This window comes from Thermotoga sp. Mc24, from assembly GCF_000784835.1.
GTDB lineage: Bacteria > Thermotogota > Thermotogae > Thermotogales > Thermotogaceae > Thermotoga.
In genome coordinates, this window is sequence record NZ_JSFH01000011.1 from 56,112 (window position 1) to 113,782 (window position 57,671).

Consider the following 57,671-nt stretch of genomic DNA (forward strand, 5'->3'; position numbering starts at 1 on the left):
CTAATCTATCTGCAAGAATTCCTGAGCCTTGCTGTACTTCTCCTTAGATTTATCCAGTATTCGCAAAAAAGTTTTCGGTTTCATCTTCAATACATTCAAGGCGAAAGGTGAAAGTTCCGGATCTCCCCACGAAAGAGATGCTCCTTTCATCATGATATTCGCTATCACATCTCCAATGTGGACCATAGAAACTTGATTGACGAAGAGTTCGTTTGGGTTGCCCTCAACGTTGTGATGGTACTCCGCAGACAAAATCAAAAGATCTGGGAAATTCCACTTTCTGAGTAGCTTTGCTCCTACTTCAGGGTGTGGTGGGATCCCAAGCTCCTCTTCTATGTCTATGAGGTTCTTCTTAGTCTTTTGAGCGATTCTGACTTCCGCTTCGAGTATATCGGAGAACAGAAGATCATAAACCACCTTGCCCAGATCGTGAAGAAGTCCCGCTATGAAAATCTCCTCCTTGAGGGGATAGCCCATTGCTTCTGCAACGGTTTCTGAAGCGATAGCACTCACTACGAAATGCTCCCAGAGCTTTTCGCGGTCGATGCCAGAAGAGCCGTTTTTGAAAACCATATCGTAAGTGAAAACGCTGAGGGCGAGATTCCTCACCGTTTTAAAACCAAGGATCATCACTGCTTCGCTCAACGTGGTTATCTTTCTTGGAACACCATAATAAGCTGAGTTGGCTAGTTTCAACACTCTGGCACTCAAGCTTGCGTCCATCATGAGAGTGTTCGCTACTTCAGTCGAAGACGCATCCGGCTTCGAACAAACGGCGATTATCCTTTGAACAACAACATTCGGTGAGGGTAACTTGTCTATCTCTTCAATTATCTTGTCTATTATCTTCGCCGGCACGGTCTTTTGGGATCCACACAAAGAATCTGGATCCCTTCCCCACCTCACTTTCCACCCATATCCTGCCACTGTGAAGCTCCACGATCTCTTTTGTTATGGCAAGGCCGAGTCCCGTTCCAGGCACTTCGTAGGTCAACGAAGAATCCACCCTGTAAAACCGTTCAAATATCCTATTCTTTGCGTGATCCGGTATTCCTATACCGTTGTCCTCTACGATTATGAGAACACCGCCATCTTTCTCATTCAAGATCACCTTCACATACCTATCAGGTGCATCTTTCTTTGAGTACTTCACCCCGTTGTTGAGAAGATTCAAAAGCACCTGCTTGATCCTTGTCGGATCGACGTAAGCTTCCGCAGGACAAGGAACATTACTCTCAAAGGAAACCTTCACTTTGTGAGATGAAGCGAATTCTTTAATCGCGTTCACCGCACTTTCTACGAGACAACAGAGATCAACTTTTTCCCTGTTTATTTGAAGGGATTTTCTTTCAAGCCTGGAGAAGTCCAGTAACTCGTTCAGGAGATTTTCAAGGTGGTTGCTTTGATCCATTATCACTTCGAGGAATTCCTTGAGGGTGCTGAAATCCAGTTCCTCCAGACTGTTGTAAATTGTCTCTGCATAGGCTTTTATGGCCGTTAAAGGTGTTCTGAGCTCGTGCGAGATGTTCGCTATGAATTCTGTTTTCATCCTGTCTATACGCTTCAGTCTCTCGAGTTCTTTTGACTCTGTCACGTTCTCAACAATCGTCAGCGCCTGGACTTCGCTGCCGAGGGCAAGAGGTATCGAGGTGATGGAAAAGAACTCTTCCTCCAATATTACTTCACCATTTCTTTGTGTTCGCAAAGATATTGCCTCTTCTGACAGAGAAACGGCCTTCTTCAGAACTTCGTCTGGAAAATTCTCCTCTTTGAACTTTTCATTCTGAAATTTTATTTCTCCATTCGAATAAACAAAGATACCTTCTGGAAGACCGTTAAGAATAACGTTCACGTAGTTGTACGTTTCTTCTAACTCTCTGTACAGCTTTATGTTTTCCAGAACGATCGCCGAAAGAAACGAAAGAACTTTGAAAATCTCCGTTTCTTCCATCGATGGCTGATGATTCAGTAGTACAATTAAGCTTCCAAACATCCTGTTTTGCTTCACAACAGGAACTATTCCAATATAACTGAGATCATCCTCTATAAAGACGGGATTGGATTGTCTGATGGACCAGTCAATGAACTCTTCGAATCTTTTTATATCGACATCTCTTCCCCAGATTTTTCTCTTGTTTTCATCGACGAGGATCACTTCTTTAATATCAACCACTTTCTTTACAAGGTCCAAAAGACCCTGAAGAATATCATTTTCTGTTTTCGCATTGGAAAACTCCATTATCATTATCGAAAGGAGTAAAAACAGACGATCGCTCTGTTTTTTTATCTTTTCTTGTGTTTCCTCCAAGGAAAAATCACCTCACAATTTCCGTCGCCGCTTTTCTCAGACGATTCATCACAGCAAACAGAATTCCCCGTTCTTCAAATCCCTCAACAATTATATACTCTTTACCCCTTTTTTCTGCTTCTCGCAGAACAGAAAAGATGTTTTGGGCGATACTGTAGGGATTTTTCAAAGATCCCACAACGATTATATCGTCATACAGCTCCTTTCTCTCATCAACACAGATGACCACATGGTTTGGATACTTTTTCAATACTTCTTCCATCTTCGTCAAATCTTCTACGAGTATCAAAGGCTTTGAAGGAGCGTAGTGTCGGTATTTCATTCCCGGTGCAAGCGGTCTGCCTTTAAAATTCCCTTTTCGTACAAAATCAGGTACTACGAGTTCCGGAAAGAGCTCCTTCAATCGCTCAACCTCCACTGGCCCTGGCCTCAGAAGAACGGGCTTTTCTTTTGTGAGGTCCACAATGGTGGACTCCAGGCCAAAGGGGGTATTCCCCGCGTCGATTATCAGCTTAACTTTACCCATGAAGTCTTCTATGACGTGTTGCACGTTGGTAGCGCTGGGTCTCCCCGATAGATTTGCGCTTGGAGCGGCTACAGGATGGCCAAAGAGTTTTATCAACTTCAGGGCCACCGGATGTGCCGGCATCCTCACAGCCACTGTCGAAAGACCAGCGGTCACCACGGGAGGTATCTTTTCAGATTTTTTTCGAAGAATAACTGTCAGCGGTCCCGGCCAGAACTTTTTCAAAAAGTCCAGATGAGCTTCATAACCCTCTGCGATTTCTTCCAGCTGCTCGAAAGAATGTATATGAACAATGAGGGGATTGTCAGTGGGTCTTCCCTTCAACTCGAAGATCTTCCTGCAGGCTTCTTCGTTGTACGCGTCCGCTCCTATTCCGTAAACGGTTTCAGTGGGGAAAATGATAACTTCTCTGTTCCGGAGAAGCTCGACTGCTTCTTTCAAAACTTCTTCGTTGGGGAAGAGGGGGTCCACCTTTAACACTTTAGTCACAGGTTTCTCCCTCCTGATATGATACAAAATAAAGGGGCTCTCTGGAGCCCCCTGTGGTGCCGAGGGCGGGACTTGAACCCGCACGGGGTCATCCCCCAGCTGATTTTGAGTCAGCCGCGTCTGCCATTCCGCCACCTCGGCCCTCTATAATATATAGTACCAGTTCCCTCTTTTTGAAGTCAAGCTCAAGGAATTCTCTTTCTTCTTGAATTCTTTTAAAATGTGTGCTAAACTTATTATTAGCACTCAAAAGAAGGGAGTGCTAAATCATGAGAAGGTTCAACAGAAAAAACAGCGAATCTTCGAAAAAATTGAATGATCGCCAGAGAAAGGTGCTTTACTGCATCGTGAGAGAGTACATAGAAAACAAAAAACCCGTGAGCTCGCAGAGAGTTCTGGAAGTGAGCAACATAGAGTTCAGCAGTGCCACTATAAGAAATGATATGAAAAAACTGGAGTACCTTGGATACATATACCAGCCCCACACATCGGCTGGAAGGATTCCAACCGACAAGGGGCTGAGATTTTACTACGAAGAGATGCTGAAGATCTCAAAAGAGACATCAGAAGCGGATCTCGCCGTGGAGACTTTCAAATCGATACCTCTCGCCGATCCAGAAAAAGTTCTCTTCCTCGCAGGAAGTCTCTTAGCCCGATTGACGGAGGGTTACGTCCTCATAGAAAGACCAAACACCAGAGATTTGAAAATACTCAGGGTGATACTTATCCCTGTTTCGGAGGACTACCTCATCTTTTCTATACTGACGGAGTTCGGTGTCTCCAGAGTTACCCCCATCAAAACTCAGGAACGACTGAACTGGGAAGAAATCGAAAGACAGATCAACTTCCTCCTCAGGGGCAGAACAATAGGAGAAGTGTTGATGGGTAGGATAGAAAGTCTGAAAGGAAGTGGATTTCTCAGGTTGATAGAATCCTTTATAGGCGAGACCATAGAAAGATATCTGGATGCGGGGCTTGAAAATCTTCTAAGGGATGAGACACTTACTCTGGAGGACATCAGAAACCTTCTCGAAGAAATCAAAGATCAGAAATTTCTTGAGAGCTTAGCTGAAGAAGGCATAACTGTCAGGATAGGAAGGGAAATCGGCAGAAAAAAGCTGGAAAAATTCGCTGTTTTTTCAGGAAAATACTTCAAAGGAGAATCTCCTATCGGCAGTGTGTACCTCTTCACGTCGAAGGTTACGAAATACGATAGAAATCACAGGATATTTGAATACATACTGAACCGTCTTTCGGAGTATTTCACTTCGACCTCCAGGAGGTGAAAAAGATGAGTGAAAAGGACAAAAAGGAACTCACACAGGAATGTGAAGAACTGAAAGAAAAATATAAAGAACTTGAAGAGTACGCAAAAAGACTGAAGGCCGAATACGAAAACTATCGTGAGGAAGTCGCCCGTGAAAAAAGAGAACTGATAAAGAACGCAAACGAATACCTCATATTGAAACTCATTCCCGTTCTTGATGATTTCGAAAGAGCACTGAATCAGGGAGAAAAGGGGAACGCTTTCTACGAAGGCGTGAAAATGATATACAAAAAACTCCTGAACGTCTTGGAAAAAGAAGGGCTCACAAAGATCCACGTAGGAGAGAAATTCGATCCTTTTGAACACGAAGCAGTTGAAAGAGTAGAAACGGAAGACGTGGAAGAATACACCGTCCTCGAGGTAGTAGAGAACGGTTACAAATACCACGGGAAAGTCCTGAAACCCGCAAAAGTGAAGGTTGCAGTAAAACCACGAAAAAAGGAAGAAAGGATGGCTGAAGAACCTTCTAACAAGAAGGAGTGATGCATTATGAAACGTGAAAAAAAGGACTACTACGAAATTCTCGGTGTTCCCAGAGATGCCACACAGGAAGAAATAAAAAGGGCTTACAAAAGACTGGTGAAAGAGTGGCACCCGGATCGACATCCAGAAAACAGAAAAGAGGCTGAACAGCGTTTTAAGGAAATTCAGGAGGCCTACGAGGTTCTCAGCGATCCACAGAAGAGGGCCATGTATGATCGTTTCGGGTACGTGGGAGAACAGCCTGTGTATCAGGAAACAGAATCCGGTGGCTTCTTCGACGATATATTTAGAGAGTTTGAAAACATCTTCAACAGGGACATATTCGACGTTTTCTTTGGCGAAAGACCTCACCAGGAAGAAAGAAGAGAATACACTCGAAGAGGCGAAGATATAAGGTACGAAATAGAAGTAACTCTCTCCGATTTGATCAACGGAGCGGAGATGCCCGTGGAATACGAAAGGTACGAAACCTGTCCAAGGTGTGGCGGAACCGGCGTGGAACCCGATACTGGGTACGTAAACTGTCTAAGTTGCGGTGGAACGGGAAGGATCAGAGAAGAACGAAGATCGTTCTTTGGATACTTCGTTAGTGAGAGAACCTGTGAGAGATGCGGTGGCACAGGGAAGATTCCACGGGAGTACTGCCACGAGTGTGGTGGAAGTGGTAGAGTTCTCAGAAAGGTCAGGAGAACGGTGAAAATACCGCCAAATGTGGAAGATGGAACTCAGCTTAGAATCACTGGCGGTGGAAATGCGGGATACTACGGTGGACCTTACGGTGATTTGATAATCGTCGTTCGTGTGAGACCAGATTCCAGATTCAAAAAATCCGGTTCGGATCTCGTGTACGATGTTACAATAGACTACCTCCAGGCCATTTTGGGAACAACCGTTGAAGTTCCTCTTCCAGAAGGTGGTACGACAATGCTGAAGATTCCTCCGGGAACTCAGCCGGAAACCGTCTTCAGATTGAAGGGAAAAGGCCTTCCAAACAGGTATGGAAGACGCGGAGATCTCATCGTAAATGTACACGTTGAGATACCAAAGACTCTTTCCAGAGAGGAAAGAAAAGTCCTTGAAGACCTGGCGAAAAAACGCGGGGTCACGATCGGTTAACGCTTGGGATTGACGAGTGCTTCTCTTACAACAAGCTTAACGTTATCTGGAACCGTGACTTCGACGGTGAAAGGGCCTCTTCGGACACTCATCCATCCCAGTCCTGCCACCGCCAGTTCTTCTCCTTCTTTTAATGTGAAAATTTCTCTCTTCCACTTGAAGTTTTCAAATTCTGTTTTGGAACACGGAGGAATCAACAGATCTCCCAGTCTTTTTTTCATGAGTTCGTCCGCCCTCTCTCTTTTCGTTTCATGGAAAGTTACCTCTTTGGAGGAGAAAAGCAGAAAGATCGGTTTCTTTTCCGTTTCATAGTGGATATCGAATCGGCACAGCCCTCCCATAAAGACGGTTCTGCCATTATCCGGCTTGAAGGTTTTCCTGGAGAGTTCTTCTCTTGGTAAAACTCTTTTTTGACATTCAGAATCCAGAAGATCGAGAATTCTATCGTTTGTCATGATACCTGGTGTATCGTAGAGATACAGATTCGCTTCTCTTACCTTTCTTCTGAGAATACCCAGAGTTGTCCCCGGGAAGGGACTTATGGTGTTCTCATGGGTACAGATCTTGTTCATCAGAGAAGATTTTCCAACGTTCGTTACTCCCACCACCAACGCCTTGTCGGTCAACAGTGAAAGATACTTCACAAGCGAGCTCAGACCAAAATTTTTTTCAGCACTGACGATCCTTATGTCATCCGGATTGTGTACTCTTATCCTTTTCTTCACCCATTCTTTGATTTCCTTCACTGTAACCACCCTTGGCAGGAGATCGACCTTGTTTATGGCGTAGATAACCCTCTTCCCCTTCAAAATTTCTGCTATATCCTCTCTGTAAGTTCCCTCGAAATCGAAAATATCGATCACCCAGACCACAACATCGAATCCTCCAAGGTACGATTTCAACTGGTTTTTGAAATCCCAATTGAATTCGACTGGCTCCAGTTTGCCGTAATGTTTCATCCGAAAGCATCTTTGACAGAGTATTTCTCTTCCTTCTTCGAGTCTTCTTTCAAAGACCTGACGTGGGATGTACCCTGGTTTTTTTGGATCCTCAAACTGAATGGCTGCTCCGCATCCGGGACACTTCATCGAGTCTCACCTCATTTTATGTCGTCTTTCAATCCTATTTCCTGTAGTATGATGAAGTCCTTTTCTCTCCAATTTTCTTTTACCTTGACGTTCAGGTCGAGATACACTTTTCTTCCCACGAGAAACTCCAGTTCCTCACGGGCGAGCGTTCCAATCTTTTTTATCATGCTACCGTTCTTTCCTATGATAATCCCCTTCTGAGAATCACGTTCCACGTATATGTTCGCACGTATGTAGAGAACACCGTTTGGTCTATCCTTTATTTCCTCAATCACCACGGCCGTGGAGTGAGGTACCTCCTGCCTTGTGAGATGAAAGATCTTCTCCCTTATGATTTCAGCAGCCATGAAAGAGAGAGGACGATCCGTTACCATGTCCTCGGGGTAATACTGTGGTCCCTCGGGTAGCTCTTCCTTTATCTTTTCCAGAACCTCATAGACACCTTCGCCTCTCAAAGCGGATATGTAGTGAACAGCCACGGCGTTTTCCACCATGTTTTTTGCAAGTTCTCCCACCGCTTTTGCTCTTTCTTCACCCGCCACATCGATCTTGTTCACAGCGATGATAGTTTTGGTTCCAGACTCGCTCACAATCTTCGCAACATGTTCGTCTGTCTTCGTAAAGCCATCCGCCGCGTCCAGCATGAAGAGAATCAGATCCACTCCTTTAAGAGCCTGAACAGCAGCCTTCACCATGTATTCTCCAAGTCTGTGAAGAGGTTTGTGGATACCGGGAGTATCCACAAATATGATCTGACTATCTTTGTCCGTGTAGATACAATTTACCCTGTTCCTGGTAGTTTGTGGTTTGTCTGAGACGATCACTACTTTTCTTCCCATAACAGTATTTATGAAAGTCGATTTCCCCACATTCGGTTTTCCTGCCAGAGCGACAAAACCCGATTTAATGTTCACCACCTCCCAGCCTGAACCCTCTTGGTAGAAGATCTTTCAATTTCACAACTTCGAAGTTTCCATCTTTATCTGCCATTATCACATCCAGATCATCGGAAAATTCGTAGAGAACCTGTCTGCAAGCACCGCAGGGAGTAGTCTTATCTGGAGAATCCGATGCTATTGCTATTGCCACGAACTCCCTCTCTCCTTCAGAGACAGCCTTGAACACGGCTACTCTTTCAGCGCAAACTGTAAGACCGTAAGAAGAATTCTCCACATTCACCCCCGTGTATATTTTTCCACTCTTCGCGAGCAAAGCGGCACCTACTCTGAAACCCGAGTACTTAGCGTACGCCTTTTTCCTGGCTTCCAGAGCCATTTTCACCAGTTTCTCCGGATCCACCATTGATCTCTTCCCTCCCAAGTATCTTTATCATGACTTTCTCTATTCTGTTTTTCCCGACAGCGAGTATTTTGAAATACAGATTTCCGATCACCGCTTCTTCTCCAACGTTTGGGATTCTCTTGAAATGCTCGAGCAGATATCCTGCTATCGTTTCGTACTCCGTTTCTGGAAATTGAACACGCAACTCCATCTCGATGTCGTTTATCGGTGTGGTGCCATCTACCACAAAAGTCCTTTCATCGATTTTTCTTATACCGGAGATCTCATCGTAGTCGTACTCGTCCATTATGTTTCCAAAGAGTTCTTCTATGATGTCTTCGAGCGTTACGATACCGGCTGTTCCTCCATACTCATCCACAACGATCGCTATATGAATCTTCCTGGCTTTGAGGATCTTAAGGAGTTCATCTATGTTCATCGTCTCGGGAACGTACAGGGCTTCTCTCATGATATCTTTAACTTTCATACTTTTCACTTCTTCGCAATCTTTTGCCGCCAGAATCGAAAGTACATCCTTAGCGTAGCAGATACCCACGATGTTGTCTATGGTTTCTTTATAGACGGGTATTCTGGAGTATCCTTCGTCTTCAACCAGTTCGATGAGGTCTTTCACCGTTTGATTCTCCTCTATTGCCACTATGTCAACCCGCGGTGTCATGATTTCTTTCACGGCTATCTGTTTCATCTCGAAAGCGCGCTTGATGATCCTTTCTTCTTCCTCCTCTATGACACCCATTTCTCCTCCGACCTGAACAATAGAAACGATATCCTCCTCAGTTATGAACAGATCTTCAGAGACCTTTTTTCCATGCCTCAGAGAAATGATGCCATCTGCTATTTTCACGAGTAACCTTCCTATGGGATCCAGAACTCGTGTGAGAAATCTTATAGTTCCTATCGATCTGCGGAACACACGTTCTGGATCTGATCGGGCCAGGACCTTCGGTGTAATCTCACCGAAGATGAGAAGGATGGTGGTAATGAAGAGAGTAGATACGATTGCCACGAACTCTTCGCTCACGTTTCTGAGCAGATTCAAGAAGATGAGAGTGGAAATAGAAGATGCGAGGAGATTGACGAGATTGTTACTTATGAGAATCGTAGTGAGATACTTGTTGAACAGGTGTATGTAACTTGCTTTTTCAGAACTTTCCTCCTTTTCTTCCAGAAACTCTTTGATCTTGACCTTACTCATGAGGGTGAGTGCGGTCTCCGAAGAAGAGAAAAAGTTCGACAGATAGATCAGGATGACCAGCAACAGCGACTCCAGTCCAAGAGTCAAAGCATTACTGACAGGATCTTCCACTTCTGTTCCACCTCCATCAATAGTGATAGTTTTCACCATGGATTATTTTAAACGCTCTGAATATCTGCTCCAGTACTATCAAAACGGTCATTCCATGTGTAAAGGTCATCTTCGATAATGAAAAAACACGGTGGGCCTTCGCGAAAATCTCCTCACTCAACCCGTAAGGCCCACCTATCAGGATAGTTATATCCTTTCCTCTCATTTCCAAATCTTTGAGAAAATCAGAGAACTCTTCTGAAGAGACTTCTTCACCTTTCCTATCCATGACCACTACAGAACTTCCAGGAAGAATCCTGTTTGCCAGATCTTCCGTTTCTTTCCTGACGATTTCTTCGATGCTTCCTCTGTGGATTCGCTTTATTTCGAGAACTTCCAGCCTACAAAATCGTCTCAAGAACTTTTCGTAGTGCCCTATCCCTTCTCTGATAAAACCGTCCAGCTTTCCGTTCACCGCTATTCTTACTCTCATTTCTCACTCTCTCTAACGAGTATTTCCAGAAGACTGGATTCTATGACCTTTTTAGCGTTGAGGTCCGTTCTCAGGTAGTAAGAAACCGTCTTCAACAAAGATTCGAGCGGGAAAAGTCCTACTATCTCCGATCCCAGAACCGGTACTCCGTATCTTTCGGCTTCCATCTTTATGAGTTCGAAAACTCGATAGAGAGGTGTTTTTTTGTGATCTGTTATGTTAATAGAGACCTGGACAACTCCCTTTCCTTTCAAATCAACGCCTATCGCTTTGACGTATCTAAGTCCTCCGCTGGAGAACCTGATTGCCCTGGCTATTTTTTCGGCTATTTTCACATCTCGTGTTCCGAGGTTCACGTTAAAAGCTATGAGAAACTCTCGTGCACCAACTGCTGTTACGCCCGCTGTGGGATGTACGCGGTCGGGACCAAAATCTGGCTTCCATAGAGGATCTTTTATCTTCTCGAAAAAACCTTCAAACTCTCCCCTTCTGATATCTGCAAGATTTTGTCTTTCAGGTCGTGTGGCAGATTTCTCGTAGAGATACACGGGGATTCCCAGTTCTTCTCCTATCCTGCGCCCGAGTATTTTCGAATACCCCACACACTCTTCCATGGTCGTGTTGTAGAGGGGTACAAGAGGAATGACATCCGCTGCACCCATTCTGGGATGTTGACCCGTGTGATTTCTCAGATCGATGAGTTCGGCTGCCTTTTTCGTCATATCGAAGAGAGCGTTTATGAGGTTCTCCGGTTCTCCCACGAGTGTGACCACCGATCTGTTGTGGTCCGCATCCATTGACCAGTCGAGAACCCATACCCTGTCGTATTTTTTCGCCTCCGCGACAATCTTTTCAACTACTTCCTTTCTTCTCCCTTCGCTGAAGTTTGGCACCGATTCTATCAGTTTCAATTCTCATTCCCCCTCGGTTTCACCATTCTATCTTTCAGAGTTAAAATGATTTCCTCATAGGTTTTACCATCGTCCGGGTAACATACGTACGCGTAGCTGAAACGTTCGGAAAGTTTCTCTTTCATTCTCTTTGTAACGGCCTCTATTCCGTGTTTCCCCGTCAGGGTCAGTACAAACAGGTATTCGCTGGCAGAGATGGGAAATATGTAATCCGTTTCTCTGAAAAACTTCCCAATAGCCTCATAATCTCTCATGATATCTTCGAACTTAACGTACATGACGCAGAAGCGAGAACCCGTCCTGTTGGAACGTTTTATTTCTTTTCTCACAATATCTTCGAATTTAAAAGTGATCTCAAGATCCTCGATGTTTTTTCTGAGAGAAACAGTAAGTCTAGGTGCGGAAGAAATGATTTTTTTGACTCTTTCCAAGAGATAATCAAGCTTGAAGGGTTTGAGAATGTAGTCAACCGCACCCGCTCTCACCGAATTAATAATGAGATCTTTGTCAACGTATGCACTCAGAACCGCAATCTTTGTGTTGGGAAATTCCTCACGTATTCTTCTTATCAGGTTCAGGCTCTCTTCACCTTCGAACATATCTACAAATACGAGATCGATCTTTTCACGACGAAGGAGCGTGAACGCTTCCTGCTCATTCCTTGCCCAGATCACATTGAAACCGTCTTTTTCAAGGGCATTTTTGACAGCAAGAAAGGTGATTCTGGATTCATCCACTACCATAACCGTTGGAGTCACCGTGAACTCCTCCTTATTATCACTAATTTTAACATCGATCACTCTATTTTGTTCATGATGAATTTGAAGTATTCCTCTTCATCATCAAAAGTGATGGTTTTTACGATCGTCCTGTAGCCGGGTTTCACGATCGTGATCTCGTAGGTTCCTACCTGGACATATAGAGTGATGGGGGTTTCACCGTGGTAGTACCCGTTCAGGTATATTGCGGCTCTAGATGGGTCAGTTTCTATTCTGACTTCTGAGAAGACCACTTTCCTCTCCAGCCTTCTGAAAATCTCTTTTTCTTCTCCCGGTGCGAGATTCACCGTGAAGCGATCTGTTTCGTATCCTTCTTTTTCCAGTTTTATCTCGTACGTTCCCGGATCGAGGATGAGATTCAAGCCGTTCTGATCGGTCGTTCCCACGTATCTTCCGTTGATATAGACGTCGACCCCAGAAGGATCTGTTCTCAGTTTCAAAGAAGACTGCGATGGTTTCAGTGCGACGTACACGGATCTGGTTTCTCCCGCACTGAGCGTTATGTTCCGGGTTTCTTCGCGGTATCCCTCTTTTCTGAACGTGACAGTGTAATTTCCGGGAGAAAGGTTCAGCGTCAGAGGAGTCTTTCCCTGATAGACTCCGTTCAGATAGACACTCGCACCGCTCGGGCTTGAACTGAGAGAGAGCTGGGCGAGAGGCAGGGTGGCTGTCACCTTTACCGTCTTGTCTCTTTCCACATAGACTTCCTTGTAGAACGTATAGTTCTCGAAATACACCGTCACGTAGTGTGTTCCTTCGTCCACCGACACCGTGACCGGTGTCTTCCCCTTGTAAGAACCGTCGATATAGACTGTCATTCCAGGAGGGGTCGAGTCAACGATCAGCGTTCCAAAAGCGGGAGCCCTTCCCACATAGAAATAAGTGAGATCGGAGACCCACTCATCACTGAGGTAAGGTTTCAACTTGTTTTGAACGTACTCTTCGACGTTGTCAGACAGCGTCGGAAAGGCTTGGGCAGTCCCAAGTTCTTTCAGCTGGTTGAAAATCGGTATCGGCCGTGCGCTCGCGATCACCTGAATGTACTCTTTTCCATACGGCGGTGAAACTCTGAGAGAGTAGGTTGATTTCGAAGGGATCTTTTTTATCTCATTCGCCCTGACGAAGTTGTCGCTTTCATATTTGTTCGGGAAGATGAGAGTCACTTTACCCTGTGCGTTGATGTCGTAGACGAGTATGTAGGCATCTTTGGAAGATTTGACGAAGATCTCCATCCTCTCTCCAACTTCATAAACGGAGCCTTCCGGTTTGTTGAGCCACACATCCACCGTGAAGTAAGGTTTTTCGGGTACTATGATGATACTCTTTGCATCGAAAGAGAAAGCCACCATCGAGACAAGAATCAGAAGAAAAAACACATATCTCCTCATGAGTCACACCTCCTCATCATTTTATCCATCTGACTTCTGCACCGAGGATTTTTAATCCGCTAGGATTTTCCTGAACAAAAGCGGCAAAACCGTCAACACCACTCATAGGTCCAAGGTGATAAACTCCACTGTTATCGAGGTATATTTCGTTCTCATCTTTTATATCTACTACTTCACAGTGATTATCACGTTTGTTGAAGGTTACCACAAAAAATTTCGTGATTTTAACATCCTTCGTCAAATCTTTGACCTTCGCCTGCCACTCTCCCTGATCTGCCTGCCACCAAACATCCACGTCGTAAGTTGGATAGTAACTGCTCCAGATCCGGTTCAAGTCGTTTTTAAGATCTGTCGTCTCAACGATTTCACCGGCTGCTGCGACGAAATCGCCACTTTGTTCATAGAATGTTTTTCTCTCATAGTAAGCGCTACCTTCATTCGGATAGTAGAGTACAATCACAGGGTGTTCCTGAACAAGATAATCACCGTAGGATGGTTGATACCAATCCATCACATCGTAAAGATAAGTATTTCCAACCACCTCGACAATGAACTCGTGTCTTTCTTCAAATAGAGGCAGACAGGCTGTCAGAAGCAGAAAAACCACACCTACGAAAAGAAGAAATCTTTTCATTTTCTTCACCCCCTCGAATCTAAGACCTTCGGTAGTGAGAAAGAGTTCTCAAAGTTTCTTCTCCACTCTTGCAAGTGCGATTCCCTTGAGAATGAGTCCTATGAAAATGGAAAACACAAGTGTGGAGGTTCCTCCATAGCTGATAAAGGGAAGAGGAACACCTGTGACTGGAAGGAGTCCAAAGTTCATTGAGACGTTTTCGAAGACGTGAAACCATATCAATCCACACGCAGAAACCATCAGTATCTCCCAGTATTCATCCTTCACATTCAGGATCCATCGAGAAACCTCGAAGAACAGAAGACCAAAGAGTGAAAGCAAAAAGACTATCCCGACGAAACCGAACTCTTCGCCAATCACCGAGACGATGAAATCGGTGTACGAAACGGGGACGTACCCCATAAGGTTCGCCTTTCCTTTCATGTATCCCGTTCCAAAGAGTCCACCGGCTCCAATCGCGTGAATCGACTGCAGGACGTTGTAAGAGTAACTCTCACCGTACTCTTCCGGGTTGAGAAAAGAGAGTATCCTTGCTCTTTGATAGTCCTTCAACCCAAAGAAAAAGAAAACAGGGATAAACACAAGGACAAATATCAACAGAATCACAAGGGGCTTCTTATTCACATTCGAGGCCAGAACCGCAAACAACCAGATCAATCCCACGGAAAGCGTGGTGCCAAGATCAGGTTCAAGAAATATGAGAACAGCGGGGACAACCGTGAGGAAAAGACTTCTCCAGAACCACTTCTTCTCCAGAAGGTAAGGGAGCAGAACGATGAGAGAAAGCTTTGCAAAATCTGAAGGCTGGAAACTGAATCCCATGATTCTGAACCATCTCTTTGAACCACCGATGGGTGTCCCCTTTACAAGGAGAACTACCAGTAAAACGATGGAGAAAACGTAGAGAATGATCGAAAAATTTCTAATCGTTCTGTCTTTGATGAACAAAATCAGAAACATCAACGAGAAACCGGCTACATCCCACACAATCTGCCTTGTGAAGAGTTGCTCGTTTTCCCCATAAGTTGCGCTTCTCAAAGTGGTAAGCCCGAACAACATTAAGACAGCCACAAGAACAACTACGATCCAATCTATTCTTTTGTTTTCGTGTGGTATGGTCTCACCTCACTCTGAAACGACTATCTCCATTTCCTTCATCAGCCTGTCTTCTTCACTTTCTATCACAACGATGAGTTTGTAAGTTCCGGGAGTTTCGAGTTTTATGATATCGTAACTGGTCGTTTTAAAAATCTCTCTCGAAGAGTATCCATCTATCGTCATCCTGTATTCTTCGGGATAGGCATACGAAAACACAGGTTCTTTGTGTGTCAAAACGATCATGATGTTTCTCAAAATTATATACTTCCGTTTCCTTTCTTCATTCAGAAGTTTCACAGAGAAATCGTATCTTTCACCCGATCCCGTGAACCTTTTCCCTTCGATGACGAGAGTGAGTCCCTCCAAATTTTTCTGATCCTCCTGCGTCACGAAAAGAGGTATCGAGCTTTCTATCAAACCATCTTTTGTCTTCAATTTCAATTCAACGATGTAATCTCCAGATTCTTTTGGGACGGAAAAGCTCACTTCGTGGATCTGCTCGACCATCATTGGATTTACCATGAAGTCTTTTTCTATTGGAATATCTCTTTCAAAGACAGTCTCGTTCCCCTTAAGGATAATAAGGCTGATCGACTCCACGTGAATTTTTCGACTCTTCGAACTTATGTTTTCCAAATAGACGGAAAAATGCGCATCTTCGTAAGGGAAATAAAAATCCTTCAGGCCTTCAACCTCGATTTGCCATTTTTCAATCACCGAAACACTCTTACTGATAACCACCCTCTGGCCATTCAACTTGACAGAAACTGTGATCGTGTAATTTCCTCCAGGCAGATTTGACAGCTCTTCCTCCCTCAGGAGATCAAAGACCAGTACACTTTCAAAAGCTTCCATCTCTTTTTCCACACGCTGTGGAAAATGAAATCCGTACACTGTGTCATTTCCTCTTTTGATGGAAAATACGAAGTCTTCCAGCACAAGATTCTCTTTTTTTCTCTCTCTGTTGAACACTTTCACCCGCACATCGAGAAGATCACTTGGAAGGTAGGACTCCTCTGTTTCTATCACCAGCTGGAAGGGACCGATCACACCTTCCGGTTTGTTAGAAAAAAACGCTTTTGTGAAAAACATCAGGAAAACTACTATCACAAGATTCACAACAAGAATAAAATTCGCCCTGCGGCGAATTCTGTCTTTTCTGTTTCTGAACTCTCTTTCTCTTTCTTCGTCTCTTTTTTGCCACTCTTCAGGGCTCTTAGAAAAATACCTCATAGTGGTGTGGTCACCCTGAAAACTTCTTCGATACTCGTCTGCCCGAGAAGGACTTTCTCGAGGGCATCCTGGAACATAGTGCGCATACCTTTTTTCACAGCGAGCTTTGCAATCTCTGTTTCACTCACTCTGGAAGAGATCAGTTCTCTCAACTCTTCGTCCACAATTAAAACTTCTCCTATAGCCATTCTTCCTCTGTATCTCATTCCCCTACAGGCAGGACATCCCTCTTCTGAAGGATAGTAAATTTGATCCGGAACCTTTCCAAAGAATCGTTCGAAATGGGCTTTCATCTGTTCATCCCGGATTTCCCCGGGCACTTTACACTCATTACAGAGTTTTCTAACCAGCCTTTGACCTATGACTCCGATGAGAGAGGCTCCAAGAAGGTGAGGGTCTATTCCCATTTCTATGAGCCTTGAAACAGCACCGGCGGCGGTGTTGGTGTGAAGTGTACTCAAAACCAGGTGACCTGTAAGAGAGGCTTCCACCGCAAGTTGTGCGGTCTCTCTGTCTCGAATTTCTCCCACCATGATGATGTCGGGGTCCTGTCTGAGGAAAGCTCTCAAGTACCGAGCAAACGTGAGACCTATTTCCGGGAAAACCTGACACTGAGTAACCCCTTCGATGGTGTATTCCACCGGATCCTCAGCTGTTACTATGTTTACACTCTCATTCCTCAAATAATTTATCATGGCAACAAGTGTGGTAGATTTTCCACTTCCTGTTGGTCCGGTGACCAGGATGATACCGTATGGTTTTTCAAGTAATGATAGTATTCGTTTCAAGTTGTATTCACTGTACCCGAGTTCCTCAAGACGTCTGTTCGCATCGGATACCTTCAATATTCTCAGCACGACTTTCTCTCCGAAGGTGGAAGGCATGGTTGATACACGAAAGTCGTACTGCTCTCCACCTTTTATCGTGTAAAACTTTCCGTCCTGCGGGAGCCTTCTTTCCGACACATCAAGGCTGCTCATAATCTTGATGCGTGCCACAACGGAGTTGTGTTGAAGTTTTTGATACTCAAGAACCTTTCTCAAAACGCCATCTACTCTGAATCTCACTCTCACGGTTCTCTTCATCGGTTCTATGTGGATATCACTCGCTCCCATCTCTATGGCACGGTTTATGATGTTGTTGACGAGTCGGACGATGGGAGCTTCTTCTATTTCTCTTTCTTCTCCTGTCTCTTCCTCTTCTTCAACCTGATCCGCTGTTTCTTCTATGGCAACGTAGGGTTCTTCGAAAAGTTCGAGTGGTACACCGAGCACGTAGGTTTGGTATAGAACTGAAAAATCTCTACTCGTTACAAGATAAATCTCCGGATTTTTTCCCGTGAGAAAACGAATTTCCTGTTTGATCCTCGGAATGTTCGTCCCGTTATCCGTCACCACCACGAGAGTTCCGTCTTCCTTCTTTTCTATAGGAATGATGTGCAAAGATTCGATAATGTTCTTTGGAATAGAACCCACCACGTTGAGTGGTATGTTTTTTGGCAATTCTTTCAAGATTGGAACCCCGTACTGCTCACTCAAAGCCTCCAGCAGTTGATCTTCCGTGATGTACCCAGTCTCAATTAAAACTTCCCCGAGTGGCTTCTTTTCCTCTTTTTGAATTTCAAGAGCCCTCTCTAACTCTTCTCTGGTTATGAACCCTTTCTCCACAAGAATTTCTCCCAGCTTTCTGTATCTTCTCAGCATCAGAGAAGCCCCTCCAGGCCGTATCTGTAAATGGCCGGTATGTCGCCCTCTGGGAAGAGGATCTTTTCTTCATCTGGAAATCTCGTAGCTATGAAGATTACACGTATTTCGTCATCGGGTATCTCATCGTCGAAGATGAGGCCGAATTTAACATCCGCATCCTCACTGCTGTTCTGCCTTATGATCATGGCTGCCTCGTGTACTTCCTCCATTCTGATGTTACTGGGCGCAGTTATATTGAACACGATAGAACTCGCGTTTTCCACAGGATGCTCTATCAACTTGCTCTCCATGGCTTTCTTTGCGGCTTCTCTTGCTCTGTGTTCACCCTTTCCGACACCTATACCAAGGATCGCCGCACCGGCATCTTTCATCACCGATTCTATGTCTGCAAAGTCGAGATTTATGTAACCCCTCTTCGTTATCAGTTCCGAGATTCCCTTTACTCCTTGATGAAGAGTCTCGTCGGCCTTCAGAAAAGCATCTTTTATCTTGACATCCCTCGGCAGTTCTTCCATGAGTTTGTTGTTGGATATCTTTATGAGAGTATCCACATGTTTTCGAAGTTTTTTGAGCCCCTCTATCGCTTTTCTGAGCCTTTCCGGGCCTTCGAAATAGAAGGGAGTTGTCACTATGGCCACTGTCAAAATTCCCATTTCCTTGGCAATCCTTGCTATGACGGGAGAAGCTCCTGTTCCTGTTCCCCCACCAAACCCTGCAGTTATAAAGACCATGTGGGTGTCTTGGAGCACTTCTTTGATTTTTTCCTCGCTCTCGAGAGCGGCCTGCTCTCCTATATCGGGGCGTCCTCCCGCACCAAGGCCCCGTGTGATGTTCTCACCGATCTGAATCTTCACATCAGCATTGGAAGCTTCCAGTACCTGAAGATCGGTGTTCACCGCAACAAATTCGACACCGTGTATCCCAATCTCTATCATCCTGTTTATGGCATTGTTTCCGGCACCGCCGACTCCTATGACTTTTATTTTCAAATTGTTCGCCTGGGGGATGTTTCTATTTTCCCTTTTTTTCTCAACATCAAGGTCAAATCCCATACTTTTAACCTCCCGTTCACTCCATCAATTCTTTGAAGAGCCTGAAGATTCTCTTCAACGGATTTTCGTTTTTTACTGGAGTTTCCTCGTAAGGATTCTCTGAGACGGCAAAAACATTTCCAAACGCCGCAGCAAAGGAAGGATCACTGGCAACTTCATCCGCGTTGATAATGGACGGTCTGTCGGAATTTGCGTAACAACCTGTTCTCACCGGAGATTTAAACACCTCTGTGGCCAGTTCGTTTATTCGTGGAATTTTGGCCCCTCCCCCAGTGAGAACCACACCACCAGGTATCCCTATTTCCCCTTCCTCTATTATCTTCGCTTCAACTTCCCTGAAAAATTTCTTGGATTTGCTCATTATCTCTCTGAGACGTGCGTGTATAATGACAGAAAGTTTTTTCGCAGTGGTCGTTTTTATGGTGTTTCCGTCGAGTCCTCTGTACTGGATTTCCTCCTCTTTCAAATCGCTGTAAACAGCATTTCCATGTGTTATAATGAGTCTTTCCGACTCTTCAAAAGAGGTGTCAAGGACAGCGGAAACATCTTTTATAACATGTTTCATCCCCACGGGGACGTAGGATATCTTTATGGGAACACCGTTTTTGTACGCTATCAACCCGGTGAAGTTGTAACCCAGATTCACGACCACTACACCCCGATCTTTCTCGGGCGTGGTGAGAACTCCTTCGGCAGTTGAAACAAGAGAAGACTTCAACTGAAATGGGCTTTTAACGGTATCCTGCAAGAAATTGTAGAACATCTCATAAACTTTCAAAGGTACGACAATGGAGGTGTACTCGATGGTTATTTTTGAAGCCTTCATATCGAGGGGGTTGAAAACGATCCTTTCACCATCCAAGAGATATCTTTTCGAAAATATGTGGAGAGGAGTCTTCCCATTTTCTTTCAACCTTTCAAGGGCTTCCGATTGCATCTCACTTAAGATATCCAGAGTGATGGATCGTTTCTCCTCACCAAAGTCTCTTTCAATCACGGTATCTTCTCGTTCAAAGCTCACACTACTGAAAGATATTACAAAATCACTTCTCAGAGATTTTTGCAGCTGCTCTTCGAGCTCCTTGAGCAAGGTGTTCACAGATTCTTTGAAAGCGATAGCGTCTTTTATTTCACCCTCATCCAGCCCTCTCGATTTCACACTCGAAAAGGCAAGTGTCTCCCATTCCTGATCGCGTTTTCCAAGAACGAGTCCCTTTATGTATCTTGAACCTATATCGATCGAGGTATAATAGACGGTGCGTGACAAGTCAATCACCCCTTATCCACATCAATCTTCCATCTTCTGTCAGAAAATACTTTTCCTTTGCCTTCAATTTCTCAAATTGCTCCATTATTATTTGGAAATTTTCAACAAGATCCTTCCACTCTTCAAAAACAATTATGGCCCCCTTCAACAAAACGATCTCTTTTGACTCAAAAAAAACAGCAGATACCATAGAACTTCTCAGAACAGGAATCAATATATCCAGAATCTCACTGTCTCTCTTTGAAAGTCGAAGCCCTTCAAGCCTGACTTCTAAAAATAGTGGATAGAATTTAAACAACTCCTTCTTCGACAGTGAAACCACCAAACTTCCATCTTCAGCACACAGATAGTAATTCCCTTCATAGAAAACTATTCCTACGGTCTTTTTCGAATCTATTATAATACTTTTTGGAGAAATGTTAAAATTTTCTATCAAATATGAATACACTCTTTCCGGGACCCTCACGCGTTCTCTGCGATTCTGAAAAGTGAAATCCACAAAGAACAGAGTGTAAAGAACAATCATCGTGATGAGGAGAACTCTCAAGGATCTCATGGTCAGATATCCAGTTCTTTCACTTTCAGAGCGTGCCTTTCTATGAACTCCCTTCTGCTGGATGGATCGTTACCCATGAGGATTTCAAAGAGTCTATCCGCTTCTTCGGCATCTTCTATAGTTACCCTTATGATTTTCCTTGTTTCTGGATTCATCGTTGTTTCCCAGAGCTGCTCAGGATTCATCTCACCGAGTCCTTTGTATCGCTGAATTTCGATTTTCTTTCCCTGGAGTTTTTCCTTGTATTCCATCAGCTCAAGATCACTGTAAACGTAGAACTCTTCTTTTCCGGCTTTGATCCTGTAGAGAGGTGGAAGCGCTATGTATACCCTGCCCTGTTCGATGAGGGGTCTCATGTACCTGTAGAAGAGTGTCAGAAGGAGAGTTCTTATGTGTGCACCGTCTATATCGGCATCGGTCATAATGATGATTCTACCGTACCTGAGTTTACTCTCGTCGAAATCGTCTCCTATACTTGTTCCTACTGCTACTATTATGTCACTGATCTGCTCGTTTTTAAGCAATTTGTCGAGGGATGATTTTTCCACGTTCAAAATCTTTCCTCTTATGGGAAGAACCGCTTGAAATTCTCTGTCTCTGGCCTGTTTTGCAGATCCACCAGCAGAGTCACCTTCTACAATGAAGAGTTCCGTTTTCTCTCTATCTGTGGAACTGCAGTCCGCCAGTTTCCCCGGAAGTGCTGTGTTTTGAAGAACGTTTTTCCTCCTCACCATCTCTCGAGCTCTTTTTGCCGCTTCTCTTGCTTGTTTGGTACTCATGATCTTTGAAAGAATAGCTTTCACAAGATCGGAATTTGCGTCGAATATCTTTTTCAGTTCATCTCTCATAACTCTATTTATTGCTTCTTTAACCTCTTCGTTACCAAGTTTTGATTTCGTTTGGCCTTCAAATTCGGGGTTTTTCACGTAAACGCTCACAACCGCAGTGAGACCTTCTCTCACATCTTCACCCTGGAAGGAATCGTCTCCTTTGAGAAAGCCATGTTTTTTTCCGTACTCATTCATGAGTCTTGTGAGTGTGCTTTTAAAGGCTGTAACATGAGTTCCACCATCTACGGTTTTTATAGTGTTCGCAAAAGACATGATCTCTTCGGAATACGAATCAGTGTACTGAAAGGCAATTTCCACTATCACTTCATCTTCTCCGTTTTTCGTTTGCACTTTTTCGGTTCTTTTCATATATATCACATCGTGAAAAACCTTTTTTCCACGGTTCAGATACTTCACATACTCTACTATACCTCCATCAAATTTGAAGGTCTTCTTCTCTCCATTTATTCTGTCTTCGAACTCTATTTTGAGCCCCGGTACCAAAAAAGCTATCTCTCTCAACCTGTGTTCCAGTACGTCAGGATCGAATTCCGTTTCTGAGAATATGAGAGGGTCGGGTTTGAATCGAACGATCGTGCCGTGCTTATCGGTCTCTCCTATTACTTCCACAGGTGTGACCGGTTTACCTCTTTCATATCGCTGCCGGTAAATCTTCCCATCACGATGCACCCGCACCTCCAACCACTCTGAAAGAGCGTTCACCACCGATACACCAACACCATGCAAACCGCCACTTATCTTGTAAGAGTCTTTGGAGAACTTCCCTCCTGCATGAAGAACCGTGAAAACCACTTCCAGAGCACTTCTTCCTTCTTCGGGATGTATATCAACGGGTATTCCTCTCCCGTTATCCTCAACTTCTACACTTCCATCTTCATGAAGAGTCACTCGTATCCAGTCACAGTATCCTGCCAGTGCCTCGTCAACACTGTTGTCCACCACTTCGTACACGAGGTGATGCAATCCACGCTTTCCTGTGGATCCTACGTACATTCCGGGTCGCATTCGGACAGGTTCCAGCCCCTTCAAAACCTTTATACTTTCAGCGGAGTACTTTTCCATCTACTTTTCCCCTCCTGAATCTTATATCTTTGAACAGTTCTTTACCTGATTTTTCATTCAGAATTCTGAGCAAACGATCTTTCTGCATGGAAAGTTCGGTCATCCACAATGAATCATCGCAAACAACGTAAACTGTTCCGTTTTCCACTTTTTCCACCTTCGTGTGCTTTGCTATCACAGGTCCAACTATCTTGTCCCATTCAGAAAGGAGCATCTTTATCTTCAATTCAAAAAAAAGAGGTTGTCTAATGGAAAGTTCTTCGAACAGTTGTCTGAGAAGGATCATATTCCCACCCAGTTTTCTTCAAGGTTTAAGATAAAAGGCTCAAAGTTTTCCATCAAAGTCGCTGTCACAGGTCCTGGTTCTTCTTCGAAAAACAAGTGTTCGTTCAACCTTCTAACAGGAACCACTCCCACACTCGTGTGTGTGAGAAACATTTCATCCGCTTCGAACAGTTCCCAAACCCAAACCACTCTTTCTTCAATGGGTATCTCAAGATTTTTTGCAAGCTTTATAACATTTTCCCGCGTGATGCCATCCAGAATACCGCTGTCGAGCGAAGGTGTAACCAATTTGCCTTCTTTCACCAGAAACACGTTGCTGAAGCTTCCTTCACAAACCTGCCCGTTCAAACCAAGCAGAATTACATCGTAGCAGTCCACTATTTCCATTCTGGCGAGCACTATGTCGGTACGTCCAGTTATTTTGAGAGCCGGTGGGGTGGAGAGATCAGGTATTCTTCGAATACTCGAGATTTTCACGTCAACCCCTGACTCTACATCTGGCACATTGAGTGGTGAAAACACAAAGAGGGTCTCCCCGGAATCAGGAAAAAGATAGACTTTGATTCTCACTTCCTGTTTGAATTCCTGAGCACCTGTCTTCAGCACTTCTGAAAACTCATCAAAACCCAAAGAAAAGGGGATTTTGAAGAAATCGACAGATCTCTTCAATCTGGAATAATGTTTGTAAGCTGCAAACGGGATTCCATTGTAAGTTCTCAAGGTTTCGTACACTGCTCCCTGGAGTGATTTTTCAAACAGGGAGAAATCCAGCGAAATTTCATCCGCGCGCTGAAACTTTCCCCTCCACCATATCAACACGACAGGAAATCACTCCCTCTTCCGAAAGGGATTTCACTCTTACGCTATGAAATTCACCCACACTGTCCCCCACGAACTCGTGCTTCACGTAATACTCGTCATAACCAGAGAGAACACCCTTCATGACGTACCATTCGGCGAGAACTTTTCTTTCTTTCCCAATGATTCTCTTCCTGTATCTGATAGAAACATCTTTCGCTTTCTTCTTCAAAACTTCCAGACGTTCTTTCTTCTTCGATTCGGGAACGCTTCCAACGATTCTACTCGCTGGAGTTCCGGGGCGCGGTGAAAATCTGAAGATATGTATCCTGCTGAACTCCACTTTTTCAACCAGATCCAGAGTCCTCTGAAAATCGTCATCCGTCTCTCCAGGAAAACCGACGATTATATCCGTTGTTATTGAAAAATCTGGATCGATGCTTTTCAATTTGTCAACAACACGCATGAAATCAGAGATTTTGTATTTTCTTCCCATCTTTTTCAGCACATCATCGGATCCACTCTGAACCGAAATGTGAAGATGCGGGCACAACCTGGGATTTTGTTTGAAAGCTTCCACAATCTCTTCATTCACGTCTTCCACATTTATAGAGCTGAGACGCACTCGATAATCCCCAGGAATCTTCTCGATACTTTTCAGAAGTTCGGCAAGTGAAGAACCCATGTCTTTACCGTACTTTCCAAGGTTGACCCCGGTTATCACGATCTCTTTGTAACCCTTTGCCACCATCTCGACAAATTCATCTTTGAATATTTCGAGCGGCTTGCTTCTGATCTTTGTGCCACGAGCCAATCTGATGGCGCAGTAGGTACAGGTGTTGTCACACCCGTCTTCGACCTTTATGTAAGAACGGGTTCTGTTTTCGAAACTTCCCTTCACTTTCTCGTAAACAGGCCTGCCGGGTTCAGATACAACAATCTGTTGTTTCCCGTTCAGGGAGTTAATATGATCCACTATGTGTTTTTTCTCATCGATTCCCAGAACCATGTTCACTGGAAGGTTCTTTGCCTCATCCGGAGAAAGCTGAGCAAAACAACCGGTGAGGATGATTTTTGCGTTTCTGTTCCTGTTTCTGATGCTCTTTATCAATCTCTTCACTTTCTTCTCGACTTCTTTAGTAACGGCACATGAGTTCACTATATAGTAAGAAGCATCACCATCGGGTAAAACCACGTACCCGGCTTTTTCTAACTGTTCAGCCATGTATTCACTTTCGTACTGATTCACCTTACAGCCGAAGGTCTCTATCCTGACAGTTTTCATATCTCCAGCTTTCCCTCCGAAACCACCCTCAGAATGTCTATTCTTCTCACTATGCCAACGAGCTGCATAGCTTCATCGACAACAGGAAGCGATTTAAAACCATGTCTTATGAGATAATCCGCTGCTACAATGAGCGGATCTTCTTCTTTCACAACGACAGGAGGTTTGTTCATAAAATCAGATACGGGTCTGTCCTTTATTTTGACTACGTTTCTTATCAGCTGGTTGGTATCTGGAATGAAAGAAGCGGATCTCAAAAGCGAGAAATAACTGGGCACAAGGGCCTTTATGAGATCGCTCTCACTGACAAAACCAACCACTCTCATATCGTGGTCGACAACGGGAATTCCTGAGAGGTTCTGCCTGGAAAGAAGTTTTATCACTGTTTCAACCGTTTCATCCTCGAAAACAGCGGAAATATCATAGATGACGGCTTCCTTTACCCTCATTTACTTCACCCTCTCTACGGTGAAGTGATCGTACTCCTTCTTTATCACCTCGAGGTCGGGCATGTACTTCTCTTTTCTTCGAGTGGCAGCCAGTGCGGAAGCGAAACCAAATTTTGCCATTTCAAGGAAATTGGCCCCATGATTGATGAAGTAATAAACCATACCGGCAACGTACGCATCCCCCGCACCCAAAAGATGTGATGTGTCTATTTCTTCTTTGGATTTTATAAGCCAGATCCCTTCTCTTGTCGCGACAATATCGTTCTTCACTTCATAAGACACCACGGAAACTTGTGATTTTTCGGCGAGTTTTTCGGCGAGTTTCACATAATCATCAAAGGTTTTCAATTCAACACCAAGAAAAGAAGCATGATTACCTCTCAAATCTGGTTTCACAACGTTGGGATACTCCGGTCCTTCATAGATTCTCTCAAGCAATCTGGGAGTCTGTTCGACGAAGACGAAGATTCCCTTTTCACGTGCGAGCCTCACCAGTTCATTGCATATTCCCTCGTTCACTCCCGGCGGAATACTTCCTGATATGACAACGCAATCGACTTTTGAAAGCGTCATCTTGTATCTTCTCAGAAAGTGTTTCACATCCATCTCTGTAACATTCGGACCGGGAAAATTTATAGCAGTTATCGTTTTATTCTTTTCGTCGATTATCTCTATGTTTTCCCTCGTTTCTCCTTCTACATAAACAAAATTCGTTGTGATCAGCTTTGAAATTTTTCTCAATTCCTCCACAAGAATCTTTCCCATGTATCCTCCCACGAATCCGGTGGCGACTGACGGTACCCCCAGTTTGGAAAGGGCTATAGAAACGTTTATCCCCTTTCCACCTGGAGACATTTGAGTTTTAGAAAGATCTCTTATTCTGTACAACCGGTTCACCCGAAAATCTTCTATAAAAATTTCCCTGTCTAAAGCAGGATTAAGGGTCACCGTCAGGACCATACAATCACCTCGAAATCAAAAGTGGGGAATCACATTTTTAAAACAAAATCCTTGGGACTCCCAACATAATTGATTTTACCATTATTCAGTATCACCAACAAATCGGCGATGTAGAGAAACCTCTGGAGGATACGAGTGGATATGATAAATGTTCGTTCCTCCTTTATTTTGAGGAACATGTCCATTATCTTCTCCAGATTTTCATCGTCAAGGTGATCCAGCAGACAATCCATCAAAATGATACGGGGTTTTTTCTGTTCGAGAATGAAAAGAAGGAGGGAGATCTTTTCGGCAGGGGAGAAGACAGAAAGGGGTGTCTTTCGGCCGCGGATGAGCATTCTCAGTATTCCAAGATCATCGAGTTTCTCGGAAAAATCCTCCAGAGAAATTTTCCTTTTCAGGGCAAGCTTAAGAAACTCATCGAAAGTGTAGTGATTCATCGCATCGATGAAACTCGTATCAAGGTACAGAGCGTTTTTCCTGAGGTAGATATCGTCGAGATCCTGAACATTTTGATCGAATAAATAGACAGAACCGCTTCTGGAAATCTCGTTGAATATTTCAACGTTCAATTTGACGATAGATCTGAGAAGAAAAGATTTTCCGGATCCTCTTGGACCATAAAGAACGTTCATTCCTTCAACAAAGGAAACAGTTATATTCTCAAGTACACTTTTACCATCCACAGATATGGAAAACTTTTCAAACCTTATCGGAAACTTTTCGCTTTTCATCGTTATCTCTTTCTTTCTTCTCGTCGAGCCCCAAACGTCTTTTTATCTCCCTGAGAGCACTTTCATCCCCATCAGTCATCATTTTGAGCAAATCTATTTGCGATAGAACACGAGGATTTTTGGATATTTTTTTCTCCAAGGGGCATCACCTCGTTTTTGATTCTAACCCCAAACCTTTAATTGGACTTGTATGGATCATTACAATTAGAACCAGGAAAATGTAATAAAACGTCTCCAGGGTTAAAATCTATCCTGGAGGTGATCGAATGCGAAATCCACCTTTCATCGTGGAATACGAACTGACACTGCGATGCAACTTCAGATGCAAACACTGCTACTGCGAGGCTGGAAAGTCCCATCCCGAAGAGTTGAGCTTCGAAGAAATAAAGGAACTGATACTCGACATGAAAGAACTGGGTACCTGGGCTCTCGATATCATAGGTGGTGAACCTCTTCTTCATCCTCAAATACTGGATATTCTCGCTTTTGGAAAGAAAGTTGGGCAGCGTCTCATGATCAACACCAACGGTTCGCTCGCCACCAGGGAAATGGTACAAAAAATAAAAAAGGCCAATTCCGACGTGCTTGTCGGTGTTTCTCTTGAAGGCCCAGATCCTGAGATCAACGATTTTGTGAGAGGGGCCGGAAGCTTTGAAAGAGCAGTTCAGGGCATTAAAAACTTCGTGAATGAAGGTTTTCAAGTCACCATTTTGAACGTGATAAACAGGAGAAACTGGAGAAAGTTTGAGAATATGGTAAAACTCGCACTGGAACTGGGAGTTAATGCTCTGTACGTAGATAGGTTCATACCAGTCGGAAGGGGCATGATCCATGCAAGAGAACTGGATATGAATCCCGACGAGTGGAAAGTGGCCATAAAACACGTTCTTGGAGTGATAGAAAACTACAAAGACCGTTTGACATTTTACGTGGAAGAGTCTATATCAGGAAGGCCATGCACTGCCGGTATCACACACGCGTCGGTTCTGGCCAATGGCACGGTTGTTCCCTGTGGGCACTTCAGGTACAGCAAGGAATTCTACATGGGGAATGTGAGAGAAAAGAAATTCTCGGAAATCTGGCGCGAATACACTCCCGTTCCTTCCCCGGCTTCCTGCCAGCAGTGTCCCATCCTGAACAAATGTGGTGGTGGTTGCAAGGCTTATTATCTGCTGAGAGGACACGAAAAAGATGAAGCTATCTGTTTTCTGAACAAAGAGCGGTACAACATAAAGTAACTTAAATGAAACTTGATTGTCACTGTGTGTGCATAGAATATTTTTACCGACTGGTAAGTAAAAAATATGGAGGTGGTTGGATGGCAGTAGGTGGAATCAAAGGAATGATCTATCGCCAGGCAGGAAAACTCGTCGGTTCATTCGTTAAAAACGCTGAAGTGGAAACTCTTGGAAGGATCTTCGGTACTTTGAGCATGTTCACAAAAGAACCCGCGAAAAGCGGTCTCAGAAAACTAGCTGACCTCGCAAAAGAAAGACATCCCATGGTGATGTCATGGGTGAACGTTTTCAAAAAAGCGAGCCCAAAATGTGTTGAAGGGGTTATAAACAACCTGATCATCAACGAATTCGCCCTTGGAGAACCCATCAGGCAGGAAAAGATGCACGAGTACAAAACGGTACTCCCAAAACTCCTCGTTCTGAGCCCCACATACGCCTGTAATCTGAACTGTGTTGGATGTTACGCGGGACTTTACGGTAGAAAATACGAACTCTCTCACGACGAAGTCAGAGACATCTTGAAACAGGCCAACGATCTGGGAATTTACTTCTTCATCATCACCGGTGGTGAACCCTTCTTCTGGCCTCACCTGATGGACATATTCGAAGAATTCAAAGACAGCTACTTCCTGGTCTACAGCAACGGAACTCTGATAAAAGAAGAAACGGCCAAGAAACTCGCAGATCTTGGAAATGTGACGATCTCCATATCTGTGGAGGGTTTCGAAACTGACACAGACTGGAGAAGAGGAAGGGGAATATTCAAGAGAGTCCTCGAAGCCTGGGAAAGGCTCAGAAGACACGGTGTGATTTTCGGAGCTTCTGTGACGGCAACACGAATGAACCACGACACCATAATGAAGGATGAATTCTGGGACTTCCTCGAAGAACAGGGAGTTTCTTACGTGTGGGTATACCAGTTCATGCCTGTGGGAATGAATCCAACGATAGACCTCGTTCCCACACCACAGCAGAGATACGAAAGATTCCAAAAACTTGAACAGCTCAGACTCAGCGGAAGATTCGCCTTCGTCGCCGACTTCTGGAACCACGGGTTCCTCACCAACGGCTGTCTCGCAGCGGGTGCTAAGTACCTCCACATAAACGCGAAAGGTTACGTGGAACCCTGTGTCTTCCAGCAGTTCGCGGTGGACAGCATTCGCGAGAAAAAGCTCATCGACATTCTGAGATCGCCGTTCTTCGAAGCCTACAAGAGGATGATTCCTTACAGCGACAATCTCTTCAGACCGTGTCCGATAATTGACAACCCGAAAGTCTTCAGAGCCATGGTGAGAGCCTTCAACGCAAAACCACAGCACGAGGGATCCGAAAGGGTCATCACAGATCTTGCACCCGAGCTGGACAAACTCGCAGCCGAATGGAAGAAATACGCAGACAAACTCTGGTATGAAGAAGGTTACTCCGAAATCTATCCAGCCAACAGAGGAGTTTACAGCTACGAAGTGAGAATGAGAAGATATGCAGACAAAGAAAAACTCCTCGCGGTGGACAAACGTTACAGGAACTGATGTGGAGGGATCGAATTGAGCTCCGAAACAAGGAGGAAAATCCTCGAAGCGGCGAGGAAGGCATTCTCAAAATATGGCTACGATGGAGTCAGTATGGAAGAAATCGCACGTGAGGCCGGTGTGAAAAAGGCTCTCATCTACTACTATTTTCCAAGCAAGGACAAACTTTTTGAAGAGGTCTGGAGAGAAGCACTCGAGGAACTGGAGAGTCATCTTTTTTCCGTCACTGAAGAGACGAACTCCTACTTTGCGAAAATAAAAAAGTTTCTGAAGTCCTACGTCGACTTTGTTCTGAATAAGACCGTTTTGAACGAAATCATCGAGAAAGAAAAATCGACCGTCAGATTCGAGGAAGAAAAATGGTCGAAACTCAGAGAACGTTATGAAAGCTTTATAAAGCGAGTCGAAGAACTCATAGAAGAAGGGAAGAAACAAAACTACGTTTACAAAGATCTCGATTCCCGGGCTGCCGCGGAGCTGATAGTCAACTCGTTCGGAGACGTTCCAAAGGATAAAAGACTGCTTCAGAACATCCAGGAAATGATACTCAGAGGATTGCTCAATGTGAAAACAGAAGAGGGGCGTTAGCCCCTCTTCATCTTAATCTCAGAATCTTCTTCTTATTCCAAACTCCTCTTCCGCTTTCTGTACCATCTCTTCGAAAATTCTGTTCACTTCTTCGTCGGTCAGAGTTCTTTCCGGGTGCCTGAACACCACATAGAATGTAACACTCACCATATCCTCCGGGATTCCTCTTCCTTCATAGACATCAAACACTCCCACTTCCTCCACCAGATCTCCTCCACTCTCTCTGAAAAGCTCGATGATCTTCACAGACTCAAATCCCTTCGGAAGCAGGAAGGAGATATCTCTTCTCACAGCGGGAAATCTCGGTGTAGGCCTGTAGGCGGGTCTCTTCGATGCGCATTCTCTCAGAAGTTCCATGTCTACCTCGAAGAAGTAGGTATTCTCTTTCACATCGTACTCATCAAGGAGCTTTGGATCTACCATTCCAATAAAACCGATCTCCCAGTTTTCCACGTAGATACGAGCGGATCTGGTTGGGAACAATCCAGGTATCTTTGCGGCTCTGTATTCGACGTTCACTCCGAGTCTGAAGAAGAGTTCATCGAGAACACCCTTGATTGTGTAGAAGGACACGTTTCTTTTATCGGTGTAGTCTCCCGGATTTTCCAATCCACAGCTCATGGCAGAAAGCGTCTCTATCTCCCTGAAATTTCCATTTTCCTCGAAGTAAACCTTTCCGATTTCGAAGAGCTTCAGATCTCTGTTCTGCCTCTTGAAATTTTCAGCGAGCACTTGTATAAGGCTGTAAAATTGTGACGTCCTCATCACATCCATATCTGAAACGATAGGATTGGAGAGAGTTATGGGTTCTCTACCCACCAGAGGCCATCTTTTAACCTTCTGGGAATCCACAAAAGAGAAAGTCACCACTTCATCGAAACCCATTCCTTTCATGAATTGAGAAATTTCCCTTCTGAAGAGCTGTTTCTCATCCCAGCCACGGTTTATTGCAGGAACGCTTATCACCTTCGATTCGACTTTCTCGTACCCGTAAATCCTTCCTATCTCTTCTATGAGGTCTATCTCCCTTTCAACGTCCGGTCTGAAGGTGGGAACAAGAACTTCGTAACTGTCTCCTCTGTCCTCCACCTGGAATTCAAGGTGTTTGAGAATATTGCCCGGCTCTTCAACTTTCGTTCCCAGTATCTTTTCGATTCTGGCTTTTCTGAGCATCACCTTTTTGGATTCTATCTTTCGAGGATAAACATCCCAGAATTTCCCAAGAACATGACCGCCGGCCAGCTTTTGAATCAATTCTGCAAGCCTCAAAGACACAAGTTCCACATCGTTCGGATCCACACCTCGTTCGAACCTGTAAGAAGACTCAGAACTGATTCCAAGCGCTTTGGATGCCTTTCTTATCCTCACAGGATCGAAGTAAGCCACTTCCAGCACCAGGTCTCTGGTGTCATCGTACACACCAGATTCCATTCCCCCCATGATTCCGCCAAGTGCGAGGACGTTCTCACCGTCCGTTATCAGGACTTCTCCGCCCTTCAGCTCGTACTCCCTTTCGTCGAGCAGCAGGACTCTTTCTCCACCCTTTGCAGCCTTCACGATAATTCTTTTGTTTTTTAGCCTGTTCAGGTCGAACGCGTGAACGGGATGCCCCAGTTCGAGCATCACGTAGTTCGTGGCATCGACCACGTTGTTCAAAGAACGAACCCCTGCCGCTACAAGCCTTGCTTTCATCCAGAGTGGCGAATCTTTCACGGTGACGCCTTTCATTATTCGAGCGGAGTATCTCGGGCAACCCTCCACGTCTTCTATCTCCACATCGAACTGAACATCTTCATCCACAAAAGAAACATCGGGTTGAGGCTTTTTCAAAGGCCTTCCGCTGAGGGCAGAGAGTTCTCTTGCAACACCAATGATCGAAAGACAATCGGGTCTGTTCGGAGTTATCTCTATGTCCAAGACCCTTTCGTTGAGTCCGTATTTCTCTATCACGTTCACACCGAGTTCCACGGGTTCAGGGAAACGATAAACCCGGTCGGATTTTTCCTCAAGACCCAGTTCTTCAAGTGAGCAAAGCATGCCCTCCGAGACGACTCCTTTGAATTCACGAGGCTCTATTTTGAGGCCGTTGTTCAGAGTGGCTCCTTCGAGAGCCAGTATGACGTAATCCCCCTCGTTCACAGTCTTATCGGCTGTGATGACCGTGTAGATCCTTTTTCCGGTGTCCACCTTGCACACGATGATCTTTTCTGAGGCGGGATGATCAAGCCGTTCTATCACCTTCGCTGTGATTATCTCTCCGGAGACACTGAACGGTCTCAGAATATCTTCCACACTCGTTCCAGAAAAAGTGAGTCTTTCCGCTATCTGCTCAATGTCCCAATCGAGATCTATGAATTCTCTGAGCCAGGATTCGGGAACTCTCACCTCATCACACCCCCATCAATAGCTGCTGAGAAATCTCACGTCGTTTCTGACGAACTCTCTTATGTCCGTTATGCCGTACTTCAACATGGCGATCCTTTCCACTCCCATTCCGAACGCGTAACCCGTCCATTCTTCCGGATCGTATCCTACGTTCAAAAAGACGTTTGGATCCACCATCCCCGCTCCCAAAATCTCCAACCATCCGTAACCAGAAAGATAGACATCCACTTCGAAACTCGGCTCTGTGAATGGGAAAAAGCTCGGTCTCAAACGAACTCTCGCGTTCTTGCCGAACATTCTTCGCGCGAACTCTTCGAGTGTGAATTTCAAATGAGCCACGCTGAGATCTCTATCCACATGCAATCCTTCCACCTGATGGAACATGGGAAGGTGCGTCGCATCGTAGTCTCTTCTGTAAACTTTTCCGGGCGATATGATAGCGATGGGGGGTTTTCTCTCGAGCATCGTTCTGATCTGGACAGGAGAAGTGTGGGTTCTGAGAAGGAGATCATCCGTTATGTAGAAAGAATCGTGTTCGTCCCTGGCTGGATGCCATTCCGGTGTGTTCAGCGCGTCGAAGTTGTGCCAGGTTGTTTCGATTTCCGGCCCCTCTACCACATCGAATCCCATCGATACAAAGATCCTCTCTATCTCTTCCATAACCTTCAAGACAGGGTGAGAATGTCCCAGTTTCCTCCTTGCTCCCGGTATCGTGACGTCTATTCTCATTTTTTCCATCTTTTCCTGTTCGAGAAGCTTTTGAATTTGCTGTTTCTTTTCCTCGAAGAGTTTTTCTATCTTCTCACGGAGTTCGTTCACTCTTTTACCGTAGGCGGGTCTTTCTTCAGGAGGGAGATTCTTGAGATTTTTCATCAATTCTGTGATCTTGCCCTTCTTTCCGAGAAATTCTATCCTGAAACTTTCCAGCTCCTGAACATTCGATATCTTTGATAATTTCTCGAGGGCTTCCTTCTCGACGACTTCTATCTCCATCTCTCATACCCCCTGTTATACAAAAAAATGGCGGAGGCGGTGGGACTCGAACCCACAAGGGCCTCACGGCCCACCGGTTTTCGAGACCGGCTCCTTAGCCAGTTCGGACACGCCTCCGCGTCCTTCCATCTTCATATTTTATTTCATTTCGCCGCTAATTTCAATATTTCACGAACGTCTTCTCTTTCGAGCACCATTATTCTTCCCAAACTCGCTCCCTTGGGTTTCAGATTCTTTTCCACAAGGAGCATGACGTTGTCCACGATCTTGTCTATATCTTCCTCTGGAATTCCCGCATCCCTGAGGGATACAGGAGCTCCCACCTTCTTCAGCCAGTTTTTGAAAGCCTCGATCCCTTTCAGAATCAGTTCCTCACCTTCACCTTCAAGTCCAAAGATCTTCCTTGCAAACCTTTCGAACTGCGCAGGATTCTCTCTGTACACGTACTTCATCCATGCCGGAAACACAATGGCGAGACCCGCTCCGTGTGCGATGTCGTAGAGAGCGCTGAGAGAGTGCTCGATCCTGTGGCAAGCCCACTCTCCGCCCCTTCTTCCAACCGCCATCGTTCCATTGAGAGCGATCGTTGCAGACCACGCGAGATTTGCCCTTGCTTCGTAGTCGTCTGGTTTCTCTATCAACCTTTCTGTCATTTTCATGATCGTTCTGATAGTACCTTCCGCTATTTCGTTGGAGATCTCAGGACTGCTCCCATCGAAATAGTACTCGAGAATGTGTGAGATCGCATCCACAGCACCATAAACTGTTTGTTCTTTTGGAAGAGTGAATTGAACAGATGGATCGATTATGGATACTTTTGGATAGAGAGCCTTTGAACTCACTCCATATTTTTCTTTCGTTTTCTCGTTCGTTATCACGGCGTTACCGTTCATCTCCGTTCCTGTTGCCGAAATTGTGAGTACATCGAAAACAGGAAGAGCTCTCTCGATCTGGTATTCACCAATGAAAGCATCCCATATGTCACCCTCGTAGAGAGCACCGGCTGCTACCGCTTTTGCAGAATCCACAACGCTTCCCCCACCGACTCCAAGAACGGCCTCCACCTTTTCTCTCTTTGCCACCTCAACAGCTTCATAGACCTTGGAGAGAACTGGATTCGGCTTGACACCAGATACTTCTATCCATTCTATTCCGTGCTTTTTCAGTGAATCGACAACCTGATCATAGACACCGTTTCTCTTTATCGATCCACCACCGTAGAGGAAAAGAATCTTTCTGATTCCTGCGCTTTTTATTTCTTCTCCTATTTTTGGAATCGTTCCTCTTCCAAAGACGATCTTCGTGGGATTGTGGAAGACGAAGTTCTCCATCGATTACCACCTCCTCATTTCGATTGTATCACGATAACTCAATCCCTATCTGGAAGGATCAGGTTCAGGAAGATGCCTACGAGGGCAGCAAGTCCTATTCCCTTCAATTCAACTCTACCTACCTTCAAAACCGCACCACCGATACCCACAGTGAGCATCAGGGCAGTGATCATGAGGTTTCTCGGTTTGGAAAAATCCACTTCCGCGTTCACCATGGTTCTCACACCAATAGAGGTGATCATACCGAAGAGAATGAGGCTCACTCCACCCATCACCGCCTGAGGAATCGTCTGGAGGATCGCGCCGAACTTCGACACAAAGGCAGCGAATATGGCCACAAGAGCGGCTCCTCTGAGAACGGAAGGATCGTACACTCTCGTGAGGGCCAGCACTCCCGTGTTTTCACTGTAAGTGGTGTTCGCAGGACCTCCAAGAAGACCGGCCACAGCCGTTGCAAGTCCATCACCGAGGAGTGTTCTATGAAGACCAGGTTTGTCGAAGAAATTCTTTCCGACAACCGCTCCGTTGGTAGTGATGTCTCCAAGATGTTCCATGAAGGTGGCAAGGGTCACCGGAACGACCATGAATATCGCTCCGTAATCGAACTTTGGGAGCATCACTTTCGGTACGCTGAAGAGAGGGGTGTTCAATATCGCACTGGTGTCGATCTTTCCCATGAAAAGCCCCGCGATGTATCCAACAACGACTCCTGTGATCACCGGAACCATGCTGAAGAATCCCCTCGTCATGGTTGAGACGAAAACGACAGTGGCTATGACGATGAGGGCGAGTGGCCAGTCACTCGATGCCATCTGGATGGCAACGGGGCTGAGTGTGAGTCCTATCACCATGATCATACTTCCGGTGACAACAGGAGGGAGAATCTTTTTCACCTTTTCTGGGCCAACTGCCTTCACTATAAGAGCGTACAGAGCATAGAACAGACCTGCCACGAAGATTCCGCCCGTCGCGTAGGCGAGATCTCCATAGATCTCTTTCACTGCCAATATTGGAGCGATGAAGGCAAAGCTCGACCCAAGAAAGACGGGCACAATTCCACCGGTCACAAAATGGAAGATGAGCGTGCCGACTCCCGCGGTGAGGAGCGCCACAAGAGGATCGAGCCCCGTGATGAGAGGAACCAACACAGTGGCACCGAACATGGCCACGAAGTGCTGAAGTGCCAGCAGGAACCATCTCCATCCACTGACCTTGGTAACCGCTCCTTCGAACTCCATGAGAACACCTCCTGACATTTAAAAATAAAGGCTCTTTGAAAAGAGCCTTCAGTTTCTGTTTTTCAATTTTTCTCTCAAAACGAAGAAGACGAACTTTGAAACCTGAACGGGAACTTTTCTTTTACTCAAAGGAGACTGGAAAAACCTGTAAAGCCACTCCAGGTTCATCCTCTGAACCCACTCCGGTGCGCGTTTCTTTTTGCCCGATACGACGTCTATGGATCCTCCAACTCCCATGGCGAGCTTCACGTTCAGCTGTGGAAAGTTCCTGTATATCCACTCTTCCTGACGGGGAACACCCATTCCGACGAAGAGAAGATCGGTCGAGTTTCTGTTTATGTCTTCAACGATCTTCGGTGATTCTTTTTCGAAGAAGAAGCCATCGTGACAGCCCACAACCTTCACTCCCGATTTCTCCAGCACTTCTTTTGCCTTTTCAACGATTTCCTTTTTCGTTCCAAGAAGATACACCTTCCAACCTTTTTCCTTTGATCTTTCACAGAGGTGCTTCATGATCTCTATTCCAGGCAGTCTCTCGGTCATCTCTCCCGTGAGGGTTTTCATGGCCCAGACAACACCAAAACCATCAGGTACAACGAGGTCTGCAGAGTTCACGATAGCCCTATATCCTGCATCTTCTATGGCCTGCAATAGAATCGAAGCGTTCATGGTAACAACAAAGGTTTTGATGTTCTTCTCTATTCTCTCTTCGATTGTGTTCAGAAATTCCCGTCTTGTCCCAGATAAAACCTTCGTTCCGAAAAGTTCGATCTCTTTCACCCCGTTTTCCTCCAAAAAAAAGCGGAGGGAAGACCTCCGCTTTCTGCTGGTGCCGAGGGCGGGACTTGAACCCGCACGGGGAAACCCCCACATGATCCTGAGTCATGCGCGTCTGCCAGTTCCGCCACCTCGGCACTCCTCTCCGTTCAGATAGTTTAGCACCTTCTTCCGCGAGCGTCAAGAGTTTTCCCTCTTTTCCAGTATCATAGGCTGGACGATCAGCGTGAAAACAGCCCCAACCCCTATCCCAAGCATCATGAGTAGAGATATGTTTTTAAAGAGTGCGAGTTCAGAGAAGAGAAGAACGGCGAATCCCGAGATCAATCCCAGCGCGTTTGTGAGAACAGATGGTCCCACGTTCTTGACCACAAGGTACGGATCTCTCAGCCTCTTCTCTTCCGAAGCAATGTGAATGGAATAATCTATCACAAGACCCATGAGAATACCGGAGGTGATCGATGTTGACACATCCAGACTGATCCCAAAGAGGGCCATGAACAGGAAGTTGAACACCGTCGTGAAAGCGATTGGAACCATCACACTGAGTGTGGTGAGCGGTCTTCGGAATATGATGAAGACCATGGCAAAGATCAGAACTGAAGCAATGACGATGCTCTGTATCTGTGATTTCATGATGCTTTCGTTGATATCGTCCCAGATCAGAACGGATCCCGCCACATAGTGTGACCAGCCCGTTTCGCTCATCACTTTGTTGATCAGATCTACCACTTTTTTCACATGTTCGTATCCTTCCGGTGTGAGATTGACGATCAACCTTATCCTGTTTCTATCTCCGATGAAGGTCTTGAGAAACGGGTTCGTTCTGGAGAGCGCGTACATTATCGGAACGGGAATATCCACAGGAAACACCACACTGGAGACGTACTCGCTCTTTTCTATCTTTTCGATTAGCTCTTTCAAGGTCTTGGAATCCGTCCCAACGAATGGAACAGTTTTCTCCAGCACCAGATAGATCGGCTCTCTCGTGTTGAACTTTTCCACGATGAGGTCGTAAGCTTTTCTGAGTTCGGAATCCCTGTCGAAATAAGACACCATATCCGAACCCACCTGTACTCTTTTGAGCAGAAACGGTGAAAGAACCGCTATCACCAGGAAGACAACGAGGACGATCAGAGCGATCTTTCTTCCCACGTACTTCATACCAAAGTTCCTCGGAGTTCTCTTTGGAGTGTAGTTTCTGAAGATCTCCACACCGGATGTGAATATCACAAGAACCACAACAGCGAGTCCGGAAGAAACCAGAATTCCGAGTTCTCTGAACGCCCTTATATCGATGAAGACGAAAGACATGAATCCCGCTGCGGTGGTGAGCATCGAAAAAAGTATGGGTTTGAAGATGTGTTTTACCGCCTCTTTTTTTCACTGAACCTGAACAGCGCGTTGTAGAAGTGAAGCCCGTACGCAGAGCCGATGATGAGGAGAAAGGTGATGGTCATCACGGTCATGGTGTTGAGGCTCTTTCCCATAGCGAAAAACACAGCGAACACAAAAAACGTGGACAGCACAGGAACCATCAAAGAAAAGAGTGCTGCTCTGAAGGATCTCAGCTGGTAGTAGAAGAGAAGAAAGATCACAAGAAACATGAAAATAGGATAAACGAAAGTCTGCCTCACCAGCTCTTTGAAAAGAGCGCTGTCTATCACTGGTTCACCAAACAGGTAATTTTTCTCGAAGTAGCCGGACACGAGACTTTTTATCTCGGGTATTTTGTCCCTTGCGTTGACACCTTCTTTGAATATCACGTTCAAAAGCGCGTACTTCCCATCTTCTGTGATGAAACTCTTCGCGTTCGGGTCATTCAAAACGTCGTTTGAAATTTTCCCATCTTTGAAGTAATAGTCCATTCTGAAACCAGAAAACCTTGGAAGGTTCACGGGACTCATAACACTCGAGATGTCTTCTCTTTTTTCCAGAGCCTCGTGGAGTTCGTACAGAGCCCTTGCGTCTTCGAAGAAGTTCTTATCACCTTCGACAACGATCACAATCGAGGAACTTCCGCCGAACTCCCTGTTCACACGAAAGAGGTTCTTCACGTTTTCGTTCGTGGTCTTTTCAGGATCTCCATTGTAACCTGGAAGGAACACCTCAGGACCGGTCTCTATCTTTCCAAGAGAAAAAACAACAAGGAACGAAAGGAAAACCAGCACCACGTATATTGTGGTGAAGAAGTACCTTCTCATGCTACCTTCCCTCCCTCGACAAGGCTTCCACCATTCGATTGAATCCTTCGCTCACCACTTTGAGATCTTCCTCGGAAAATTTCTCAAGAACACTTTTCAAAAGACTTTCGAAGTTCGAAAGAATCTCTTCGAAGATTTTCTTTCCCTTTTCGGTCAAGACCACCCGGTACGTTCTTCTATCAACAGGGTCCATCTCTCTGACGACCAAGCCTCTTTTCTCCAGAGAATCCACCACGTTCGTTACGTTGCTCTTCGTTGTGGAAAGAAACTCCGCTATCTCCTTCATCTTTTTTGGACCGAAGAGAGCCACGTAGAGGAACGCGTAGAGCTCCGTTGTTTTCATGTCAGAGACCTCCTCGTTCGATGGAAGATAACTGGAAAACCTCATCACGAGCGAAAAGAGTGTTCTGAATATCTCCAGAGCATCCATATCTTCACCCCCCATTTTTTGACAGTTCAATTATAGAACAGTTCAATTATTTTACCAAATGGTTCACCATCCGAACTATTTGTTGTAGAATAAGAACCGGTGATGAGAATGAGATATTCACTCTTTAAGAATTACCTTCCAAAGGAAGAAGTACCGGAGATCAGAAAGGAACTCATAAAATTGGCACTTCCTGCCATGGGAGAAAACGTGCTTCAGATGCTCTTTGGAATGGCAGACACCGCCTTTTTGGGACATTACTCCTGGAAAGCGATGAGCGGTGTGGGGCTCTCCAACCAGATATTCTGGGTGGTTCAGGTCGTCCTGATAGCCGCCAGTATGGGAGCCACCGTAACGATAGCGAACGCCATCGGAGCGGGCAACAGGAAAGCTGTGAGATCCCTTGCCTGGAACAGTGTCTTTCTTGCCATATTCACGGGTGTTATTCTCACCGTTCTCACACCGCTCTCCGATGTGTTGATAAACATCTTTCCGAATCTGGAAGGAGAAATAGAAGCATCCGCGAAGGAGTATCTGAAAATCATCCTTTCCGGCTCCATGGGATTTTCCATCATGGCCGTGTTCTCCGCGATGCTCAGAGGTGCCGGTGACACAAGAACGCCGATGATCGTCACCGGCCTCACAAACTTTTTGAACATCTTCCTCGATTACGCCATGATCTTTGGAAAGTTCGGATTCCCGGAGATGGGAGTCGGAGGAGCAGCTCTCGCAACGATCCTCTCAAGATTCGTGGGAGCAGCGATTCTCACGTACGTGATATTCAAAAGAGAGGAGTTTCAGCTCAGAAAAGGATTCGTTCCTCCCAGATGGTCCAGCCAGAGGGAAATTCTCCGTGTTGGATTTCCAACTGCCATAGAGAACTTCGTCTTTTCCACAGGTGTTCTGATGTTCGCGAACATCCTGCTCATCGCAGGAGCGGAAGCGTACGCCGGACACAGAATAGGTATAAACGTCGAGTCTCTCTCCTTCATGCCCGCGTTTGGAATCTCGGTTGCCATCACCACACTGGTTGGAAGATACAACGGGATGGGAAACAGGGAACACGTCCTTGGAGTCATCCGGCAGGGCTGGATCCTGAGTCTTCTGTTTCAGGTGACGGTTGGTATCATTATCTTTCTTTTTCCAGAGCCACTGATTCGCATCTTCACCAGCGATCCACAGATAATAGAGATCGCAAAGCTCCCTGTCAAGATAATCGGGCTATTCCAGTTTTTCCTCGCAATAGACTCAACCATGAACGGTGCCCTCAGGGGGACGGGAAACACCCTTCCACCGATGATCATCACCTTCATATCCATCTGGACCGCGAGGCTCCCCGTCGCCTTCGTGATGGTGAAGTACTTCCAGCTCGGACTTTTCGGTGCCTGGATCGGTATGATCGCAGACATCATCTTTCGAAGCACACTGAAGCTCCTCTTCTTCCTCTCCGGCAAGTGGGAAAAGAGAGCCGCCCTCACACGGGAGAGAGTGAAGGAACTGGGATAATTCATTCATCTGGATCGAAAAACAACCTCACCCTCTTTGATCGTCATCACAACGTTCAAACCTTCGTCGAGAAGAACAAGATCTGCCCTCGCTCCTTCGGCTATTCTTCCTCTATCAGCCAGCCCCAGTTCAACACAGCTGTTGTACGAGGAAACCTTCGCAAGTTCTGTAAGAGAACACCCCGTAAACTTTCTGAAGTTCTTCACGGCCTGTGAGAAAAGGAGCGTGCTTCCCGCGAGTGTACCATCTTCCAACCTCGGAACACCGCCTTCCACCTTCACCACGAGATCTCCCAGGGTGGTCGTTCCATCTTTGAGACCCGCCGCAGATATAGAATCTGTGACCAGAACGATTCCATCCGCTTTTTTCACTTTGTAGACGAGTTTCACCATCTCCTTAGAAAGATGTACCCCGTCGCAGATGAGCTCCAGCTTCACATCGTCCAACAAAAGTCCCGCCCCCGTGATTCCTATCTCTCTGTGATGAAGTGGCTTCAATCCGTTCGGAAAGTGTGTGATTCTTTTGACTCCCTTTTCGTAAAATTTCCTGAACTCCTCAAAAGTAGCGATGGAATGTCCTGCTGAAAGAACGATGCCTTTTTCCACGAGTCTCAAAAGAAGTTCGGAGCTTTCTATTTCAGGTGCGAAGGTGAGCATCTTCACCGGAGAATCGATTTCCCTCAGTTCTTCTTCTGAAGGTGGTCTTATGTGTCCTTCTGAGTGCGCCCCTTTCTTTTCTTTGGAGATGTACGGTCCTTCCAGATGAATGCCAAGTAGCGATGTTGACGGGTTTTCAAGGATGTATTCCTTCGCTTTTCTCAAAATTTCTTTCATACTTCCAAATGAAGTGGAAACAGTTGTGGCAAGAAACGTGGTGATTCCTTGTGAGTAGAGAAATTCTTCCATTTCAGAAAAGTCGCAGTTCATGGTGTCTGCACCCATCACACCGTGGATGTGCGGATCGACAAACCCGGGCATGAGAACACCCCGTGGAATGCATTCTCTCTTTTCAACTTTCACGACCTTTCCCTCTTCTATCTCCACGTCCCCAGTGAACTCTCCATCAACGGGATCAACGATCAGAACTTTCTCAACAACCATAGAACACACCTCACAGAACAACGGTCTTTTCCAGATGGGGAGGATTGTCTGGTGAGATACCCTTGGAAATCGCCTTCTGATACCCAAGAATCTGAGCGGGAACAGTCCTCAAAAAGGCAGATCTCCAGTCGTTGCTCACCGGGATATCTCCATCTTCTCCCACCTCCAGAACGGTGGCACCGAATGATTCGAGTTCTTTTTTCAATCGCTTCTCCTGTTCATCCATTCCCGACACTTTTTGCATGAAGACGAGAGCGCCTTTTTTCACCAGTGCCTTTGGACCGTGCCTGTACTCGAGCGTCGAATACGCTTCCGAGAAAGTGAGAGACATCTCAATACATTTTAAAGCCGATTCAAGGCTGATTCCAAAAAACTCTGACATGCCAAGGAACACGAAGTGATCGTGTTCTTTCAGATCGATCTTTTCAATCACCTTCCAAGAGATATCGAAGAACTCGGACGAATACCCGACGAGCTCTGAGAACCGCTCCGTTGAATTTCCGGCTATTCTGTCTGCCAGAAACATCAAAGAGAGCAGGATCATGTTGAAAGACTTCGTCATCACGATCGCTTCTTCTCGTATGGGAAACACGAGTGGAAGATCACTCTCTTTTGCGAGTCTCGATTCTTCTTCTATAGTGATCCCTACTGTTCTGTAGTTTCGTTTCCTCAGAACATCGTTTGCGAGAAGTACCTCCGTTGTGTTCCCGGTTCTCGAGAAAAGAAAGGCCAGTCCTTCCTCCTTGAGATCTGGAACCTTCTGGAAAGCCACCTCACCCGCCGGGATTGCTCTTGTTCTTATCTTTAAAACTCTCTCGAAATAATTGGAGATGGTGAGGGCGAGGTTGTACGAACTCCCACATCCCACAAAGAACACTTCATCAGCCAGATTCTTCTGTATTTCACTGAAGATTTCCGTTTTTTCCAAGTTCAGAACAAAGTTCTCGAAGAACTCTTTCAACTCGTTTCTCTGGTCTGTGATCTCTTTCAGTGTTTTGCTCATAATCTTCCCTCCTTCAGTATTTCACGCCGCCGGCAATAGCGTTTATTATGTACCTCTGAGCGAAGATGAACAGTAATACAACAGGAAGTATCGCCAGAACGATTCCAGCTGCGGTGTATCTGAAATTCACTTGGAAAGTGCTGTTCAGATAAACGAGTGCCACAGAGAGAGGATACTTGTTGGAATCGGACAGAACTATGAGAGGCCACAGGAAATTGTCCCACCAGGTGATCACCTGGAACACAACGAGAGTGGCGATGTCCGGCTTTATTAGAGGTGTGATTATCCTCCACCATATGTAGAGTTCTCCGGCACCATCTATCCTCGCAGCGTCTTCGAAGCTCTTCGGAACACTCAAATAAGCCTGTCTCATCATGAAGATACCGAAGATCGTAACGGCCTGAGGAAGAATCACACCGGTGTAGGTGTTCAGAAGACCGAGTTTTCTGAGGGTGAGGTAGTTGACTATCAAAGTGTTCTGAACTGGAATCATCATTGGAAGAAGAATCAGAAAGAGCACCAGCTGTTTCCCTTTGAAGTCTATTCTGGCGAGAGGATAGGCCACCATCAGCGAGAAAAGCACGTTCAAAAGTGTGCCAAAACCCGCTATTATAATCGTGTTCAGATAGTAATTTCCAAGTTTCACTGTCTTCCATGCCCCAATGTAGTTTGAAAAGGTTGCCGGGTACGGGATGAGACTTGGTGGGTACTTGTACACATTGCCCCCTGCCTCGAAAGAGGTCTTCGCAATCCAGTAAAACGGCCACACTGAGAGAAGCGAAAAAAGGACAAGGACCACATAAGTCAAGACCTTTCTGATCTTAGGCATAATAGCTCTTCAAACCTCCTTCCCTGAACAAGTAGAAGTTCAGAAGCGAAAATGCAATCACAACGAAGCTGAACAGAACAGCGGCAGCGTTCGAATATCCGAACTGGAGATATTCAAAAGCTCGATTGTATATGAAAATTCCCATTGTTTCCGTTGCATGAACTGGTCCACCCTTTGTCATGGCATAAATCTCTCCGAAGACGTTCAAAGCTGCTATGGATGACATGGTTGAGCAAAACAGGATGTACGGTTTCAGAAGGGGGATCGTCACTTTGAAAAAGACTTGAGAAGGTTTCGCACCGTCAACCCTGGCAGCCTCTATCAATTCCTTGGGAATGCTCTGGAGTCCTGCCAGATATATGACCATGTAGTAACCGAATCCCTTCCACATGGTGACGAACATGATAGCGAAGAGAGCTATCTTGGGATCTGAGAGGAAAGCAATCGACTCGTCTATAATATGAAGTGATTGAAGCAAAAAGTTGATGAATCCCTTTTCTCTGTACATCCACTGCCACGTGATCGCAGCAATAGTGATGGGAGTAACCACTGGAAGAAAAATGAGAGTCCTGAAAAGATTCCTACCCTTTATGGCCCTGTCGAGCAGAACCGCAAGCAGTATAGAAACGAGCTGGAGTGGAGGTACAACAAGTAGGTACAAAAGACTGTTCTTGAAGGCGTTCCAGAATAAAGGATCGCGAAGCAGATCGACGTAGTTTTTCAGTCCTATGTAAAGAGATTCTCCGACTATGTCGTACTGGTAAAAGGAAATCTTGATACCGAACACGAGAGGATAATATATGAAAAGCACCATGAGGAGAGTGGGGGTCGTTATGAAGAAGAATGCAAGGAGAAGCTGTTTTTTTCTCAGACTTTTGTAGTACCTTCCTGGCATTTTCTCTCTCCTTTCGAAAGGGAGGGGGCATGCCCCTCCCTATCTTTTTCATTTCGATTGCTGAGTCTGAATGAGATATCTCCAGTACTTCGCGGTCTCTTCGAGCGCTGTTTCGGGATCTTTTTGTCCAAGGAACACCTGAATAATGGCATCCTTCAATTTGTCGAACGCTTCTTTTCTGAATGGTATGTCATCGTTGTAGAACGTGATGTTCTCAAGATACTTAGCTCCCATGATCCTGGCTTTGGCAGCGAGCGTTCCATCATCTTTTGAGAACCATGGGTCGTTCACCGCTGTTTTAAGAGTTGGGAATATGGTCACAAGCTTACAGAATGCGATCTGGTTCTCGAGGTTTGCAACGAATGCTGCGAATTTTGCGGCTTCCTTAGGATTTTTGGATCCTCTGACCACGTTCAGCGTTGAGTACCATCCACTCATTCTCACACCCGGCTTTGGAGCCGGAATGGGAGCAACATCGGACTTTTCATATATTTCTGGGGCGTTCCATTTCACTCTGTCCGCGAACTGAACACCAGTGATCAACATGGCGAGCTCCCCAGCCTGATAGAGTTCTGTGGCTCTCGTCCATTCTCCACCCTGGACGATTTCGCTCGGGATGTACTTCTGTTTGTAGAGAGTGGCCCATTTGTTGAGAGTGTGAGCGTATTCCAGCCTGTCGAAGAGTACTTCTTTTATTCTGTTGTTTTCATCCACAGTGTAGAGATTCAACCCGTCCCAGTTGAAGATCGCAGAAGGATCTTGGAAGATCGTTGGAAGAGCCCCATATTTCCCCGTTTTTTCCTTGATCAAAACTGAGTAGAGGAGTATTTCATCCCAGGTTCGAGGTGGATACTTCGGATCCAGTCCAGCTTTTTCGAAGATCTCTTTGTTGTAGAATATCACGTCCACCGCTGTGTACCAGGGAATCCCGTAAATTCCGCCTTTCCAGGTGAGCCCTTTGATCATGTTGTCGAAATACTGATTGATAACTTCTTCGGGTAGCAAATCGTTCAACGGGAACAGAACTTTCTTCTGAGCGAATTCAATGGTCCATTGAGCGTTCAGGTTCACGACATCGGGTGGGTTTCCAGAAGAGAAGGCTGCAAGAAGCTTCTGTTGGAGAACGTCCCACGGAACATCTTCCCAGACAATTTCAACATCCGGGTTCAACTCTTCGTACCTGTCGATGATACCCTGAATGAAATCTGTGAAGGTCGGTTTCAGCGACATGGTCCAGAAGACTATCTTGGTTTTGGACAGTGCCAGAACTGCGAGAAGAACTACCAAAAGAATGACCACGAACTTCCTCATGAATCACACCTCCCCGAAAGATGTTCTAAGGATTTATAGATAGAAATAGGTTTCGTCGATCTTGTGATGACAATCTTTCTTCCTTCGAAATACCTGGCATCGAACGGATTTCTCAGAATGAAGTAAACAGTCTTTTCTGCCGGCAAGCTCAGATGGGCTTTCAGAGCCTTTTCGTTCGATATGTCGGCTACAAAATCGAAGATCAAATCACCTTCAACTGGATCGGGACCGTCTTCTACGGTGTATCGAACAACATTCTCGACCTTGAAAAATCTGGAAACGATCTCTGGAATCTGGTCGTAATCGCCCCCCGTGGTGTCCGCTGGACTCAAATTCTCACTGGATGGAACGAGAAGAGTCACTTCACTGGTACGATCTATCTTTTCAAAGCCGAGGAATTCCACGGCGTTCATTGAAACATCGGCAAGAAAACCAACACCGTTGTTTTTCTTCACAAGAGCCAGGTATTTTTCCACCGTTCTTATGGAGCGCTCCACTCTGTCCTTCTGGACCTTTCCATCTTTGAGAAGCTTCACCAGCGTTTCATAGTAAACCGGAAGGTTTCTGTAATCACCAAGAAGGATCATGTTTCCTCCCGCGTTCAGAAAGAGACCCACAATCTCTTCAACAGAGAAATTGTTCGACACAGCACTCATCTCCATAGCATCGCTGATCACAAGACCATCGAAGCCGATCTTCTCTCTGAGAACATCCGTTATGATCTTCTCCGAAAGAGTAGCTGGGAGAATGTCTATCGCAGAGTATCTGACGTGAGCCGTCATGACCGTGACCTTTTTCTCCCTTTCCAGCACCTTTCTGAACGGCAGAAGATCCTCTCCCCAGAGTTTTTCAAAGGATGCATCGACCACAGGAAGAGTGAGGTGAGAGTCTTCTCTTGCTTTTCCGTGACCTGGAAAGTGCTTGATACAGGGGATAACCCCTCCTTCCAGATAACCTTCACAGGCCTTTGTTCCATGCTCGGCTACGATTTTGGGATCTGAGCCGTAGCTTCTCATGTCGATCACCGAAGAACTCTCTTCAGAAAGAAGATCAAGCACAGGAGCAAAAACCATGTTGAACCCTACAATCTCCATGATTCTTCCTGCAATCTTGGAATATCTGTAAGTCACATCCGATGAGTTTTTTCCAAAGACAAGGTTTCCCGGAGACGAGGGAACGTATCTCAGCACCTCAAGCTGACCACCCTCGTGATCGGAACTGATGAGAAAATTCCCTTCCTTCGATAGAAAACTCATGAAATCCATCAGAAGATACTCTTTCGAAAGAATTCCTGGATAGATCAAAATACCAGCTGGTCTGTATTTTCTGATTATTTCCTTGACTTCTTCGTTGAAGTCGTTGAAACCGCAGAAGAACAGCTTTCCAAGATCCACGTTCATCACTCCTTCATTTCAGAATCCTGCTGGCGAATTCGTAGTCTTCCAGAATCCTTTTCCAGAAAGCTTTTGCTGCACCGAAGGCCACCGTCCAGAGCCCTCTTTCGTCGAAGAGAATCTCAACGTCAGAGATGCGTCTCTTCTCAAGGCGATCCTGAACGTTCTTTGCCAGCCTACTATGAAACTCCTGAGAAAACAGCGTTATGTCTCCACCAAAAATCACGGTTTCGGGATCTAAAAGATAGCTAACGAAAGAAGCAACTTCTGAAAGCTTTGAAAGAAGTTTCAAGAGCGAACCAGAAAACAGGTTTTTCAAATCTACTTCATCGATCGTGGCTGGTTCAGACAGAATGGATGGCAGGATGTCAATTTCAAATTCACCCGCAGCACCGTTGGAACCCTGGTACAAATTCCCCTCTAGCCAGAGCCCTGCTCCAACACCCACCGGCTGGTTCAGATAATAAGGAACAGAGAGCAGAAAATAAACCACATTTTTCTTTTGAAAGCCGTATCCTACAACTGCTGCGTTGGCATCGTTCAGAACAAAAATCTCTGTCCCAAATTCCCTGGAGAGAATTTCTCCGAGATCGAGATCTTCAATACCGAGGGCCGAAGAAAAGATCACCTTGTTTTCTTTTATGATTCCAGGCATACCGATGGAAATTCCTACTGTGTTCAAATACTTTTCTTTAAAAGGTTCTATACAATCAACAAGAGCGTTCACGATCTCTTCTCCTCGAAAACTTCTGTGTATCTCACTTTTTTCAACCACATTTCCCTTCGCATCGATCACCACGCCGATCAATCTGTTCTGCTCAACCCCAATCCCCAGAATGAAGAACTTATTTGGGTTTGCCGTATAAAGAGCGGTTTTCCTACCCCCCGACGAACCGGGAGACGCTTCTTCGACCTTCAAAACAAAACCCGATTCCTGCAGAGATCGAAAATTTCTGGATACGGTGGACATGTTCACAGAAAGCTTCTCGCTGATTTCTCTCATCGATATCTTTTCGTTTTCTACGAGAAGTTTGAGAATCTTGTGTTGAGTGGGTGAAATGTTCAAGAGAGGTCCCTCCCATCAATTAGTTGCATGCCGCAAACAACTTCATGAATTATTGTCAACCAATGTGTCACACTTTGTCAAGTTACAGTTTCATTTCGTTAACTGATGGAAGAATCTAAGGAGGAAAAAACGAAAAAGTGGTCCCGGAAGGGACCACCTGCTTTCTTGTTTTTATCTTCCGTTATGCCTTCCTGTAACAGAACCACCAGTCGTAACACTCGAAATCTTTCGATTCCAGCCTTTTTCTTGCTTCCTCAACGCTGCTTGCCGGCGGAACGATCACAGAATCGTTTATGAGTTCGTTGTCTGGCCAGTTGGCAGGAATGGCAACTCCTTTTTCATCGGACGTCTGAAGAGCTCTCACCGCTCTGAGAATCTCATCGATGTTTCTCCCAACCTCCTGCGGGTAATAGATGATGGCCCTTATGATCCCGTTTGAATCGACTATGAAAACAGCTCTCACCGTGTTTGTTCCCTTGTTGGGATGAATCAATCCGAGCCTCTTGGAAACTTCTCCTAAGTCATCTGCTATAACAGGAAATTCGATTTCGACTCCCAGTTTTTCCTTGATCCACTCGATCCACTTGATGTGTGAAAACACCTGGTCGATGCTGAGACCTATGAGTTCCGTGTTGAGTTTTCTGAACTTATCGTACCTCTTCTGAAACGCAACGAACTCGGTAGTACACACCGGAGTAAAATCAGCCGGATGACTGAAAAGAACGAACCACTTTCCGCTGAAGTCGTCCGGAAGAACCTTCTTTCCCTGAGTGGTCTTCACTTCCATCCTTGGAAACTTTTCACCTATGAGAGGAATCCTTCCTTCCATACACAGCGCCTCCTCGTAAATTTTTAAAATTGTTCTAATTTGATATTCGCTCTCAATAATACACGCATTGTGTTTCGTGAATTTTTCTGTTCTGTATCGATTTTGAATCATTAAAAATTGTGCACAGAGAACAAAAAACAGGGAGATTCTCCCCCTGTCCTTACAAACTTTCCTCTATCGATTTCAGAAATTCTTCTGATTTCTTCAATCGTTCCAGCACTTGCTTTTTCGTTTCAAACTTCTCATCGTTCCAGAGGTCCACACCCCAGTCTTCCAGTATCATCTTCCACTCCTCATCCGAAGCCACGCTGTAGGCTTTTTCCAAAGTGTTCAGGTAATTCTTCGCATCGTTCAGGATGAGCCTGTATTGTTCGAGGAATCTTATGTATCTTTCGAAAACAAGAACATCGCTGAGTTCGTACAAATCATTGTAGATCCTGGAGAGCACTTCGTTGATTCTGGAAGATTCAACATTTCTTTGCTTCATATAGCTTTCGAAGTTTTTCATCTTTTCCATGAGGAGTTCCATCCACGGATTCAACTTGTACGTGTATTTCTTCTCTGCTATGAATTTGTTCATCTCCTGAACGTTGATGGACAGCCAGTTCAGATTCTTGAAGCTTTCAAAAAGATCCTTGAAGAGTTCTTCAAATTGATTCGCGTATTCTTTTCCCAGATCACTTCCGATGTATTCCTTCAGTCCCTTCAAAACACTTTCAAATGTCTTTTCTGCCCTACTTTCGTACAGCGATATAGATTCTTTTGCTTTTTTGTAACTCTCATTGTAAATCTTCAGGACGTCTTCGGATGCGAACAAGGCCTCCTGACGATTGTTCGAAGAGGCGTATTCGAAAGGCATCGCGTGCAGAAAATCGAGAACACCATCTGGAACTCCCCAGACACCTGCTTTGTTCATGCTTTCAACTGCCCAGATTTCTCTTTTAGCAAGGTAAAATAGAAACTCTCTGTTCTTTTGAACGGTGAGTGGTTGAGCTTCAGCAGCTTTTGTGGCGAAATATCTGTAGATATCCTGCCCCGCAACTGCTTTCCTTAGATCATAGTGTTTCCAGTCGGGAAATCTGTTCCACGCACCCGGAAGGATCTTCACTGTGAGCTTCGCGTAATTTGTGAAACTATCGAAATATTTTGATGTTAACTCAGCGAAGGCTTTCTGTGTCAAATCGTCCTGGGCTTTCGAGAACAAAATCTTCATGATTTGGTGAAGCCCCACATACCTTGTTGCAAGTCCTCTGTATGTGTTCCTCTCGTTGAAAGACTTCAAAGAAGAAAGGTACAGAGAAACGGAATCAAGAAGGACCTGAGCGGTGATGAGATTGTCCACCCCCAGATCGTTAATCGTTGGAAGACTCGCGTTCTCAAGAAACGTTAGATCAGTCTTTTTCACATCCGGAAAGATCACCTTCTGGTAATCATCGAAGTTTTGTTCAAAAAACGCATTGTAATCCTCTTTTGTCTTCAGTGTCGCTTTTAATTCATTGATTCGGAACTCGCTCGCTGCAAGCGACGAGAGGTAGAAATAAGATCTTCCATACGTTTTGTTCACTTGAACGGATTTCAGGAAGTACTCTTTCGCTTTCCTGTAGAGTTCTATCTTTTGATTTGTTAGTTGATCCCTATAAGATGCTATCTGCTGAAGAGCGTTCTGCAATTTCTGCCTTTCTTTTTGAATGGTCTCGAGCCTTAATCTTTCTATCTCCAGGTTAGAAAGCTTCACCGGAAGGTTCTGACTTTCAACAAACTTTTTAAATTCGTCGGGTTTCAGGTAATTGTAACGCCCACTCAGAGAGCTCAGCTCTTCCATGGCTGTCTTTACCTGCTGTTCGTAGCTGTCCAGTTTGGCCATGTCTTCTTCCACTTTCCTTATAGAAAGATAGGCAGAATTTCCCCATTTGAAATAAACTTCAGAGATGAAATAGTTCCATTTCAAGTAAGCGGAAACGACACCAACCAGAAGAACGATCGTTCCAAACACAGCGGCCTTCTTTCGTTCGATCTCCGCTTTCCTTCCGTCGTAGAAGTATCTACCAACCGCTGTGGAAGCGACAGTCATCACAAGAAAGCCATTTGGAAGGAGATGCGCTGGAAAGCTGAACGCGCTGTGCATCATGAACGTGATGAAAGAACTGGCAAGTGCCAGAAAGAGCAAAAGATCGTCCCGCACCGTGATTCTTCGAATTATTTTGAAGAACAGTATCCCAAGTGACAGAGCGAGAAAGACGATGGAAACAAATCCGACTATTCCTGTTTCTCCAAGGACCTGAAGGTAATCGTTGTGCGTTCTCTTGAAATTGTTCCATCCGTACATAAAAATTGGGTGGTCTTCTATAACATCTCCCATGTAGTTTATCGTGAGAATCTGATACGTTCCGATTCCGGTACCAAGAATCTTGTGTGTCCTCCACTGGTATATCGATGAGAACCAGGACAGAAGCCTTTCATGCCAGGAGCTCACCTCGGCAACGGCCTGAATCCTTCCCGCGGGAGATACCATTCCGTAACCGTTCAGAGGAGAGGGAAGATTGTAGAGAACAACGAGGACGATCGAGGTGATCAGAACGAAAGTCGTGAGAGTTTTACTCATACTTAGAACTTCTCTGTCCGTTTCTTTCGAAACATTCTTCTTTCTGAAGATCATGTAGAACGCAGCGAAAATACAAAGGGAGATGATGTTCGCAACGTACAGCGTTCTCGTCTGAGATACCAGTATTCCCGAAACCATGAGAAGTGCAGAAACTGAGGCTATCACCTTGATCACGGACGCTTCTTTTCTTCTGAAATCGGCTGACGCTATAAGGTAAATAGCGAGCGGAAGGTTCAGAGAGAGAAAGTTCGAGACGAAGTTCACGTTTCCTATTGTCGCTTTTACAGTTGCCCTCGAAAAGGGACTCCCCACACTTCCAAGAAAAACATCGACACCGCCGTAGAAGTTCAAAAGCGCATCGAAAGCTATGAATCCTGCAAGAGTCGCACTGACCGTGAGAAATCTTTTTATTCTTTCTTTTGTGACGAAGAAGTTCGAGATGAAGATCGATGTGAAGAACATGAGAAGAACGTAGATCGCTATGTCAAAAGAATACCTGAAATAGACAGGATTATCGCGATAGACGTTTATCGTAGATAGAAGAGCGGAAATAGCGAAGGCAAAGAAGGCAACATGGGCCGTGTTGAATCTGATTTCCAGTTTCTCTTTCCTGAGAATTTTCATCAGGATCATGAGGAACATAACGCTCAGAAACACCGTGATCAGAGCATACTTTGGAACGCTGAACTCGTACGTGAGTTTCCTGGACGAGAAAAGGGCAACGACAATGTACATGATGTAAAACAGAATCTCCATAAGTTTTCCCTCCCGCTCAATCGTAATGAAGAAGCCCGAGGCTTTTGATAAGAACAAAAGAAAATACACCGGCTAAAACAAGCGTCACCACACTCATCACAATATTTTCCAGAGCTCCAAAGCTGAATCCACAGAAAACAGCGTGCGTTACGATCATGACGAGGAGCGCTCTTTTCACTCCGAATCTTCGAGAGAGCTTGTCGTACATATGGTCTCTGTCTCCACTGAAGATCGATTTTTTGTTCCTGTACCTTCTCAGAACACTTGCCAGAAAATCCAGAAAGAAGATCCAGAGAGGAAAAACCATCGAGAGAAATGTATCGAAAGAGGCAAATCGATTCTGGGAAAGAACGATCGTGGATAGCAAAACAGCCATCAGATAGCTCCCCGCATCGCCCATGAAGATCCTCGCGGGTGGAAAATTGAAAACAAGATAGCCAAGAGAAGCGCCGAGAAAGGAGAGAGAGAGGTTTTCGAAGAACACGCCTCTCACCAGAAAGAAATAGGAAAGTGATGACAGGGCCACAAGACTTCCACAGAGCCCATCCATACCGTCCATCATGTTCACGGAATTTATGAGAACAACAACGAAGAACAACCAAAAAGCGGAAGCCAGTAAATTCTCAAAACCGATGAATCGCCACATGAGCAGAAGCGATATGCCGAATTCTGCGATCAACCTTAAAAAAGGAGAAATAGAGAACAGATCATCCATCAATCCCAGAGCAAGAGCGAACGATGCCGAAAGTAGAACCACCGTGTCGTTCCACAAGAATGGAAGGACCCCTACAAATATTCCCAGTCCACCCAGGTAAGGTGTTTCTCTCCCGTGAGGCTTCAGCACACCGTTTGGCCTGTCCACAATGTTCAGCTTCTTTGCCACTCTTCCGAAGAACCAGACACCGAACAAACTCAAAAGAAAACTCAAAAGAAAAGCCATTCCTTCACCTCGATTTCACGGTAACGAGTCTTTTCCCATCGACGACGAGGTACTCAAAATCGAACTTTTTGAGTTCCTTCATGACCTCTTCTATTCCTCGACCTATATGTTGTGATTCGTGTGCATCCGAACCGATTGTTACGATCCTCCCTCCAAGGTCGTAGTACATCTCCACTATCCAATAGTCCGGGTTGGGTTTTCCGTGCTTGAAAAGACCAGCGGTGTTGATTTCGAGGGCTTTTTCGTTTTTCACGAGGAATATCAAGATCTTTTCTATCAAATCTCTGTTCGCTTTGAAATCTGCCTTCACGTATCTTGCCGGATAGTCCAGATGCGCAAGCGTGTGGAATTTCACCCTTTCCATCACAAAGAGTGTTCGCTCCAGATAGTCCCTCGCAAGCTCATCTGGTGGAAAGTTCTCATCGTACCGATGTATCCCAAGGAGAAGGTAGTCAAAACCTTCGGGAAAAACCGCCTCTCCCACACCATCCCAGCTGATTTCCGCTCCCTTCGAAAGATCATATTTCTCCATGGTGAGAAAGTACTCCTCCACGTTGAAATTGTGAACGAATTCTCCGTTTTCGTACTCGTAGTGATCCGTGATACAGAAATGTTCGATACCGAGCTTCTGCACTTGGGAGATTATGTCGTCTATTTCCGCCTTTCCATCGTAGGAGAACGTGGAGTGAAGATGCATGTCTATCATTGCGATCCCTCCAGGATTTTTCTCAAATATACAAATATCGGGTGCGGTGCCCCTACTTTGCTCTTGTACTCAGGATGGAACTGAACGCCAACAAAGAAAGGATGATCTTCAAGCTCAACGGCCTCTATGAAGTCGGATTTTGCAGACACGACAAGCTTGTACCCTTCTTCTCCCGGTTTTTTGAACAGCTCCGGAAATGCCTCTTCGTTGGCCTCGTATCTGTGCCTGTGCCTTTCAGAAACTTCTTCAACTCCACCGTAAACTTCGTAGAGTTTCGTTTTTGGGAAAATTTTCACCTTCTGAGCTCCAAGCCTCATCGTACCACCGAGCTTCAATATTCTCTTCTGCTCTTCCATGAGATCCACAACAGGATAAGGGGTGTTCGGATCGAACTCAGTGGAATTGGCTTCTTTGTAGCCGAAAACGTTGCGTGCGAACTCTATGACCATGAGCTGCATACCGAGGCATATTCCAAGTATGGGTTTCTTGTTCTCACGTGCGTACTTTATGGCTTTTATCTTGCCTTCCACACCCCTTCTTCCGAATCCACCAGGTATGATGAGAGCGTCGTATTCGTCGAGCATTTTCTTTACTTCTTCATCGTTCATCTCTTCGAGCATTTGACTGTCCACCACGGTGGGTTTTTCTATTCCAGTCAGAAAGATCGACTCTATGATGCTCTTGTACGCGTCGTCCGTTCCCAGATATTTTCCAACGAGTGCTATCCTGTAGGGTTTAAAAGCTTTGGGATAGGACCAGTTGAACGTGGATTTTTTCAATTCAACGTTCAACTTGAAAGCGATCTTTTCGTGTAAACCCATGTCCCTCAATATTTCAGGAACTTCATACACGTTTTTCGTGTCGGGCAGGTTTATCACAAAATCGCGTGGAACACCGGAGAAAAGGGCCACCTTGTTCATACTGGGGACATCGAGAGGAAACTCGCTTCTCACGATGACCATATCCGGTGTGATCCCTATTCTTCTCAAAAGCTGAACAGACTGTTGAGTGGGTTTCGTCTTGAACTCGTTGGTTGTTCGAAGGTAAGGAACGTACGTGACGTGGGCGAAAAGAAAGTTTTCCTTTCCTTCTTCCATCTGGAGTTCTCTCACGGCTTCCAGGAAGACTTCCCCTTCGATGTCTCCGACAGTGCCTCCTATCTCGACCACGAGAAGTTCCGCCTCGAGTGTCCTTATTCTGTCCTTTATCTCCTCGGTGAGATGCGGGACAATCTGGACAGTGTTTCCAAGATATCTTCCTTGTCTTTCCTTTTCTATGACGCGAAGGTACACCTGTCCTGCCGTCATGTTGTTCTGCCTCGTCATATCTCTTCCGAGGAATCTCTCGTAGTGACCGAGGTCCAGATCTGCCTCGTAACCATCTTCGGTGACGAAGACCTCTCCGTGCTGGTTGGGATTCATGGTACCAGCGTCCACGTTGAGATAGGGATCGATTTTCAGTACGTTCACATCGACACCGTGTTCTTTCATCAACCTCGCCAAAGAAGCCGAGAATATTCCCTTTCCAATACCGCTGAGGACTCCTCCCGTCACAATCACGTACTTTTTCATCCTATTCCCTCCTTCTTCTCAATATGTTATCACTTGGAGAGTAAATTTCTCATTTCCTTAACATGAGAGAACACCGGGATTGTAAGCAAATATGGAATTATGGTATAATCATGCCAGATTTTTTTGTCAGGAGGTGGTATTTTGAGGCGAGTGGTTATCACGGGTATGGGAATCGTGAGTCCCTTTGGTGTTGGAAAAGAGAAAAATTTAGAAGGACTTAGAGAAACTAAAGTAACGATAGATCGGATATCTTCTTTTGACGCTTCTAATCTTCCAGTCCAGATCGCAGCAGAGGTGAGGGATTTCAAACCAGAAGAGTACATAAATCCGAAATTAGTCAAAAGAACAGACCGTTTCGTTCATTTCGCATTGGCCAGCACGAAAGAAGCTGTGGAAGACGCCAGTATAAATTTCGAGCCGTACGCCGACAGGACGGCCACCATCATAGGATCGGGCATGGGAGGATTTTTGACGCTCGACAATGAGAACAACAAATTCCTGAGTCAGGGTCCGGGCAGGGTCAGTCCGTTCCTGATTCCGATGATCCTCATCGACATGGCTTCCGGTGTTGTTGCAATGGAATACGGACTGAGAGGACCGAACTTCTCTTCTGTGAGCGCTTGCGCTTCTTCCCTCCACGCAGTGGCTCTCGGCGCTCTCCTCATAAGACACGGATACGCGGATGTGGCTGTCGTCGGTGGAACAGAAGCAACAATTGCTCCGCTTCCTATCACTGGGTTCGCCAACATGAGAGCGCTTTCAAAGAGGAACGACGATCCAAAACGTGCTTCCCGACCATTCGATAAGGACAGAGACGGCTTTGTGATGGGTGAAGGCGGTGCGGTTCTCATACTCGAAGCCGAGGAAGTGGCAAAATCGAGAGGAGCTAAAATTCTCGCGGAGATCAAAGGAGTGGGTATGACGGACGACGCGTACCACTTCAGCGCTCCAGATCCAGAGGGCAGAGGGGCGGCAGAGGCCATGAAAC

At 45.4% G+C, this 57,671-nt stretch carries 54 protein-coding genes and 3 tRNA genes (1 of these 57 only partly in view); 8 read left to right on the forward strand and 49 right to left on the reverse strand.

Going from position 1 to position 57,671, the window contains the following annotated elements:
- The 4 genes from MC24_RS07155 to MC24_RS07170 all read right to left on the reverse strand — a co-directional run bounded on the left by MC24_RS07155 (position 1) and on the right by MC24_RS07170 (position 3,464).
- Positions 1 to 858, reverse strand: coding sequence for an HDOD domain-containing protein (locus tag MC24_RS07155; RefSeq protein WP_038053984.1), 858 nt, complete (start codon positions 856 to 858; stop codon positions 1 to 3).
- Positions 827 to 2,308 (reverse strand): sensor histidine kinase, encoded by a 1,482-nt coding sequence (locus tag MC24_RS07160; RefSeq protein ID WP_038053988.1) that lies wholly within the window; start codon positions 2,306 to 2,308, stop codon positions 827 to 829. Before MC24_RS07160 ends, MC24_RS07155 begins: the two co-directional genes overlap by 32 nt.
- Before the next feature lie 7 nt (positions 2,309 to 2,315).
- Positions 2,316 to 3,323 (reverse strand): L-threonylcarbamoyladenylate synthase, encoded by a 1,008-nt coding sequence (locus tag MC24_RS07165; protein ID WP_038053991.1) that lies wholly within the window; start codon positions 3,321 to 3,323, stop codon positions 2,316 to 2,318.
- A gap of 54 nt (positions 3,324 to 3,377) precedes the next feature.
- Positions 3,378 to 3,464, reverse strand: a tRNA-Leu gene (locus MC24_RS07170).
- Between the two features lie 128 nt (positions 3,465 to 3,592).
- Here MC24_RS07170 and hrcA point away from each other — a divergent pair.
- The 3 genes from hrcA to dnaJ are packed head-to-tail and all read left to right on the forward strand — an operon-like array spanning position 3,593 to position 6,249.
- The gene (gene hrcA / locus MC24_RS07175; RefSeq protein WP_038053994.1) at positions 3,593 to 4,609 is read left to right on the forward strand and encodes a heat-inducible transcriptional repressor HrcA; all 1,017 of its coding nucleotides are present in this window, start codon (positions 3,593 to 3,595) and stop codon (positions 4,607 to 4,609) included.
- Between the two features lie 5 nt (positions 4,610 to 4,614).
- Positions 4,615 to 5,133, forward strand: a complete 519-nt coding sequence (locus MC24_RS07180; RefSeq protein ID WP_038053995.1) for a nucleotide exchange factor GrpE — start codon at positions 4,615 to 4,617, stop codon at positions 5,131 to 5,133.
- A 6-nt stretch (positions 5,134 to 5,139) separates the two neighbouring features.
- Complete coding sequence (dnaJ, locus tag MC24_RS07185; protein WP_038053998.1) at positions 5,140 to 6,249, forward strand: molecular chaperone DnaJ; 1,110 nt, start codon at positions 5,140 to 5,142, stop codon at positions 6,247 to 6,249.
- On the opposite strand, the gene yqeH is transcribed toward dnaJ, so the two are convergent.
- The 23 genes from yqeH to MC24_RS09745 all read right to left on the reverse strand — a co-directional run bounded on the left by yqeH (position 6,246) and on the right by MC24_RS09745 (position 27,604).
- Positions 6,246 to 7,337, reverse strand: a complete 1,092-nt coding sequence (gene yqeH / locus MC24_RS07190; protein ID WP_038054000.1) for a ribosome biogenesis GTPase YqeH — start codon at positions 7,335 to 7,337, stop codon at positions 6,246 to 6,248. The two genes, dnaJ and yqeH, sit on opposite strands and share 4 nt — an antisense overlap.
- An 11-nt stretch (positions 7,338 to 7,348) precedes the next feature.
- Complete coding sequence (era, locus tag MC24_RS07195) at positions 7,349 to 8,245, reverse strand: GTPase Era (protein WP_200883242.1); 897 nt, start codon at positions 8,243 to 8,245, stop codon at positions 7,349 to 7,351.
- Positions 8,241 to 8,639, reverse strand: a complete 399-nt coding sequence (cdd, locus tag MC24_RS07200) for a cytidine deaminase (RefSeq protein WP_038054006.1) — start codon at positions 8,637 to 8,639, stop codon at positions 8,241 to 8,243. The genes era and cdd overlap by 5 nt, the downstream gene beginning before the upstream one ends.
- Positions 8,578 to 9,945, reverse strand: coding sequence for a hemolysin family protein (locus MC24_RS07205; protein WP_038054008.1), 1,368 nt, complete (start codon positions 9,943 to 9,945; stop codon positions 8,578 to 8,580). The genes cdd and MC24_RS07205 overlap by 62 nt, the downstream gene beginning before the upstream one ends.
- A 16-nt stretch (positions 9,946 to 9,961) precedes the next feature.
- A complete protein-coding gene (locus MC24_RS07210) occupies positions 9,962 to 10,417 on the reverse strand; it encodes a 23S rRNA (pseudouridine(1915)-N(3))-methyltransferase RlmH (RefSeq protein WP_038054011.1) in 456 nt (151 codons plus the stop codon).
- Positions 10,414 to 11,328: a glutamate formimidoyltransferase gene (gene ftcD / locus MC24_RS07215; protein ID WP_038054013.1), complete on the reverse strand. Its 915-nt coding sequence runs from the start codon at positions 11,326 to 11,328 to the stop codon at positions 10,414 to 10,416. Before ftcD ends, MC24_RS07210 begins: the two co-directional genes overlap by 4 nt.
- Entirely contained in the window at positions 11,325 to 12,086 is a 762-nt protein-coding gene (locus MC24_RS07220; RefSeq protein WP_038054016.1) for a response regulator, read from the reverse strand. Before MC24_RS07220 ends, ftcD begins: the two co-directional genes overlap by 4 nt.
- Before the next feature lie 38 nt (positions 12,087 to 12,124).
- The gene (locus MC24_RS07225) at positions 12,125 to 13,495 is read right to left on the reverse strand and encodes a PEGA domain-containing protein (protein WP_038054018.1); all 1,371 of its coding nucleotides are present in this window, start codon (positions 13,493 to 13,495) and stop codon (positions 12,125 to 12,127) included.
- Between the two features lie 16 nt (positions 13,496 to 13,511).
- The gene (locus tag MC24_RS07230) at positions 13,512 to 14,129 is read right to left on the reverse strand and encodes a hypothetical protein (protein WP_038054020.1); all 618 of its coding nucleotides are present in this window, start codon (positions 14,127 to 14,129) and stop codon (positions 13,512 to 13,514) included.
- Between the two features lie 48 nt (positions 14,130 to 14,177).
- Positions 14,178 to 15,215 carry an FtsW/RodA/SpoVE family cell cycle protein gene (locus MC24_RS07235; protein WP_268745483.1) on the reverse strand — a complete coding sequence of 346 codons (1,038 nt, stop codon included), beginning with the start codon at positions 15,213 to 15,215 and terminating at the stop codon, positions 14,178 to 14,180.
- Positions 15,216 to 15,254: 39 nt separating this feature from the next.
- Complete coding sequence (locus MC24_RS07240) at positions 15,255 to 16,460, reverse strand: COG1361 S-layer family protein (protein WP_038054024.1); 1,206 nt, start codon at positions 16,458 to 16,460, stop codon at positions 15,255 to 15,257.
- Positions 16,457 to 18,163 carry a GspE/PulE family protein gene (locus MC24_RS07245; protein ID WP_038054025.1) on the reverse strand — a complete coding sequence of 569 codons (1,707 nt, stop codon included), beginning with the start codon at positions 18,161 to 18,163 and terminating at the stop codon, positions 16,457 to 16,459. Before MC24_RS07245 ends, MC24_RS07240 begins: the two co-directional genes overlap by 4 nt.
- Positions 18,163 to 19,218: a cell division protein FtsZ gene (ftsZ, locus tag MC24_RS07250; protein ID WP_038054032.1), complete on the reverse strand. Its 1,056-nt coding sequence runs from the start codon at positions 19,216 to 19,218 to the stop codon at positions 18,163 to 18,165. The genes MC24_RS07245 and ftsZ overlap by 1 nt, the downstream gene beginning before the upstream one ends.
- 16 nt (positions 19,219 to 19,234) lie before the next feature.
- Positions 19,235 to 20,485, reverse strand: coding sequence for a cell division protein FtsA (locus MC24_RS07255; RefSeq protein WP_038054034.1), 1,251 nt, complete (start codon positions 20,483 to 20,485; stop codon positions 19,235 to 19,237).
- A 1-nt stretch (position 20,486) separates the two neighbouring features.
- A complete protein-coding gene (locus tag MC24_RS07260; RefSeq protein ID WP_038054035.1) occupies positions 20,487 to 21,041 on the reverse strand; it encodes a DUF4894 domain-containing protein in 555 nt (184 codons plus the stop codon).
- A 2-nt stretch (positions 21,042 to 21,043) separates the two neighbouring features.
- Positions 21,044 to 22,954: a DNA topoisomerase (ATP-hydrolyzing) subunit B gene (gene gyrB / locus MC24_RS07265; protein WP_038054037.1), complete on the reverse strand. Its 1,911-nt coding sequence runs from the start codon at positions 22,952 to 22,954 to the stop codon at positions 21,044 to 21,046.
- Positions 22,935 to 23,240 (reverse strand): DUF721 domain-containing protein, encoded by a 306-nt coding sequence (locus tag MC24_RS07270; RefSeq protein WP_038054040.1) that lies wholly within the window; start codon positions 23,238 to 23,240, stop codon positions 22,935 to 22,937. The genes gyrB and MC24_RS07270 overlap by 20 nt, the downstream gene beginning before the upstream one ends.
- Positions 23,237 to 24,058 carry an aminotransferase class IV gene (locus tag MC24_RS07275; protein ID WP_038054042.1) on the reverse strand — a complete coding sequence of 274 codons (822 nt, stop codon included), beginning with the start codon at positions 24,056 to 24,058 and terminating at the stop codon, positions 23,237 to 23,239. Before MC24_RS07275 ends, MC24_RS07270 begins: the two co-directional genes overlap by 4 nt.
- Complete coding sequence (gene mtaB / locus MC24_RS07280) at positions 24,018 to 25,322, reverse strand: tRNA (N(6)-L-threonylcarbamoyladenosine(37)-C(2))-methylthiotransferase MtaB (protein ID WP_038054045.1); 1,305 nt, start codon at positions 25,320 to 25,322, stop codon at positions 24,018 to 24,020. Before mtaB ends, MC24_RS07275 begins: the two co-directional genes overlap by 41 nt.
- Positions 25,319 to 25,771, reverse strand: coding sequence for a CBS domain-containing protein (locus tag MC24_RS07285; protein WP_038054049.1), 453 nt, complete (start codon positions 25,769 to 25,771; stop codon positions 25,319 to 25,321). Before MC24_RS07285 ends, mtaB begins: the two co-directional genes overlap by 4 nt.
- The gene (locus MC24_RS07290) at positions 25,772 to 26,626 is read right to left on the reverse strand and encodes a 1-phosphofructokinase family hexose kinase (RefSeq protein ID WP_235280350.1); all 855 of its coding nucleotides are present in this window, start codon (positions 26,624 to 26,626) and stop codon (positions 25,772 to 25,774) included.
- A gap of 134 nt (positions 26,627 to 26,760) precedes the next feature.
- Positions 26,761 to 27,465, reverse strand: coding sequence for an ATP-binding cassette domain-containing protein (locus MC24_RS07295; protein ID WP_038054058.1), 705 nt, complete (start codon positions 27,463 to 27,465; stop codon positions 26,761 to 26,763).
- Positions 27,434 to 27,604, reverse strand: a complete 171-nt coding sequence (locus MC24_RS09745; protein ID WP_156105098.1) for a hypothetical protein — start codon at positions 27,602 to 27,604, stop codon at positions 27,434 to 27,436. The genes MC24_RS07295 and MC24_RS09745 overlap by 32 nt, the downstream gene beginning before the upstream one ends.
- A gap of 127 nt (positions 27,605 to 27,731) precedes the next feature.
- Between MC24_RS09745 and MC24_RS07300 the strand changes: the two genes are divergently transcribed.
- The 3 genes from MC24_RS07300 (at position 27,732) to MC24_RS07310 (ending at position 30,820) form a co-directional block, all read left to right on the forward strand.
- Positions 27,732 to 28,703: a radical SAM/SPASM domain-containing protein gene (locus tag MC24_RS07300; protein WP_038054060.1), complete on the forward strand. Its 972-nt coding sequence runs from the start codon at positions 27,732 to 27,734 to the stop codon at positions 28,701 to 28,703.
- 80 nt (positions 28,704 to 28,783) lie between these two features.
- On the forward strand, positions 28,784 to 30,232 hold the full coding sequence (locus MC24_RS07305; protein ID WP_038054063.1) for a radical SAM protein: 1,449 nt from the start codon (positions 28,784 to 28,786) through the stop codon (positions 30,230 to 30,232).
- A gap of 15 nt (positions 30,233 to 30,247) precedes the next feature.
- Positions 30,248 to 30,820 carry a TetR/AcrR family transcriptional regulator gene (locus tag MC24_RS07310; RefSeq protein ID WP_038054068.1) on the forward strand — a complete coding sequence of 191 codons (573 nt, stop codon included), beginning with the start codon at positions 30,248 to 30,250 and terminating at the stop codon, positions 30,818 to 30,820.
- An 18-nt stretch (positions 30,821 to 30,838) separates the two neighbouring features.
- Here MC24_RS07310 and pheT read toward each other — a convergent pair whose 3' ends face one another.
- The 10 genes from pheT to MC24_RS07355 form a co-directional block, all read right to left on the reverse strand.
- Complete coding sequence (gene pheT / locus MC24_RS07315) at positions 30,839 to 33,205, reverse strand: phenylalanine--tRNA ligase subunit beta (protein WP_038054071.1); 2,367 nt, start codon at positions 33,203 to 33,205, stop codon at positions 30,839 to 30,841.
- Between the two features lie 15 nt (positions 33,206 to 33,220).
- Positions 33,221 to 34,198 (reverse strand): phenylalanine--tRNA ligase subunit alpha, encoded by a 978-nt coding sequence (gene pheS, locus MC24_RS07320; RefSeq protein ID WP_038054072.1) that lies wholly within the window; start codon positions 34,196 to 34,198, stop codon positions 33,221 to 33,223.
- A 28-nt stretch (positions 34,199 to 34,226) separates the two neighbouring features.
- Positions 34,227 to 34,315: transfer RNA gene (locus MC24_RS07325), tRNA-Ser, on the reverse strand.
- Between the two features lie 26 nt (positions 34,316 to 34,341).
- Positions 34,342 to 35,529, reverse strand: coding sequence for an iron-containing alcohol dehydrogenase (locus MC24_RS07330; protein WP_038054075.1), 1,188 nt, complete (start codon positions 35,527 to 35,529; stop codon positions 34,342 to 34,344).
- A 38-nt stretch (positions 35,530 to 35,567) separates the two neighbouring features.
- Positions 35,568 to 36,767, reverse strand: a complete 1,200-nt coding sequence (locus MC24_RS07335; protein ID WP_038054078.1) for a uracil-xanthine permease family protein — start codon at positions 36,765 to 36,767, stop codon at positions 35,568 to 35,570.
- Between the two features lie 48 nt (positions 36,768 to 36,815).
- Positions 36,816 to 37,547, reverse strand: coding sequence for a WecB/TagA/CpsF family glycosyltransferase (locus tag MC24_RS07340; RefSeq protein ID WP_038054225.1), 732 nt, complete (start codon positions 37,545 to 37,547; stop codon positions 36,816 to 36,818).
- A 47-nt stretch (positions 37,548 to 37,594) separates the two neighbouring features.
- Positions 37,595 to 37,681 (reverse strand) — tRNA-Leu (locus tag MC24_RS07345).
- Between the two features lie 43 nt (positions 37,682 to 37,724).
- Positions 37,725 to 38,882 (reverse strand): MMPL family transporter, encoded by a 1,158-nt coding sequence (locus MC24_RS09930; RefSeq protein ID WP_268745481.1) that lies wholly within the window; start codon positions 38,880 to 38,882, stop codon positions 37,725 to 37,727.
- A gap of 29 nt (positions 38,883 to 38,911) precedes the next feature.
- Positions 38,912 to 39,748, reverse strand: coding sequence for an MMPL family transporter (locus MC24_RS09935; RefSeq protein ID WP_268745482.1), 837 nt, complete (start codon positions 39,746 to 39,748; stop codon positions 38,912 to 38,914).
- Position 39,749: 1 nt separating this feature from the next.
- Complete coding sequence (locus MC24_RS07355; RefSeq protein WP_038054080.1) at positions 39,750 to 40,178, reverse strand: MarR family winged helix-turn-helix transcriptional regulator; 429 nt, start codon at positions 40,176 to 40,178, stop codon at positions 39,750 to 39,752.
- A gap of 108 nt (positions 40,179 to 40,286) precedes the next feature.
- Here MC24_RS07355 and MC24_RS07360 point away from each other — a divergent pair, with 108 nt between their 5' ends.
- Positions 40,287 to 41,681, forward strand: coding sequence for an MATE family efflux transporter (locus MC24_RS07360; protein ID WP_038054083.1), 1,395 nt, complete (start codon positions 40,287 to 40,289; stop codon positions 41,679 to 41,681).
- Between the two features lie 5 nt (positions 41,682 to 41,686).
- Here the strand turns inward: MC24_RS07360 and nagA (MC24_RS07365) are convergent, their stop codons facing one another.
- The 12 genes from nagA (MC24_RS07365) to MC24_RS07420 form a co-directional block, all read right to left on the reverse strand.
- Positions 41,687 to 42,781, reverse strand: a complete 1,095-nt coding sequence (gene nagA / locus MC24_RS07365; protein ID WP_038054086.1) for an N-acetylglucosamine-6-phosphate deacetylase — start codon at positions 42,779 to 42,781, stop codon at positions 41,687 to 41,689.
- A 10-nt stretch (positions 42,782 to 42,791) separates the two neighbouring features.
- Positions 42,792 to 43,784: an SIS domain-containing protein gene (locus tag MC24_RS07370; protein ID WP_038054089.1), complete on the reverse strand. Its 993-nt coding sequence runs from the start codon at positions 43,782 to 43,784 to the stop codon at positions 42,792 to 42,794.
- Between the two features lie 13 nt (positions 43,785 to 43,797).
- Entirely contained in the window at positions 43,798 to 44,613 is an 816-nt protein-coding gene (locus MC24_RS07375; protein ID WP_038054091.1) for a carbohydrate ABC transporter permease, read from the reverse strand.
- Positions 44,606 to 45,508 (reverse strand): carbohydrate ABC transporter permease, encoded by a 903-nt coding sequence (locus MC24_RS07380; protein WP_038054095.1) that lies wholly within the window; start codon positions 45,506 to 45,508, stop codon positions 44,606 to 44,608. Before MC24_RS07380 ends, MC24_RS07375 begins: the two co-directional genes overlap by 8 nt.
- Before the next feature lie 48 nt (positions 45,509 to 45,556).
- Complete coding sequence (locus tag MC24_RS07385) at positions 45,557 to 46,819, reverse strand: ABC transporter substrate-binding protein (RefSeq protein WP_038054097.1); 1,263 nt, start codon at positions 46,817 to 46,819, stop codon at positions 45,557 to 45,559.
- Complete coding sequence (nagA, locus tag MC24_RS07390) at positions 46,816 to 48,219, reverse strand: beta-N-acetylglucosaminidase (protein ID WP_156105099.1); 1,404 nt, start codon at positions 48,217 to 48,219, stop codon at positions 46,816 to 46,818. Before nagA (MC24_RS07390) ends, MC24_RS07385 begins: the two co-directional genes overlap by 4 nt.
- 7 nt (positions 48,220 to 48,226) lie before the next feature.
- Positions 48,227 to 49,279, reverse strand: a complete 1,053-nt coding sequence (locus MC24_RS07395; RefSeq protein ID WP_038054104.1) for an ROK family transcriptional regulator — start codon at positions 49,277 to 49,279, stop codon at positions 48,227 to 48,229.
- Between the two features lie 181 nt (positions 49,280 to 49,460).
- Positions 49,461 to 50,108 (reverse strand): peroxiredoxin, encoded by a 648-nt coding sequence (locus tag MC24_RS07400; protein ID WP_038054106.1) that lies wholly within the window; start codon positions 50,106 to 50,108, stop codon positions 49,461 to 49,463.
- Positions 50,109 to 50,268: 160 nt separating this feature from the next.
- Positions 50,269 to 53,466 (reverse strand): O-antigen ligase family protein, encoded by a 3,198-nt coding sequence (locus tag MC24_RS07405; RefSeq protein WP_038054108.1) that lies wholly within the window; start codon positions 53,464 to 53,466, stop codon positions 50,269 to 50,271.
- Between the two features lie 16 nt (positions 53,467 to 53,482).
- Positions 53,483 to 54,406, reverse strand: a complete 924-nt coding sequence (locus tag MC24_RS07410; RefSeq protein ID WP_038054110.1) for a glycosyltransferase family 4 protein — start codon at positions 54,404 to 54,406, stop codon at positions 53,483 to 53,485.
- A 4-nt stretch (positions 54,407 to 54,410) separates the two neighbouring features.
- Positions 54,411 to 55,112, reverse strand: coding sequence for a PHP domain-containing protein (locus tag MC24_RS07415; protein WP_038054112.1), 702 nt, complete (start codon positions 55,110 to 55,112; stop codon positions 54,411 to 54,413).
- Positions 55,109 to 56,683, reverse strand: coding sequence for a CTP synthase (locus MC24_RS07420; RefSeq protein WP_038054113.1), 1,575 nt, complete (start codon positions 56,681 to 56,683; stop codon positions 55,109 to 55,111). Before MC24_RS07420 ends, MC24_RS07415 begins: the two co-directional genes overlap by 4 nt.
- Before the next feature lie 141 nt (positions 56,684 to 56,824).
- Here MC24_RS07420 and fabF point away from each other — a divergent pair, with 141 nt between their 5' ends.
- On the forward strand, positions 56,825 to 57,671 hold the 5' portion of the coding sequence (fabF, locus tag MC24_RS07425; protein WP_038054115.1) for a beta-ketoacyl-ACP synthase II. Its footprint extends 392 nt past the window's final position; the window shows 847 of its 1,239 coding nt (coding positions 1–847); its start codon is at positions 56,825 to 56,827; the stop codon falls past the right edge of the window.

Coding starts and splice junctions, on each gene's coding strand:
- MC24_RS07300 (WP_038054060.1), top strand. CDS start 27,732: ATGCGAAATCCACCTTTCATCGTGGAATACGAACTGACACTGCGATGC.
- mtaB (WP_038054045.1), bottom strand. CDS start 25,322: ATGAAAACTGTCAGGATAGAGACCTTCGGCTGTAAGGTGAATCAGTAC.
- MC24_RS09935 (WP_268745482.1), bottom strand. CDS start 39,748: ATGAGAAGGTACTTCTTCACCACAATATACGTGGTGCTGGTTTTCCTT.
- MC24_RS07240 (WP_038054024.1), bottom strand. CDS start 16,460: ATGAGGTATTTTTCTAAGAGCCCTGAAGAGTGGCAAAAAAGAGACGAA.
- ftsZ (WP_038054032.1), bottom strand. CDS start 19,218: ATGGGATTTGACCTTGATGTTGAGAAAAAAAGGGAAAATAGAAACATC.
- MC24_RS07330 (WP_038054075.1), bottom strand. CDS start 35,529: ATGGAGAACTTCGTCTTCCACAATCCCACGAAGATCGTCTTTGGAAGA.
- MC24_RS07360 (WP_038054083.1), top strand. CDS start 40,287: ATGAGATATTCACTCTTTAAGAATTACCTTCCAAAGGAAGAAGTACCG.
- gyrB (WP_038054037.1), bottom strand. CDS start 22,954: ATGGAAAAGTACTCCGCTGAAAGTATAAAGGTTTTGAAGGGGCTGGAA.
- pheS (WP_038054072.1), bottom strand. CDS start 34,198: ATGGAGATAGAAGTCGTCGAGAAGGAAGCCCTCGAGAAATTATCAAAG.
- MC24_RS07415 (WP_038054112.1), bottom strand. CDS start 55,112: ATGATAGACATGCATCTTCACTCCACGTTCTCCTACGATGGAAAGGCG.
- hrcA (WP_038053994.1), top strand. CDS start 3,593: ATGAGAAGGTTCAACAGAAAAAACAGCGAATCTTCGAAAAAATTGAAT.
- MC24_RS07245 (WP_038054025.1), bottom strand. CDS start 18,163: ATGCTGAGAAGATACAGAAAGCTGGGAGAAATTCTTGTGGAGAAAGGG.
- MC24_RS07270 (WP_038054040.1), bottom strand. CDS start 23,240: ATGATCCTTCTCAGACAACTGTTCGAAGAACTTTCCATTAGACAACCT.
- MC24_RS07230 (WP_038054020.1), bottom strand. CDS start 14,129: ATGAAAAGATTTCTTCTTTTCGTAGGTGTGGTTTTTCTGCTTCTGACA.
- MC24_RS07370 (WP_038054089.1), bottom strand. CDS start 43,784: ATGAGCAAAACACTGAAAGAGATCACAGACCAGAGAAACGAGTTGAAA.
- cdd (WP_038054006.1), bottom strand. CDS start 8,639: ATGGTGGATCCGGAGAAACTGGTGAAAATGGCTCTGGAAGCCAGGAAA.
- MC24_RS09930 (WP_268745481.1), bottom strand. CDS start 38,882: ATGCTCACCACCGCAGCGGGATTCATGTCTTTCGTCTTCATCGATATA.
- MC24_RS07400 (WP_038054106.1), bottom strand. CDS start 50,108: ATGGAAGGAAGGATTCCTCTCATAGGTGAAAAGTTTCCAAGGATGGAA.
- MC24_RS07385 (WP_038054097.1), bottom strand. CDS start 46,819: ATGAGGAAGTTCGTGGTCATTCTTTTGGTAGTTCTTCTCGCAGTTCTG.
- dnaJ (WP_038053998.1), top strand. CDS start 5,140: ATGAAACGTGAAAAAAAGGACTACTACGAAATTCTCGGTGTTCCCAGA.
- MC24_RS07375 (WP_038054091.1), bottom strand. CDS start 44,613: ATGCCTAAGATCAGAAAGGTCTTGACTTATGTGGTCCTTGTCCTTTTT.
- MC24_RS07295 (WP_038054058.1), bottom strand. CDS start 27,465: ATGAAAAGCGAAAAGTTTCCGATAAGGTTTGAAAAGTTTTCCATATCT.
- MC24_RS07225 (WP_038054018.1), bottom strand. CDS start 13,495: ATGAGGAGATATGTGTTTTTTCTTCTGATTCTTGTCTCGATGGTGGCT.
- MC24_RS07420 (WP_038054113.1), bottom strand. CDS start 56,683: ATGAAAAAGTACGTGATTGTGACGGGAGGAGTCCTCAGCGGTATTGGA.
- MC24_RS07380 (WP_038054095.1), bottom strand. CDS start 45,508: ATGCCAGGAAGGTACTACAAAAGTCTGAGAAAAAAACAGCTTCTCCTT.
- MC24_RS07285 (WP_038054049.1), bottom strand. CDS start 25,771: ATGAGGGTAAAGGAAGCCGTCATCTATGATATTTCCGCTGTTTTCGAG.
- MC24_RS07410 (WP_038054110.1), bottom strand. CDS start 54,406: ATGGCTTTTCTTTTGAGTTTTCTTTTGAGTTTGTTCGGTGTCTGGTTC.
- MC24_RS07180 (WP_038053995.1), top strand. CDS start 4,615: ATGAGTGAAAAGGACAAAAAGGAACTCACACAGGAATGTGAAGAACTG.
- MC24_RS07260 (WP_038054035.1), bottom strand. CDS start 21,041: ATGAGATCCTTGAGAGTTCTCCTCATCACGATGATTGTTCTTTACACT.
- yqeH (WP_038054000.1), bottom strand. CDS start 7,337: ATGAAGTGTCCCGGATGCGGAGCAGCCATTCAGTTTGAGGATCCAAAA.
- MC24_RS07405 (WP_038054108.1), bottom strand. CDS start 53,466: ATGGAGATTCTGTTTTACATCATGTACATTGTCGTTGCCCTTTTCTCG.
- MC24_RS07290 (WP_235280350.1), bottom strand. CDS start 26,626: ATGTCTCCAGGTGGAAAGGGGATAAACGTTTCTATAGCCCTTTCCAAA.
- MC24_RS07335 (WP_038054078.1), bottom strand. CDS start 36,767: ATGGAGTTCGAAGGAGCGGTTACCAAGGTCAGTGGATGGAGATGGTTC.
- nagA (WP_038054086.1), bottom strand. CDS start 42,781: ATGGTTGTTGAGAAAGTTCTGATCGTTGATCCCGTTGATGGAGAGTTC.
- MC24_RS07355 (WP_038054080.1), bottom strand. CDS start 40,178: ATGGATGCTCTGGAGATATTCAGAACACTCTTTTCGCTCGTGATGAGG.
- nagA (WP_156105099.1), bottom strand. CDS start 48,219: ATGAACGTGGATCTTGGAAAGCTGTTCTTCTGCGGTTTCAACGACTTC.
- MC24_RS07210 (WP_038054011.1), bottom strand. CDS start 10,417: ATGAGAGTAAGAATAGCGGTGAACGGAAAGCTGGACGGTTTTATCAGA.
- MC24_RS07305 (WP_038054063.1), top strand. CDS start 28,784: ATGGCAGTAGGTGGAATCAAAGGAATGATCTATCGCCAGGCAGGAAAA.